Source organism: Agrobacterium sp. AGB01, assembly GCF_014851585.1.
Lineage (GTDB): Bacteria > Pseudomonadota > Alphaproteobacteria > Rhizobiales > Rhizobiaceae > Agrobacterium.
The window spans coordinates 287,722-345,392 of sequence record NZ_JACVAB010000002.1 but is presented as its reverse complement, the minus strand read 5'-3'; the positions used below and the strand labels follow the sequence as shown (position 1 = coordinate 345,392).

The following is a 57,671-nucleotide window of genomic DNA, read 5'->3' as shown; positions in this document are numbered from 1 at the left end:
TGATAAGAGCTTAACCGGCTGCGGGCAGCAGCACGGTGACCTTCAAACCCTTGTCGTTCTGACCGGCATCCAACAGCAATTGCCCGCCAAACAGGTGGGCAATTTCCTCGACAATGGCCAGCCCCAGACCGGCACCGGGGGCTGGATTGCCATCCCCACGGGCAAAACGCTGGCGCACCATGTCACGTTTTTCAGGCGCGATGCCCTGCCCGTTATCCTCAACCTCAAGGCAGACTTGCCCCGCAGCACTGCGGTAAGCGCGCACTGTGACCTCAACATTATCACCGGCATAGGCAATGGCATTGCTGATGAGGTTGCCCAGCAGCTCACCGATCAACAATGGTTCGGCTAGAACGGCAACGGTTCCCTCACCCTCAAAACCCAGATCGACACCCGCTTCCGCTGCCTGAGGGATGTAATCTGCAGTTATTGTCTGGGCGACTTCCACCAGGTCGATGCGTGACAGCGCCTGCGGTTCACCTGATCCTGCCGCATCGATTTTTGCCATGCGCAGAAGCTGCGCCAGAATATGCTCGGCATGAGCAACGGATTCATCGCCTTTCCGCGCTGCGTCCTTGGCCTGCGCCAATGTTTCCGCCCGCTCGGAAAGCGCCAACTGTGTGCGGATGATCGCCAGCGGTGTGCGCAACTGATGGCTGGCATTGCCGGTGAAATGTCGAAGCGCTTCCAGCGCCGCATTCAGGCGCACCATGAAGGAATTGACAGTATCAACGAGGTTTTGCACCTCCACGGGGACCTTCTGGTCAATAGGATGGAGATCGCTCGGATTGCGCTCGGCAATCGCTTCACTCAGCCGAAACAGCGGCCGCAAGGAAATCGTCACCGCCACCCACACGATAACCGAAGCTCCGACAATCATCGCCAATAGGCGCAGGGCAGAACGAAACAGAATAGATTGCGCAAGCTGGCGGCGGGCAATGGTGGTTTCAGCAACGGTCACGGTAAACGGCACCGAATTGATGCCGGTGGACGCGGATCGCTGCATGACAGCGACACGAATGGGTTCACCTCGAAAAAACGCATCCTCGAAGATCGCCACATTCGGCTCTTCTGGCGAAACTGACGGCAGACCCTGATAACCAGTCAGGAATTCTCCGTGCGAACCGTCAACACGGTAAAACACCCGGTCCTGCGCCGCCGATGTCAGCATTTCCAATGCGACGTAGGGAATATCGACCTCAAGCTTGCCGTCCTCAGACACGGCAACCCGCTCGGCAATGGCTAGGGCAGAGCCCGCCAGCACACGATCCGACACCACATTTGCTGTTTTGACCGCCTCTGAATAGGTGTCCGTCAGGGCAACAGTGCCGATAATTGCCGTCGAAAACAGAAGCCAGCCCAACAGGCGCTTGCGGAGCGAGTAGGCTCCGCCTGTCATTCGGCAATCTCCGGCAGACGCTCCAGATAATACCCTATGCCGCGTGCCGTCTTGACGGTCAGCCCGTGGTGCGCAAGGCGTTTACGAAGACGACTGACATATTGCTCAATGGCATTGCCGCTCAACTCGTCATCAAATCCGGCCAGCGATTGCATGATCGCCTCCTTGGCAACCACTTTGCCAGCGCGCATGAACAACAGTTCCAGAATACCAAGTTCGCGCGCCGGAATATCCAGTGGCACACCCTCAGCGCTAAAGGTGCGCGAGGTCAGATCAAACGATACCTTGCCGTAACTGACGGTCGAAGAGCGCAGACCCGCCTGACGGCGCAGCAGAACACGCACCCGTGCCTCAAGCTCGCTGACATCAAAAGGTTTGATCATGTAATCATCGGCACCAAGGTCCAGCCCCTTGACGCGTTCTTCCGGGGAGCCCCGCGCTGTCAGTATAAGAACCGCCGCCTTTTCCTGCCGTGCCCGCATGGAGCGCAGCACGGAAATACCGTCCATTTCCGGCAGGTTGAGATCAAGAATGACCAGATCAAAACTTTCTGTCGCGGTCGCAGCCAAGGCCGAGCTACCATCCGATACCCAATCCACGGCATAGCCACTGCCGCGCAGCAAAGCGACCAGACCGTCCGCCAGAACCTGATTGTCTTCGACCAGCAATATACGCAAATCAATCTCCTGCCCTCACCGCGCACCCTAACGCATCGATTTGAAAATCGGAATCGAATTTCGCTTGGGCATCCTGCGCAGTTTCAAGGAGTTAGAGCGCCTCAGCGTAGCATTGATCCATCAGCCGTGCGGCAATCACAGGAGCAGACGCTTGTGCACGCAAAGCTGGTGCGGCATGATATTTTCATGCGTATTCTTCTCTGTCTCTGTCTGGGTCTCTTTTTCGCGGCACCTGCACTGGCCAAACCGACCGTGTTTCCGGCACCATCCGGCAATCCGGATGCACCGGTATTGATCGTTTATTCCTCATTGGATGAGCCATTGGCTGCACCGATGATCGAAGGTTTCCAAAGACAAAACCCGGATGTGACGGTGTCCTATGAAGATTTGCTGACCGGTGAGATCTATGACCGCATCGTTAAGGAAACCGATGCCGGACAGAAAACCGCCGACTTCGCCTTTTCCTCAGCCATGGATTTGCAGGTCAAACTGAGCAATGACGGTTATGCGCAACGCAGCGACCTGCCGCTCAGCGCAAAATGGCCAAGTTGGGCCAACTGGCGCAATACCGCCTACGCCTTGACCTTCGAACCGGCAGTTTTTGTCTATCACAAGCCGAGTTTCACCACCGAAAAACCGCCGGCCACCCGCGCCGAATTTGTCGATTACCTTGAGCACCATGCCAAAGACGTGCATGGTCGCATCGCCACCTATGACATTGAACGTTCCGGCGTCGGTTTTCTGTTCATGTCGCGGGACCAGGAACAATTTGCCGATATCTGGTCCGTCATCCAACACATGGGGGCGGCCGGCGTAAAACTCTACTCCAACAGCTCCGCCATTCTGGAGCGCATTGCCGACGGACGATTCGTTCTGGGTTACAATATTCTCGGCTCTTACGCCGCCGACTGGGCATCCCGTCACCCGGATGTCGGCATCGTCCTGCCCAAGGATTATACGGTGGTGATGTCACGGATCGGCCTTGTGCCACAGGCCGCAAACTCCCCGGAACTGGGCCGTAAATATCTGGAATATTTCATGTCACGGGAAGGCCAGACAATCCTGTCAACGCGATTGCAAATTCCGGCCGTCAATCCTGATGTCGCCGGAGACAACACGGCCAACACCATGCAGGCCATTCACGGCGCCCAGCTTTTGCCCGTTCCTGTCAGCCTTGGACTGATGGTTTATCTCGATCAGGTAAAGCGCAATCGGCTGATTGCCCGCTGGAACGAGGCCTTGCGCCTGCAATAAACACCCGCCAAAGCCGGTTACCAGCTAAAAACTGGACGTCATCCAAAAATTAATGAATGTTAAATTGGCAAAGCCGGGGATTGCGTCAGTTAAATGTCAGCTTTCTATGGTGCTCTGCTTCTACTCTTCGGCCGTGGAGGCGGCTTAACGAAGATGCGGGAGGAAATATCTATCGCGAATGAACAAACTGCCCTGTGTGGCAGCGAGTCTACATTTGCCCGCGTTCTCCTTCCGCCAAAACAACGAAGCCCGATGGGCTATCAAGGAGGGTTCGCTTTTGAAACATTTCGTACTTGCTTCCATCATCGCCGGTGCTTTGGCTCTTCCAGCCGCAGCAGCCGATTACACGATCATTGCACCAGCAAACCCAGGCGGCGGTTGGGACCAGACCGCGCGTTCGTTGCAGACCTCGCTGCAGGATGAAGGCATCTCCAAGAGCGTGCAGGTACAGAACGTACCAGGTGCCGGTGGCACAATCGGTCTTGCCCAGTTTGCAAGCCAGCAGAAGGGTAACCCGAACGCTCTGATCGTTGGCGGTTACGTGATGGTTGGTGCTATCCTGACCAACAATTCGCCAGTGACATTGAAGGACGTGACACCGATTGCCCGTCTGACCGGCGAATATGAAGCCGTTGTCGTTCCAGCCTCTTCTCCGCTGCAGACCATGGGTGACCTCATCGAGCAGCTAAAGAAAGACCCGGGCAGCGTTTCTTGGGGTGGCGGTTCGGCTGGTGGTACCGACCACATCGCAGTTGGCCTGATTGCCAAGGCTGCTGGCGTTGATCCAACCAAGATCAACTACATCGCCTACTCTGGCGGCGGTGAAGCACTCGCTTCCATCCTCGGTTCGCAGGTAACCGCCGGCATTTCCGGCTATGGTGAATTTGAAAGCCAGGTCAAGGCTGGCACACTTCGCCTTCTGGCCGTGTCGAGCGCAGAGCGCATCGAAGGCGTTGACGGACCAACCCTGAAAGAAAGCGGCCTTGATGTCGTGGTTGAAAATTGGCGCATGGTCGCAGCGGCTCCTGGCCTGTCTGCAGATCAGGAAGCAGCAATCAATGCCGACGTTGAAAAGCTGGTGAAGTCCAAGAGCTGGCAGGACACCCTGAAGGCCAAGGGCTGGCAGGACACATACCTCGCTGGCGATGCTTTCAAGGCGCAGCTCGACAAGGATGTTGAATCCACTCAGGCTATTCTCAAAGACATCGGACTTGTAAAATGAGCATGGGTTCTGACTCATCCAACTCTCAAAAGCGCCGCCCTGACCGGGCGGCGCTGGTTATAGCCGCTGCACTCATTGCCATCGCTGCTGTAATCTTCATGGACTCCACACGCCTTGCAGGCGTGTCCGGTTATTCGCCTGTTGGTCCAGCGACCGTACCTTACGCCATCGCATTCTGTCTTGTCGGGCTTGCCATCTGGACAGTCGTGGAAGCTCTGCGTGGTGAGTTCCCCAAGCGGGACAAGCAGGAAACAAGCGCCGTCATCTGGGTTATCGCTGGTTTGGCCGGGCAGATGCTGCTGCTGAAAACCGCCGGTTTTTCCATCGCAACAGGCATTCTGTTTGCCTTCACCGCCCGTGCCTTCGGCAAACGGGAGCTCTGGTATTCCATTCCCGTCGGTATCGCCATCAGCTTCGTAGTCTGGGTGATTTTTGCGCAGTTCCTGCAGCTTTCGTTGCCAGCTGGGCCTTTGGAACGCCTGTTCTTCTAAACGGAACCGGCCTTCTTTTCTTGATTGAAAAACAGGGAGTGACAATCGCTTTTGTGCAAGCGGTTGGTAACACTCCACCCGACAGGGGGACATTCGTCCATGAATACATTTGAATTTCTGCTTCACGGCCTAGAGGTCGCAATGCAGCCGATGAACCTGCTTTATGCATTGATAGGCGTAACGCTTGGCACGGCTGTCGGCGTTCTTCCCGGCATTGGCCCGGCGCTGACTGTCGCATTGCTGCTGCCGGTCACCTACAAGCTCGATCCTGCGGGATCGCTTATCATGTTTGCCGGTATTTACTACGGCGGGATGTATGGTGGTTCGACCACCTCGATCCTTCTCAATACGCCGGGTGAAAGTGCGTCCATTGTGACGGCGCTGGAAGGCAACAAGATGGCCCGAGCGGGGCGTGGCGGACCGGCTCTTGCCACCGCTGCCATCGGTTCCTTCGTGGCTGGCCTCATTGCCACCATCGCCCTTGCCTTCATTGCACCCTATATCGTCAAGCTGGCACTGGTGTTCGGACCACGCGAATATTTCGCGCTCATGGTCTTGGCATTTGTCACCGTGTCTTCAGCCTTTGGTGATTCTGCACTGCGCGGCCTTACCTCACTGTTCATCGGCTTTGCCCTTGCCATTGTCGGTATCGACCAGTTGACCGGCCAGGCCCGTATGAGCTTCGGCGTGCCAGATCTGCTCGATGGTGTCGAAGTCACCACGCTCGCCGTTGCCATGTTCGCAATTGGCGAGACACTGTTCATCGTCGCACAGGGGCAAAGCGGTCCCGACAAGATCGAAGCTGTGAAAGGCTCTGTCTGGATGAGTGCGCAGGATTGGGCTCGCTCGTGGAAAGCATGGCTGCGCGGCACGTTGATTGGCTTTCCGATTGGTGCCATGCCTGCCGGTGGTGCAGAAATCGGCACGTTCCTGTCCTACGCCACGGAAAAGAAGCTTTCAAAACATCCGGAAGAATTTGGCCATGGCGCGATTGAAGGCGTGGCCGGGCCGGAAGCTGCCAACAACGCATCTGCCGCCGGTACACTGGTACCACTGCTGACGCTTGGCCTGCCGACCACAGCGACCGCCGCCATCATGCTGGCCGGCTTCCAGCAATACGGCCTACAACCCGGCCCGCTGCTGTTTGCCACCAACCCGCAGCTCGTCTGGGGTCTGATTGCCAGCTTGTTCATTGCCAACTTTATGTTGCTGGTTCTCAACCTGCCGCTGATTGGCCTTTGGGTTAAGCTGCTGACCATTCCAAAGCCATGGCTCTATGCGGGCATCCTGCTGTTTGCGACGCTTGGCACAATCGGTGCGAACCCTTCGGTGTTCGAACTGGGCATGCTTCTCGGCTTCGGTATTCTTGGCTACATCATGCGCATCTTCGGTTACCCGATAGCACCTGCTGTCGTTGGCCTGATCCTTGGGCCATTGGCCGAGCAGCAATTGCGTCGCGCACTGGCAATCGGCCAGGGTGATCCTGTCGTGCTGTTCACGTCGCCGATTGCCGTTGGTCTGTTCATTGTTGCCGCAGCCGCCTTCATCATCCCGCTGATCATGCGTATCCGCGGCCGTGGACAGGTCCTGTCGCAGCTTGCTGCCAACGAAGACTAAAAATATCAAACGTCAAAACAGGACGCGGGGAGAACATAGTCTTCCCGCGTCTTTTTTATTTCAGCCACAGCTACGGACCGCATCTGTCTCAAGCCTCTACCGTGGGTAAAAGCGATCGCCACAGGCGCAAATATATTCGCAGAAACGGACGAGTTTCATAAAGACTTTGCTTGGAAAACATGCAGCCTTCGGTTTATTAAACGGCAATTGCATAATTTTAAGCCGGAAAAATTTCCATGCGACGCCACTTGCGGCATTACATCCACCGCCATGAGCCTAAAGGACAGGCACATCATCACCTTAAATCGGGGATTGGTGCCATTGCCGCCATGCTGGCCGTGGGTGGTCTGACGGTGGAGACAGGCATTCCGTTACTGATAGCACCTTTTGGAGCGACAGCCGTTTTGCTGTTCGGCCAGCCCAAAAGCCCGCTTGCGCAACCGGCAAATGTCATCGGTGGTTATTTGCTGGCAGCCCTGGTCGGCAGCCTTGCCTTGCAGTTCCTGCCCGGCATCTGGTGGGCTTCGGCAATTGCGGTTGGACTTTCTATCGCCGGAATGCTGCTGCTACGCGTTACCCATCCACCGGCCGGCGCCGTACCACTTGTCGCTTACGGCTCGCATCTTGAAGGACAGGATCTGTTTCTGGTCGTTCTGGCTGGCAGCGCGCTGCTTGTGGTCATCGCCGTGGTTCACCACCTGATACCACCACGCCATCAATATCCACTGCGTGCACCGGAAACCCCTTAACCTGAAAACCGGGGTCCAGCCCCGCCACGCATTGGCCTCTGGACTACGGGACAAGAAATCGCCTTCCACGCTGTTTTTTGACAGCGGCAAGGCTTGTCCCTGCCCATGCCCTGTGGTTGAAAACAGACAGTCGAAAAGTACGACTTATTTCAAGACCGGGAGAAAACCATGAGCATCCAGATATTTGACCTGACCGGCCGTCGCGCCCTTGTTACCGGCTCCTCGCAGGGCATTGGCTATGCACTGGCAAAGGGTCTGAAGGATGCCGGTGCTGACGTCGTCATCAATGGCCGTGACCCCGAGAAGCTGAAAGCTGCGGCACAAGAGCTCGGTAATGTCGACTACCTCGCCTTCGACGTGACCGACCATGCCGCTGCCCGTGAAGCCATCGACGCCTATGAAAAAGACAAAGGTGCCATCGACATCCTCGTCAACAATGCTGGCATGCAGCACCGCACACCGCTGGAAGATTTCCCTGCCGACGCCTTTGAGCGTCTGCTGCGCACCAATATCTCGTCGGTGTTTAATGTTGGCCAGGCCGTTGCCCGCCACATGATTGGTCGTGGCGCTGGCAAGATCATCAATATCGCCAGTGTACAGACAGCATTGGCGCGTCCGGGCATTGCACCTTACACAGCGACCAAGGGTGCGGTCGGCAATCTGACCAAGGGCATGGCAACCGACTGGGCAAAACATGGCCTGCAATGCAACGCCATCGCGCCCGGTTATTTCGAAACCCCGCTCAATGACGCATTGGTCAAGGATCCGGCCTTTACCGAATGGTTGCAGAAGCGCACGCCAGCTGGTCGCTGGGGCAAGGTCGAAGAACTGGTTGGCGCCTGCATCTTCCTCGCGTCAGGCGCATCGTCTTTCGTCAACGGCCACATTCTCTACGTTGATGGCGGCATCACCGTAAGCCTGTAAGCACAGAGCATAGCGCTTTAACGAAAGGTCCGCGAGTACCAGCGCGCGGACCTTTTTATGCGACCTTATTTATTGTGATGACCGCGCAACCTGCCTTCCAGCCACAGGCTGTAACGTGAGGCACCAAAGCAGATCACGAAATAGATGAAGGCAACGGCAATATAGGCTTCGTTATAAAACCCAAGCCAGCTGGGGTCCGTTGCAGATGCCCGAGCAGCGTTGAGAATATCGAAGATACCGATCACTGCCAGCAAGGACGTAGCAAGCAGGAAACCGATTGCCAGATTGACCATGCCGGGAATAACGATCCGCAATGCTTGCGGCAGAACGATCAGCTGCATGGTACCCCAATAACCGATACCCAGTGCAGTGGCGGCTTCCTCCTGCCCCTTGGGAATGGTCTGTAGTCCGGCACGCACGACCTCGGCGATATAGGCAGCCCAAAACAAAGTGACCATGATCATCGCTCTGATCATCTTGTCGAAAAACTGGCCGTCGGGTAACGCCATCGGCAGGATCAGCATCGCCACGTAGAGAATGGCGACCATCGGTGTGCCACGCATCACCTCGATATAGAGGATCGAAAATGTGCGCAGGCCACCCAGCTTGGAGCGACGCGCCAGCGCCAGCAGAATGGCAAGCGGTGTCGCAGCAGCAAAACAGCCAGCCCAGACAAACAGCGTAACGGGCAGTCCGCCCCATTGGTTGGAAGGTACAGGCCCACCCGAAAAACCGCCCGCCATCAGAAACCAGCTGGCCAGAATAATCAGCGGCCAGGCGAGCAGGGTTTCCTTTCTCCAGAAGCGCGGCATTGCCGTTGCAAACAGCAACAACACCAATAACAGCACAACCAGAGCCGGCCGCCACAAAAACTCAGCTGGGTAAAAGGCAAACATAATGAATTGCAGTTTGGCGCCGATAAAAGCCCAGCAGGCACCACCACGCGCCGCGCAATCGGCCGACACGCCACTCCACGTGGCGTCGAGAATGCCCCAGCGAATAAGCGGCGGCAGGGTCCAGACGAGTGCAGCTGAGGTCAACAGGGTGATCAAACTATTGGTCACCGTGCCGAACAGCCCTGCTCTCAGCCCTAACAACAGGATGCGCAATTTGCCGCGATGGCTGGGCACAACATTCACCGTCATCGGCCATTCCCCCGCAAGGCAACACGCCTGTTATACTCGTTCATCAACACCGAAACCGAGAGGTTGATGACCAGATAGGTGCCAATCAGGATCATCAGCGCTTCAAGCGACTGGCCTGTTGTATTGGCCGTGGTGTTGATGACGCTGACCAGCTCCGGATAACCAATGGCAACGGCAAGGCTCGAATCCTTGGTCAGGTCGAGATAACTTGACGTGGTTAGCGGCGTGATCACCCGCAAGGCCTGTGGCAACACGACAAGCCGCATGATCTGTCCCGGATGCAAACCGAGCGACCGTGCAGCCTCCCACTGACCATTGTTGACGGACTGAATGCCCGCCCGAACAATCTCGGCAATGGCAGCGGAAAATTTCACGACGAGCCCCGTCAACAGCGCCGCAAACTCCGGAGACAGGCTGGAACCGCCACGAATGTTGAACCCCGTCAATTCTGGAATATCAAAATTGAGCTGTGCCCCGCTGAACGACAGTCCCGCGGCGACAACGACGACCACGGCGGCGAAGCTCAAGGCCGTGCTGGTAATGTTTAAAGCCCTGCTATGTTTGAGGATAAACAGGATGGCGGCGAAGGTCGCGATTGCACCGGCAAACACCGTGCTGCCGCTGATACTCAAACCCTCAATCGAAACACCGGGGATAAACACACCGCGATTGGTGAAATAGATCGCCCCCAGAAACGCGCTGGCCTGTCGCGGCGCCGCAAAGGCGCTTGTCAGCGAGATCCAGAAGAACAGTTGCAGAAGCAGCGGCGTGTTGCGAATAATCTCAACATACCAGCGCACTGCAGTCGCCAGCAGCAGATTGCGCGAAAGCCCGGCCACGCCGACCGCGACCCCAAGTACAGTCGCAAGAACGCAGCCCAGCACTGAGACTTTCAGCGTGTTCAGCAGACCGACGATAATCGCGCGGATGTAGGTATCACCCGCCTGAAACGGAATTGAGCTTTCGCCAATCTCGAAATTGGCTGCCCGGTTCAAGAAGTCAAAGCCTGGCGTCACGCCAATACGGCGCATGCTCTCGATCACGTTGACCGCGAGAAAATACAGCGAAACGACAAGAAAACCGATGATGAAAACCTGAAGCAGCGGACGAGTGCCCCACCACATCAAGGCCTTGCGAAAGATGCCGGGCCTTTGAGGGCCCGGCGCTGGATTTACCGGCATTATTGATATGCCCCGACTGCTTAGCGGAATGGCGGAGAATAGAGAAGACCACCATCCGTCCACAGACGGTTGTAACCACGATCCCAACCGAGCGGCTTCAGGTTACGGTCGAAGATTTCACCGTAATTGCCCACAGTCTTGATGATGTTGTAGGCCCACTTCGGATCAAGACCGATCGCTTCGCCAAGGGCTGGATCAACACCTAGGAAACGCTGGATGGCAGGGTCTTCCGACTTCAGGAACTCATCGACGTTTTGCGAAGTAATGCCCCACTCTTCCGCCTGAATGGTTGCGTTAACGGTCCAGTTGACGATTTCCAGCCAACGGTCGTCACCACCGGCAACCGCAGGTGCTAGCGGCTCCTTGGACAGGCGCTCTGGCAGGATGATGTATTCATCCGGCTTTTTCAGCTGTGTACGCTTGCCGACCAAGTCGGACGAATCTTGCGTGATCGCATCCACGCGGCCGGATTCAAGCGCCGCGATGAACTGTCCGGTATCTTCAATCGTTACTGGCGTGAACTTCTTGCCTGTCTTGCGGAAGAAGTCAGCAACGTTCAACTCACCTGTCGTGCCGCTCTGAGCGCCAATCGTTGCGCCGTCGAGTTCGGCAGCTGTGGTCACACCGAGGTCCTTGCGGACCAGAATGCCCTGACCGTCATAAAACACCGTCGGGCCAAAGTGGAAACCAAGCTTCAGCGCACGGGTGATAGTAACCGTCACACCCGACAAAAGAATGTCGAATTCGCCGCTCTGGAGAGCTGGCAGACGCTGCTGCGGAGAAGAGTTGGTGAACTCTGCCTTATCAGGTGTGCCGAAAACAGCGATGGAAAGAGCACGGCCGTAATCTGCAAACAGCCCCTGCCATTTGCCGCTGCTGTCAGGCGCAAAGAAACCTGGTGTCGTGCCAACACCAACCTTGATGGAGCCGCGTTGCGTTATCTTGTCCAGCGTTGGGCCGGCTTGTGCAACATTTGAAAGAGCCAGACTGGTCAACAAAGTCCCGGCGATCGCCGACTTGAGAAAGCCGCCGAGATATCCTTTAAATCTCATGGTTCAAATACTCCTGATGCTTCAATCAGGCGATCAGATCTTGGTGTCCCCCGAGGAACTGATGCCGAAATATACACTAATTCAATAGTTTTTATATTCGAGGCACCACATGCCCATTTTCCGATCACATCAGGAATGTAATTGCCATTTTTTCGATCAGAGAAGATCACATTATTCCGCGTCGCAGCCACTCGACAAAACGAAATCAAACGGCAAATCAACGCGAACCAGAAATCAAGTTTTCCAATCGGGAATTTGGGCATCGCGTTTTGGCACGCTATTGACCCCACCTCAAAATGCTGCCCCCGACACCGGTCTGGTATCGGGGGCAATCCAAGGAAGTCACGATGTCAATTGTACAGAACGGTGTTCGCAGACGTTACTGCGACAGTGGCATAACTATCTCAGACTGCCGTTATGGGAATGCCGCGAACGGTTCCAGTCAGCGGCATAGGCGGTGTCAAATGCAGGCGCAAAGGCCGGGTTCAATCTGCGCTTTCTGATCAGCAAGCTCATGATGCGAGCCGCTGTCGAAAAGCTCATTTCACCCAGCGGTCCATGACCCACCCACGGTTTGTTCAGACGTGCGACAACCGAGCCAACCAGCGCAGCCGGCACGATATCCGTGCAGGTACGCATGGCGTTGAAGACATCGGAAATCGGAATGTGAGAGTTTTCGAAGGTTACGAGGGGTTGGCCATCATAGGGCTCCCACTCTTCAAATTTCAAAACGGCTTCCCAGAACAGATAGTGCAGGTCGATTGGGGCGTGGCCGTTAAAAAGCTGCGGTAGTTTGGATGTCATAACATTCTCCTCCGTTGAGTGCATATTGGTTGAAAATATGCGCAATCTTCCTTGGATCTTGGTGACAGGCAAAAACACTATAGACGGATAGCTCCTTTATGAAACCGGGTGGGTCGTAAAAAACTGGTCGCCTTGTGGCAGGTGCACTGCGGGCCAGAACTGACCGGCATAATCGCGGGCGGCCTTTTCTGCGGCATCCCGGCTGGAGAGGTTTTTCAAGACATGGCTACGATGCCCCAGTTGCAGCAATACCGTCTTACTGGGGTAATCATAGATAACCTGTAAATTGTCATGGCTCATTGAGATCCTCCATCTCATTGTTGCTAAACGACTTTCAGAGATACATGTTCCACCGGCATCAACAGCGTTGCACCTGGGGTTCATCAAAATCCAGATCGGCATATCTGCGTTTCTGTGCTTTGACCTTGCTGGCAAGGCCATCCAGCAGGCTGTAACCACTGGACCACCGGCCAAATCCGCTTGCGATATTGATGTGACCGGCCATCCCTAGATTGAGAATATTGGCCTGCCATTTTTCACCAACCGATGTCAGCCGATCTATCGGCATGTAATGGTCATTAAGGCTGCCAACCACGATGTTCGGAAACGGCAGACGCCCGTCATCCAGCCGTCCAAAAGAAATCGCGCCGGGATGCAATTCATCGGTCAACTCGGGGTCGCAGGGCGCAACAAGCAGCGCCGCCTTGACACGATTGGCAGAGGCGCGGGCCGCCAGTTTGGCAGCCACCAGACACCCGAGACTATGCGCCACAATATAGGCCTCGCCCTCGCGCTCCAGCGCTTCTTCGACATTCGCCACCCAGCAATCAAGGCTGGGTTTGGACCAATCATCCTGCACCACGATGCTCGCGTCAGAATGGTCCTTTTGCCAGTACCACTGCCAATGCCCTTCATCAGATCCATTCAGTCCGGGAAGAATAAGCGTGCGCATGGCGTCCTCTTAATCAACAAGGTGACAACAGATCTTCATATCAGTGCTCGCCCAACAGCCGCAGTTCTTTGCCCACTTCGCGCATTCTGCTGCGCAACTCGAAACCGGTCCCGTCGTCGACTTCGTAATCACCGAAGCAATGACGGGCATCATGCAAAAGCAAGCGGTCCTCAAGTTCATTTTGCGTTCTGATCAATTTTGCAACACGGCGAAAAATGCCCATTTCCGAACTCCTTCGTCGAAAAACCATGCAGTCAAAATTATACATAAATTTAGTAGACTAAAGGCACTACATGCCAAGATGCCAAATAGAAGGAGAAAAAACATCCGATAGTTATGGAAAAAATCCATATTCTAGATGAGGATTTCCGAAAAAGCTCTAAAGCATGGAATTTCATTTCGAGAATTTGAAATCCACAATCTCAACACAGCGTCGAAGCGGGTCGACTGACAATATTTTCTATAATATTGGTCAACAATGAAATTCTGTCGCTCATCAGTCCTGATGCGCGATGGTATATTTGCAAAATTGCGAGGGCATCTTCACCAGCCTTGGAGACCTATATGACTGCAACCGTGACTTATCTTCATAATCCGCTGGAAACACAGCTTACCCATCCCGACCAGCTAAAGTCTGCCATGCGCAATTTTGCCGGGGGCGTTTCCGTTATCACTGCGGGATCTGGAGATCAGCGCAATGGCGCAACCGTGACCTCGGCCACAGCACTTTCCATGGATCCGGCATCGATGCTGATCAGCATCAATCGCTCATCATCCATCTGGCCGGTTATCAGCCGGTTCAACCATTTCTGTGTGAACATTCTCTCGGCACAGCAGCAGGATATTGCCAGCCGCTTTGCCGGTGTTGGCGGCCTCAAGGGCGTGCAGCGATACAGCAACGCCAACTGGTCGACGCTCGAAAGTGGCGCGGCCGTGCTGGAAGGCGCACTTGCCTCCATCGACTGTGCCGTCGAAGATGTAATTGAACGGCATACCCACGCCATCGTTATCGGACGTGTGGTCGCCTTGGTGACTGGCCAAGGAGAACCATTGGTTTATCACAATGGCCAGTATGGAAACATCGTCCCGATTTAACCGTGGAGGTTAAATCTCAAGCGTATGCGGCATCGTCGACACCCTTGCCGGTGTCGGCAGCAAACTGCTCCAATGTCGTGTTATCGAGAACTTCTGCCATAGCATCGCGCACTCGGCCCATGGACCGCCGCACCTGACAGTGCTCTGGATCTTCACAGTCCTCGCATGGCTCAAACGCCGTCTTGCTTGCGCAACGGATCGGGGCCAGCGGCCCATCAAGAGTACGCACCACTTGGCCAATCAAAATCTCGGAAGCCGGTTTGGACAGGGAATATCCACCGCCTGGACCTTTCTTTGAACGCAGCATGCCTGCATTTCTCAGTTCCAGAAGAATCGTATCGAGGAATTTTTTAGGTATGTTGTTACGGCTGGCAATCTCATTGACAAATGCTGTCTGCCCTTCAGCAAGCCCGGCCAGATCAACCATGGCCTTCAAGCCGTATTTCCCTTTTTTCGTCAGCATCAACCGCTCTTTCACAATCACATCGCGGCGATAGATATGGGCAAAAACCGCGCTTAAGGCAACAGAGCGCGCACAATCTATTCGAGAGATTTAATCAAAATTACCTCTGTCCGGTAGCCTGATGTGAACAGGCAACCGGGCAAGGCATTTTAAACGGTGCTTCGTCTCACGAACCGGAGACGATTTTTACGTTGCCGCCGTGGCCACCGCCGCCAAAAACGCGGTGTTCGCCAAACGACGAGCGGATCTGGTTGCGCGGTCCGCCAAGACCAATTTCCGGAAACAGCAATTCGGAGACCCGGTAAGCTTCCTCAAGATGCGGGTAACCAGAGGCGATGACCGTATCGATGCCGAGATCCTGGTATTCCCGAAGTCGAGCAGCGATGGTTTTGGGTGAACCAACAAGTGCTGTCCCGGCACCGGAGCGCACAAGACCGATACCGGCCCAAAGATTTGGCGACACCTCAAGCTTGTCACGGCGACCATTATGCAGTGCCACCATGCGTGCCTGCCCGACAGAATCGGAATTTTTGGCAAACACCTCTTGGGCTGCGGCAATGGTGTCGTCGGACAGTTTCGAAATCAGACGATCCGCAGCCTCCCATGCCTCTTCATCGGTTTCCCGAACGATGAAGTGCAGTCGGATGCCGAAGCTGACGTCGCGATTTTGCGCCGCCGCAGCCTTGCGCACCTTGGCAATTTTTTCCTCAACCAGATACGGCGGTTCACCCCATGTCAGGTACTTATCGATAATGCCGGCGGAAAAATCGATGGCAGCATCCGAGGATCCGCCAAAATAGATTGGTGGACGTGGCTGCTGCACCGGTGGCAAGCCCAGTTGAGCGTGATGGGCCTTGATGTAGCGACCATCGAGATGGGCCTTGCCGGTTTCAATCAAGTCATTAAACACCTGGAAAAACTCACCTGCATGATCGTAGCGTTCATCATGGGCTAAAAAAATGCCATCTCCGGCCAGTTCCTGCGCGCTGCCACCAACGACAATATTCAACAACAGCCTGCCGTTGGAAACCCGGTCAAGCGTTGACGCCAACCGCGCATAGTAGGCAGGCGACGCCGTTCCCGGACGAATGGCAACCAGAAACTTTAGCTGTTCAGTATGCGCCGCCAGATCGGCTGCCAGAATGAAGGATTCTTCACAGGCAACACCGGTCGGAATAAGCACGCCGGAATAGCCCAGACGATCAACAGCCCGGGCAATCTCGCGGAAGTAACCGGGATCTGACTGCCGCGCGAGATCATCCGATCCCAGATAGGCACCGTCACCGGAAGATGGAATGAACCAGAGAAAATCGAGTGGTTGATGGGGCTTTGCCATTGCTCAAGTCCTGTTTGATGACAGGACCACAAAGGCCCCATCGGACACATCATTCACGGCTTGCCAGACAGTCAGCACCTCCGCGGAGAAGGGCCGAACTGAACTTTACCAGTCCATTTCGATACTGGCCCCTCATTCGCGTCAACAATAATAATATCCATAGAATTTATAAGAAATACTATTCCAAAGAACCCGCCATTGATGAAGTTTATCTCACGGCAGGTTCAAAGCGATGAAATTCCATCTTCAAAATCACGGGCTGAATAAACCTGCCCTGCCCGCCCTCATTACCCACCAATAGGCTGTAAATCGCGGTCAGCCGGTATTGCTCAAAGACTGCTCTTGTTTGTCAAGATTGAGATAGGACGACAGCTGGCCGGCAACAAAAATTGCATGGTCCGTCACCTGCGGCAGCCCCATCAACTCTCCAAATGTACCGCGCGCCAATGGTCCGGCAATATATAATCCCGGCGCCGCCCTGCCTGTTTCATCAATCGCGATGGAGGTGTTGTCACAGGCAATACCAAGGCCGGTGGCACAAGATGATATCAGACCGTCTCGTTGCAGGGCGGCGAGGAAAGGAATTGAATGCAGGACCTCGCCGTGAGCCGGGCCTGTGGTCACCGCGATCGCATCGAAAACATAATCGGCCACTTCGCCTGTCACCTTCTCTTTCAGAGACACACGGAAGCCGGAATCCTCGGACGTCACGCCTTGAAGGAAAGCTGCTTTTATCGACAGCTGGCCGGCAGCAACTGCTTCGTCCAGCACTTTCTCAACCTGCGGCGCAACGCGAAAACGGTGAACATCCCAATATGGACGGGCCAGCCGCACAATGCGACGCCTCTCCTTGGTTGGCAAAGCCTGCCAGATTTTTTGTCCCTGTGCGCGGATGGCATCGATGACCGCATGCCAACTGAAACCAGCCTTCTCCGCCTGCCTGATCGTGTCGCGGATCCGATGCACCAACTCAGACGCGCGGACACTGGGTCTGGAGACAAAATCGCCGAACGCTTCCTGGGCGGTTTCCGCATGGCCACGCGAACGCAGTCCGCGCCGCGAGATTGAAACAATCGTTCCGTGGTGCCCTTTATCGTTCAGGGTCGCGACGACATCGGCCGAGGTCAAACCATTGCCGATAACAAGCACGCGGTCGTCCGGCTCGATCGGTCGAAGCGCATCAGGCTGCGTCACATCTGCAATCAGTTTTGGATGATCCTTGAGGCCGGCCAATGCAGCAGGCAGCGTCGGTGCCGGATGGCTAACCGCAATTGCAACGGCGTCAGCCAGCAGCACACTGCCATCTTCGGCTTTCAACAGCCACTTCGTCCCGGATTTCCCGACGCCGGTGACACTCGTTTGACGATGTTCGACAATACCCTGATCAAGATAAGGCTGGATTTCAGACGACACGTAATCGCCGAACGACGCGCGCTGCAAATAGGGCAGTCCATCCGAGCCAAACGCATCCGCATCCTCTGTCAGAATGTTCTTGTCTGTTGCAAACCGCAGAAAACTCTCGGGATCGTCAGGGTAAAGCGTCATCTTGCCGGCAGGCACATTGATGCGGTGTGCTGGTTCATGCGTGCTATAAGCCAGCCCCGCCCCAAGCTTTTCACGCGGCTCAAAGACCACCATTCGGACAGTGCCAACGACCGGGCAACGCCGGGCAAGATGGATTGCCAGTGCAGCTCCCGTAACACCGCCACCCACAATCGCAATGACCGGACAAAGAGACTTTTGAGGCATCACAAGCTCCGACAGTTATGGAAGATATATGTGGAGCGCAGTATAGCGCCATGCAATCGAGGTTTAAAAATACGCGCATCCGACGATTGGCGAAAGCGCGCCAGCCCATCAAACATCGTGTTAGCAAAGCCAGATAACAGGGTTCGCCCTCCTTCATTTTGAACATTCCGTCACAACCGCTTCGGATAGTCACCGCAAACATATTCTATAAAATTAGTGATATATATGCATTCCTCATTTGAAAGAGCAACCAAAATGGAAAACGGAAGCACCCGCCGCGATGCTTCCGTTCGATTGTCTGCGCAGAGCATGCTTGGGAGGTAAGTTGCTCAGAAAGCGGCAGACGGAATCCACGAGGCGGTCGCCGCCGTGCTGGTAGAGAATGCCGGAATTTTAGCCGCCAGATCGTCAATCGTCGTCACACCTGCCTCACGCAATTGCTGCTGGGTCACAAGAACAGGATCGACGATAATCTGGTGCGGAACCTCTTCCCCGGCAATCTGGAGGGCTGCCGCGCGAATGGATACAGCACCCACAACCGCCGGATTGGTGGCGGCGGTTGCTACCCAAGGACTGCCCTCTTCGACAATTTCCTGAATATCGGCCGTGGAAATATCCGCCGAATAGATCTTGAGCTTGTCGCTGATGCCAAGATCAGCCGCAGCCAGTTTCACCCCGCGTGCAAATTCGTCATAGGGTGCGAATACCACTGAAATATCGGGATTGGCCTGAAACACCGCCTTGGCCTGATCGGCCGTTGAGGTCGCCGTTGTATCGCTGACATTACCGAAACGGGCCTTTTCCACGATACCGACATTTGCCGCCTTCACCTTGTCCCAAACCTCGTTGCGACGATCAAGCGGCGCAAACCCGGCGACATAGGCATAACCGGCATTAAAGCTGGTGCCATTATCCTTGATGGCCTGATCCAGCGCCAACTCTGCCAGCTTGTGGTCGGACTGCTCGACCTGCGGAATTTTCGGGTTGTTGAGGTTCACGTCAAAGGCAACAACCTTGATGCCCTTATCGAGTGCCTGCTGTACGACATCCCCCAAAGATTCCGGCAGACCATGGTCAACCACAATGCCCTGAACACCAAGATTGATGGCCTGTAGAATTTGTTCGCGTTGTTCTGCGGCATTCTGGCGGCCCGGAAAGATACGCAGATCAACCCCAAGCGCCTTGGCCTGCGCTTCGGCCCCGGCCTGATAGGCCTGGAAAAAATCACCGGCTGAGATGTAGCTGATCAGGGCCAGTTTTACACCACCTTTGTCGAAGGGAGCCGGTGCGCCCGTAAGGCCTTCCGCCGATGCCGAATGCACCAGAGCCAAAGAGGACAAAGCGGTAAATGCCAGAAAACGCAGAGTTGACGTCATGGTGTTCCCTTGAAACGAGAAGGCCTTCAGCGGCCTCAGATGACGTCCATTATTCAAATAAATACACTTATTTTATAGATTTAATATTTATCAATTTCCGACCGGAAATAGATTTCTTTGCCATTTAACGTCGGATGTCGGCAAGTTTCTGCCCGGCTTTCAGGCACCGGCCAGACGACATGTCCATCGCGAAAAACATCTGTCCCACTCAATAGAATACCCGGCGGATAACACGCCGGGTATTCTTGTAGTCCTCACGATATGTGCCGGTCAGACGGCTTCATCATGCGATGGTTTTTCCCAAAGATTGATACCACCTTCGACCGCATAACGATCAATCTCCGCCAGCTCCTCTGGTGTGAAAGAAAGGTTATTCAAGGCTGCCACGTTCTCCTCGATCTGCCTGGCCGAACTTGCGCCAATCAGGGCAGAGGTTACACGCGTGTCACGCAGCACCCAGGCAATGGCCAGCTGCGCCAGTGACTGGCCCCGCCGTGCGGCAATCTCGTTCAGCGCGCGGGCACGAATGATGTTTTCTTCCTTCAGATGTTCCGGCCGAAGGAAATCACCACCCGGCCGGTTCACGCGTGCATCCTGTGGAATGCCGTTCAGATATTTGCTGGTCAGCAGCCCTTGCGCAAGCGGCGTAAAGGCAATGATACCAGCCCCGACATCCTCGACCGCATTCAGCAGGTCCTTTTCAACCCAACGGTTAAACAGGTTATAAGCCGGCTGGTTAATCAGCAGCGGTACCTGCCTGTCGCGCAAATGCGCGGCAATCTCACGGGTCTTGGCACCGGAGTAAGAGGAGATACCAACATAAAGCGCCTTGCCCTGCCGTACGGCCTGGGCCAGCGCATCCGCGGTTTCTTCCAGCGGCGTGTCCGCGTCATAGCGGTGCGAATAGAAAATATCGACGTAATCGACACCAAGTCGCGACAGGCTCTGATCGAGGCTCGACAGCAGCGCCTTTTTCGAACCACCGCCGCGGCCATAGGGTCCCGGCCACATATCCCAACCGGCTTTGGTCGAGATAATCAGTTCATCGCGGTAACTGCGAAAATCTTGCTTCAGAATACGCCCGAAATTGATCTCGGCACTTCCCGCTGGCGGGCCATAATTATTGGCAAGGTCGAAATGGGTAATGCCCAGATCAAACGCCTTGAACAGGATGGAACGTTGCGTCTCAATGGTCGTCGTGTCACCGAAATTGTGCCACAGGCCAAAGGAAAGCGCTGGCAATTTCAAGCCGCTTCGCCCGACACGGCGAAACTGTGCATTATCATAACGTTTGGGATCAGGCAGATAACTCATGTCTTGGTTTCCTGTGGTCAAGCAAAAGCCGGGCGCAGAGAAACCCTACACCCGGCGGAACAAATGGCTCTGAAATCACAAAGCCCCATGTCTCGGCGGCAACTGGTCATTCAGATAAAAATTGCCGATATGGTGGTACTTCCAGCGAACCGGATCATGCAGGGAATGGGTTCTGGCATTGCGCCAGAAGCGATCCAGCCCGTAACTTTCCAGTGTCGAGCGTGCACCACCAAGCTCAATCAGCTTTGTTGCAGCAAGCTGCGCTACATCGGTGCCCAGCGCCTTGATCTCTGCAACGGCAATCGACGCCTCGGCAACCGTGCGTTCATTGGGATCGGCTGTGGCAACATCGAGAAAACGTCCCGCCCGTGCCAACAATGCGTCAGCCGCATGCACGCGGATTGTGACATCGCCCACCGCATGGATGGTATGCGGGTCCTCATAACCATGCTCTATCGTCAGTTCAAAGAACGGCCGTGAATGTGCCCGAACATAGGAAATGGTTTCGGCGAGCGCACCGCGCGCAATGCCAACTTGCACGGCCGCGTGGATGATCTGCGCAAACGGTCCCATCGCCGTTGGTCGGTCAAACGGGTCATCATGATCAACGACCTGGGACGGGGTAATCTCGACATCGTCGAATGTCACAGTGCCACTGCCAGTGGAGCGCTGCCCGAAGGACGTCCAGTCGTCCACCAGATCAAGCCCCGGTGTAGCACGGTCAATGAAAACAATATGGATGCGACCATTCGCCCCCTTGGCGACCGCCACGATAATGTGGGCAAACAGAGAGCCAGTGGAATAGAATTTCTGTCCATTCAGCACCAGCTTGCCGTTCTTCTCAGCAAAATGCGTCTTGTAATCAACCGGCGTTTTGGTGCCGATTTCCGTGAAGGCATTGCCGAAGCGCTCACCATTCAACACACGCTGAAAATAGTGCCGTTTTTGCTCTTCAGAACCAGACAATCGCAACGCCTCGACCATGAAGAAATGGTTTTGCGGAATCTGACCAATCGACGAATCCGCCGCGGAAATGATAGCCGTCACCTCGGCCAGCGTAACGGCAGAAACACCCGCACCACCATAGTCCTTGGGCACCGAAATTGCCCAGAGACCACTCTGCGAATACCGTTCAATTTCTGCAATTGGCAAACGCCGTTCCCGATCCCGTTCAGCGGCACCGACAGCGAATTCCGCGGCCAGTTCGCGGGCCACGACAATGGCCTCGGCATCATCACGGATGATGTGCGCATGGGTTCGCAGAGGTGGGATATGCGGTGCCGGGCGCCCCTTGGTCAGCGCGGCCTGGCGATGAAGCTGACGATCTGTCGTGGTCATCGGCGACACCTCAGTTCCAGGCATGGCGTGGCGGATGTTCGCCATTCAGATAATAATTGCCGACATGGTAGAACTTCCAGCGCACAGGATCATGCAGCGTGTGAACACGCGCATTGCGCCAATGACGATCCAACCCGTGTTCGGCCAGTGTTGAGCGCGTACCGGCCAGTTCAAACAACTTGTTGGTGGCGAGAATGGCAATCTCTGTTGTTAGAACCTTGGCCTCCCCGGTCTTGATCGTCGCTTCTGAAACAGTCTCAAGCGTGGTGTTGGCACGTCCAACATCTATGCTGCGGCCGGCAATTTCCAGCAATGCTTCGGCTGCATGCAGCTTGATCTTCAGATCCCCAATCGCCGCGATGGTGAACAGGTCTTCGCTGGCACTTTGTTTGCCGCTGTCGATCCAAGGGCGGCTGAATTTCTTGACGAAAGTGATGGTGTCTTCAATTGCGCCCCGCGCAATACCCACATCAATTGCCGCCTGAATAATCTGCGACACCGGGCCACCAACCGTTGGATGATCAAAAGAGGTCACCTTGACGGCACGCACCTTCGGCACCCGCACATTCTCGATCTTGACTGAACCGGACGCCGTCGTACGCTGGCCAAAACTTGACCAGTTATTGGTTACGGTCAGGCCCGGCGCATCGCGCTCAGCAAACACCAGGAACCCCTGTCCCTGCTCGTCGACGCCAACAATCGGCACGACATGCGACAGCAGCGCACCGGTCGCATAAAACTTCTCGCCATGAACGATGACATCATCACCGTCATGCACCACCTTGGTCTCGAAATCAGCAACCGTCTTGCTCTTCAATTCCGAAAAAGCATTACCGTAACGAAGCCCTTGCAGGGCCCAGCCAAAGAACAGCTCTTTCTGTTCTTCTGTGCCATCAAGATCAACCGTTGCCACAATGGCCAGATGGTTCTGGGTGATCTGCGCAATGGCCGGATCGGCAGTGGCAATGATTGAAATCACCTGGGCAAGCGTCGCATAGGACACCTCAGGCCCACCATAGGCGCGCGGCACATTGATGCTCCACAGACCACTTTGGGAATATTCATCCAGCTCGTTGATCGGCAGCAGGCCCTCACGATCGCGCAGGGCAGCATCGACCTTGAAACGTGCAGCAAGGCGTTCTGCGATCTCAATGGCCTCGGCATCACTTTTGATAATATGCGCTGGCTCCGCAGGCCGTGGCCGTGGGGCAACCGGATCATTGGAATTGACGCGCGGGTGGACGGAATAATCAATTTTGGTTTCTGAAACGGTACCCATGGTCATGCCTCATCGGGTTCGAATAATAGGGGTTAGATCGCAAGCCGGGTTTGCTGGCCGCGTTTAATGGCTTCAATATCGCGGTAATGTTCCGCCGGATGGTCGGATGGCAGGTAAGGCCCTTTGCCGAAAAGCTTTTCCCGCAATGTGCCGGGATGATAGGATGTGGGGTAAACGCCGCGCTTTTGCAGTTCGGGAACGATGTATTGCACCACGTCTTCGAAACTGTCGGGTGTTACGGCGTAGGCAAGATTGAAGCCGTCAACATCGGTGTCGTCGACCCATTCCTGCAATATGTCGGCAATCTGGCTCGGCGAACCGACAAACACCGGACCGAGCCCGCCAATGCCACCGAATTTTGCCAGCTCATCAATGGTCCAGGACTTGTCCCCGCCAGCAATGTGCTCAACGAACGAATGGATCGCATTGGTTTCAACCTTCTGGATCACATCGGTTGGCGCATATTGCCCAAAGTCGATGCCGCTCCAGCCGGACATGAACACCAGCGAACCGTCATAGGACACGTACTGCCGGTAGTCCTCGAATTTGGCCTTGGCCTTTTCTTCCGTCTCATCGGTGATGATGGTCAAAAGCGTGTAGATGCGCAACGCCTTAGGATCGCGTCCCGCGGCCGTTGCCTTTTGGCGAATTTCAGAGACATAAGCTTTGAGAACCGATTTGGTCGGCGCTGCCACAAACACACATTCGGCATGTTCTGCGGCAAACTTTTTGCCCGGCCCCGATGCACCGGCCTGATAAAGCACCGGTGTCCGCTGCGGTGATGGCTCCGTCAGCCCGTAACCGGGCACATCGAAATATTTGCCCTTGTGGCCAATCTCGTGAACCTTGGACGGATCAGTAAATATCCGGCCATCACGGTCACGCCGCACAGAGCCTTCTTCCCAGCTGCCTTCCAGAAGTTTGTAGACAACCTCCAGATATTCGTGGGCGATATCATAGCGGTTGTCATGCCGCTGCAGCCCGGCCTGCCCGATATTTTTGGCACCGCTTTCCAGATAGGAGGTAACGATGTTCCAGCCTATGCGCCCTTTGCTATGGTGATCGGCGGTCGCAAGGCGACGTGCGAAAATATAAGGGTGTTCGAAGGATGTCGACGCGGTGATGCCAATGCCCAGATGCTCCGTTGCCAGTGCAATGGGTGCGGCAAGCTGCAACGGATCATTGACAGGGATCTGCGCCGCCTGCTGAATGGCGTGGAAATTCGAGCACTTGTAGACATCGTAATAGCCAATGACATCGGCGATGAAGATGCCGTCAAAAATGCCGCGTTCCAGCGTTCGAGCGAGATCCTGCCAATAGTCCAGATCCTTGTATTTCCAGGATTTATCCTTCGGGTGAGCCCAAAGGCCGGGAGACTGGTGACCGACACAGTTCATATCGAAGGCATTGAAATGGATCGTTTTTCTCATTCTGGCCTCGTGCTCCGCCTGTAAAAGGCGTGTTCGCCTCGGGTGGTAAACTGGCCTCAAGCATCGCAGAGTGAAAAACCAAAGATAGTAATTCTATCTTTTTTATCGATTACAAAGCGAAAGAATTTTCCGTCTTTTCCGCCTTCAACAAAAAAGCGTCGACACGGCTTTTAACCGCGCACATCGGCCCCTTTTACCGCTCTCCGCAAATCAATTCACGACAGGCTAATTTCCGGAGCAAATCTTTCTCCAAACTCAAATCCAAACGCTTTAAAATACTTTGTTTATCTATTTTATGGATTTTAAGCTGGCCGGGATAAATCAAAAATACGGGGAATATCTCGGTGGTGAACTCGGTCTTCGGTGCAGCAGGCACGTCGATATTTGAATCCATGTCGCGGCTGGCTGCAGAAACAGGCGCAATCAATCTGGGCCAGGGATTTCCGGAAGGTTTTGTGCCTGCAGCACTTGTGGAAGCCGCGATCTCAGCATTGCGTGACGGACCCCACCAATATCCGCCGATGATGGGATTGCCTGTTCTACGGCAGGCGGTTGCTGACAACGCCAAACGTTTCTTCAATCTGGACATTGACTGGCAACGTGAAGTGCTTGTCACCTCAGGTGCGACCGAAGCGCTGGCCGACACATTCCTCGCTTTGCTTGAAACCGGTGACGAGGTCATTCTTTTCGAACCAGTATATGATGCCTATGCCACACTGATCCGTCGGGCGGGTGGCGTTGTCGTGCCTGTCAGGCTTTTGCCGCCCCATTGGGATCTACCGCAGGACGCCCTGCAGAACGCCATCACCAGCAAAACGAAACTGATCGTCGTCAACACACCGATGAACCCGATCGGCAAGATTTTCTCACCCGAAGAGCTGCGTTTTCTCGGCGAGCTTGCCGTCAAACATGACCTCACCATTGTTTCCGATGAAGTCTACGAGCATCTGGTTTTTGACGGCCGCCCCTTCCATTCCCTGTTTGCGGTGGACGGTATTCGCGACCGTGTAGTCAGGATCGGTTCGGCTGGCAAAAGCTTTTCCGTGACCGGTTGGAAAGTCGGTTATGTGACAGCGTCGCCCAAACTGCTGGAGCCGATCGCCAGAGCCCACCAATACGTTACCTTCACGACCCCGCCTGCCTTGCAAGCCGCAGTGGCGACAGGGCTGAACCTGCCCGACAATTATTTCCTCGATCTGCGTCGCCAGTTGGCTGAGCGACGGGACTTGCTGGTCGATGGCTTGCGTGACGCAGGTTTCGAGGTCGCCGATGCTCCAGCCACCTATTTTGTCGTCGCGGATATTTCCACACTCGACACGGCTGGCGACGACCTTGCCTTTTGCCGCCGTCTGACGCTTGAAGCTGGCGTAACACCAGTGCCGATCTCATCCTTTTACGGTAGCCGCGATGTGCGCAGCCACGTGCGGTTCTGCTTTGCCAAAAAAGCAGAGACCCTCGTGAATGCAGTCGAGCGCCTTGCGCTGTGGCGGCAGGGACATGCGGTAAAGGTCGCATCATGAATCTGCATCTTACGCATCGCAATTACGATGCGGCGATTGCTGAGTTGCAGAACCGTTTTGGTGCTGCGGCATCAACCGGCGCGTCTGTTCTGGACCTGCATGCTGGCGATGAAAGCCACCATGCTCGCCAGCGCCCAGACATTGTTGTGCGGCCGCAGAGCACACAAGACGTTGCCGAGATCGTCAAGATCGCGGGCAGACATTGCATTCCGATCACAGCTTTTGGTGCCGGTTCGGGGCTTGAAGGTGGCGTTATTCCCGTTCACGGCGGAATTTCACTGGATACAAGTGAGCTCAACCAGATCGTTGAAATCCGTGCCGATGACATGATTGCACGGGTGGGCGCAGGCGTCCGCCGGCTCGACCTCAATCATGCGCTGCGTGATACCGGTCTGTTCTTTCCCGTAGATCCCGGTGCCAATGCGTCGATTGGTGGCATGGTATCGACCGGTGCCAGCGGCACCAATGCCGTGCGATATGGTGTGATGCGCGAAAACGTGCTCGGCCTGACTGTGGTGACGGCCAATGGCGATATCGTCAAAACGGGATCACTGGCGCGCAAATCATCCTCCGGTTATGACCTGACACGGTTGTTTGTCGGTTCCGAAGGCACACTTGGCATCGTCACCGAAGTTTTGTTGCGCCTGCATCCGATACCGGAAGCGAAATCTGCTCATGCCGGTTTTGCTACGCTGGCCGGTGCGGTAGACGCGGTCACCGATATCAAGCGCGCAGGCCTTTCCATCGGCCGTGTCGAACTGGTCGATCAACCCTTGGTCGACGTTATCAACCGTCGTGGACAGTTGCGCCTTGCGCCATTGCCAGCATTGTTTTTCGAGTTTCACGGCTCGGTCACGGAAATCGACACGCTGTCGGAAACCATTGAGCAGATCATCTCCGACAATGGCGGCACACCGCTGAGATGGACGGACACGGCGCAGGACACCAAACTATTATGGGAAACCCGCCGCGATTGCCTGGCCTGGGCCAAGGCTGAACGGCCCGGCTCTCACTCCTGGCCAAGCGATGTCTGCGTGCCAATCTCACGATTGGCGGAGGTAATCCTAGAAACACGACAGGATGTCGCTAGCTCCACCGCACCCGCCTTTATCGTCGGCCATGTGGGAGACGGCAATTTCCACTGCGTTTTCATGTTGCACGAGCACGAAGAAACAGAGGTGGCGGATTACGCTTCCCGCATCGTGCAACGGGCCATTGCAGCGGGCGGTACCGCCAGCGGTGAACACGGCATCGGGCTTGGCAAACGGCAGTACCTGCAAAGCGAACACGGCGCAGAAGCCATCGCGCTGATGCAGACGCTCAAAACCGCACTTGATCCCCTCGGCATTTTCAATCCCGGCAAGGTTCTCCCAGACGCCGGTCCATTTTCAAGCACATCATCAGAACACCCATAAGGACCATTCCATGCGTTATAAATCATTTGTCGCCGGCACCGTTTCCGCACTGGCATTGCTTCTGGCAACCCATGCCACGGCACTCGCCGAAACAATCAAGTTCGGTGTTACCGCTGGCCCGCATGCCCAGATTGCCGAAGCAATCGTCCCTGTTGCCAAGGCCAAGGGTCTGGACATCCAGATCATCGAATTTTCTGATGGTGCACTGATCGACCCGGCCACCAATGATGGCGATCTCGATGCCAACGGTTTTCAGCACACGCCTTATCTTGATCGTCAGAATGCCGATCGCGGACTGAAGCTTGTGGCGGTTGGCGGCAAGACAGTGCTTTTGCCGATGGCCGGTTACTCCCACAAATACAAATCCGTGGCCGATCTGCCAGAGGGTGCACAGGTCACCATTCCCAATGATCCGAGTAATGCCGGACGCGCCCTTAAACTGCTGGAAGCTGGCGGCCTCCTGAAGCTCACCCCCGGCGTCACCTTCAACGCCACCGAACTGGACATCATCGAAAACCCGAAGAAAATCAAAATCGTACCGCTTGAGACGGCACAACTCCCGCGATCGCTTGAAGATGTTGATTTCTCCGTCATCACTTCGCATTTCGCACTCTCGGCCGGTCTCAACCCGAGCAAGGACAGCCTGCTGATTGAAGATCAGCTTTCTGAATATTTCTGCCTGATCGCGGTTGCCGAAAAGAACAAGGATGCGCCTTGGGTCAACACCCTTATCGAAGCCTACAAGTCCCCGGACGTGAAAGCCTTCATCGACAAGAAGTTCGAAGGCAACGTGATCGCGGGCTGGTAACATGACCCTTCTGGCACGCACAGACGGAGCGACCGAAACGGAGCCACGCTCACAGGAGCATGGCACTGGCCTTCGCCCTGCAAACACAAGGCCGATCATCGAAATCCATTCGCTGAGCAAGATCTATGACGCCAAAAGCGGCCCCGTGCTGGATGACATCAGCTTGAATGTCAGCGAAGGTTCGATACACGGCATTATTGGTCGCTCCGGTGCTGGTAAAAGCACATTGGTGCGCTGCCTGAACGGGCTCGTCAGCCCCTCCTCTGGCAGGGTATTCGTGTCCGGCCAGGAAATAAGCGCCCTGAAGGGACAGGACCTGCGTAAGGCGCGGCGGCAGATTGCCATGGTGTTCCAGCATTTCAGCCTGTTGTCGTCCCGCACGGCAGCGGCCAATGTTGCTCTGCCGCTGGAAATTGCCGGCATAGCCAAAGAAACCATTCGCAAACGTGTCCCCGACCTTCTGGAACTGGTTGGCCTTTCGGGCAAGGCAGATGCCTATCCGTCAGAGCTTTCCGGCGGGCAGAAACAGCGCATCGGTATTGCCCGTGCACTTGCCCTTGAACCAGCCGTGCTGTTGTCCGATGAGGCAACATCAGCGCTGGATCCGGAAACCACAGAACAGATCCTCGATCTACTCAAGGATATCAATCGCCGCATCGGGCTTAGCATCGTGCTGATCACGCATGAGATGGATGTGGTCCGGCAAATCGCTGATCACGTGACGGTTCTGGAGCAGGGACGGATCATCGAAAGCGGCCCGACATTTGATGTCTTTGCCTTTCCGCGTTCCAAGACAGCGCGCTCATTCCTCTCCAGCATCGTCGCACATGACCTGCCGGAAGAGGTGACCGCACGGTTGGTGCAGGAAGCCACAGGCGACACCGACCCGGTCATTCGCATCACCTTTACCGGTTCATCGGCACATAGTGCCGTTGTTGCCGACCTTGTCGAGCGTTTCAAAGTGCGGCCCAACATTCTGCATGGGCGCATTGATTACATAGGGGGTGCAGCACTCGGCATCCTCACCATTGTCTCGGAAAACACCGGACCACGCCTGTCTGACATTCTGTCTTACCTGTCATCCCTCGGTCTACATGGAGAGGTTATCGGTCATGCTGTCCGACCTGCTGTCACCGGCGCTCATCGCGCTGCTCATTGAATCAATCAAGCAGACCGTTACAATGGTGGCGGTGGCTGCCCTGCTCTCGACGCTCATCGGCCTGCCACTCGGCGTGCTGCTTGTCGTCACTTCGCCAGGACAGTTTCTGGAGCGGCCAATTTTCAACCGGGTCACCGGCACCCTGATCAATCTCATCCGCTCGACACCCTTCATCATCCTGATGGTGGCAATCATTCCCTTTACCCGGTTGGTAGCCGGCACGACCGTTGGTACATTTGCGGCCATCGTGCCGCTGACGGTGGCAATCACCCCGCTTTATGCCCGGCTTGCCGAAACCGCGATGCGCGAGGTTGATCAAAGCCTGATCGAAGCGGCTGAAAGCATGGGCGCAACACCGCTGCAAATCATCTTCAAGGTGCTGTTGCCGGAAGCCCTGCCCGGCATCATCGCTGGCCAAACCGTCACGCTGGTCAGCCTGATCGGGTACTCCGCCATGGCTGGCACTGTGGGTGGTGGTGGATTGGGTGATCTTGGCATCCGTTTTGGTTACCAGCGGTTCATGCCTGAGGTCATGGTCGCGGTGGTCGTCATCCTCGTCGCAATTGTCCAATCCGTGCAGATGACCGGCGATTTTGCCGCCCGGCTCGTCAATCACCGCATTGCGCGCAGCCGCCGCTCCGCCTGACAGCGGGCCAGCGCCGACGCAGGAACCTTTTTAATTTCAGGGCTCAGGCTCGCCAACGTAATTCAAAGGAGAACATCATGACCGTTCATACGCTTGCTACCCAACTGCCCTTTGTCGACATTTCCCGTTTCAACGCCGGTCCTGAAGAGCGCGCGCGCTTCATCGATGAGCTGCGCAACATCCTACATGACCATGGCTTTTTCTATCTGACCGGCCATGGCGTGGATCCAAAGTTTCTTGCAGACGTCGTCGCGGCCTCCAAGCGGTTTTTCGCCCTGCCTGAAAAGGACAAGCTGGAGATCGAAATGGTCAAGTCTCCGCATTTCCGCGGGTACAACCGTGCAGGCCTTGAACATACGCGCGGTCAGCAGGATTGGCGCGAACAGGTGGATATCAACAATGAGTCCACGCCGGTTGAAATTGGTCCAGATACCCCCGCCTGGGCACGCCTGATCGGACCCAACCAGTGGCCATCAGCCTTGCCGGAACTCAAAGACCTGCTACTGGCTTATCAGGCAGAAGTGACGCGCATCGGCATCGATGTGCTGAAAGCCATTTCCGTCGCTCTCGGTCAGGACGAAAACGTCTTCTCCAGCATCTATGACCCAGAGCCGACAAAACTTCTGAAAATCATTCGTTACCCCGGCCGTGATGTGGCGCAGAGCGATCAGGGCGTTGGCGCCCATAAGGATGGCGGCTTCGTCACCGTGTTGCTGCAGGACGTCGTTCCGGGCCTGCGTGTGCAGACGGAAGATGGCGTCTGGATTGATGCGCCACCGGTTCCCGGCACCTTTATCATCAACACCGGCGAATTGCTGGAGCTGGCCACCAACGGTTTCGTGCGCGCCGACGTTCACGACGTCATCGTGCCACCAGCCGGCACCGAACGTTTCTCCGTCGCCTTCTTCATGGGTGCTCGTTACGATGCCAGCATCCCAGTCATTGACCTGCCGGAAGAGTTGAAGCGCAGCGAACGCGGCATCACCGTTGACCCGCTGAACCCGATCTTCCGCGAGGTAGGCAATAATGTTCTGAAAAGCCGTCTGCGTTCACATCCCGATGTGGCACGAGCCCACTACGCCGACCTGCTGACACCGGAACAGCTGACCGGCAACAAGGTGGCTTCGGCCTACTAGCTCCTCGAAACAACAGACCCACCGGCCTTTCTATAGGCAGTGGGTCTTTCCAATGCATGTTGAACAAGCTGTGATCTGGACGCGCGTTTTGTTCGAAAAATTATCCGCTTTGTGTTTTATAAATAGTCTATAAAATCTATGTAATTTAATTGTTGCTGCTAAGTTTTTCCCTATCAAACGATGAGGGGCAAACCATGTCAGAGCTTTCCAGCAAATCTTCACCCGCCAAACGCAGTATCAGCCGCCGCACTATCCTCAAATCTGCCGCAGCTGTGGGAGCCACCGCAGCAGTTGGCGCGTTGGCGGGTCGCACAACAAGCTATGCCATCGCAGGCAACCTCATTCCCATCAAGCTGGAATGGACCGAAGTGGCAGCCTGCCACTCTCCCGTTGGTTTTGGCCTTTCCAAGGGCATCTACGCCAAACACGGGCTGGATGTGGAACTGTTCTACCAGGGTGCCAGCGGCCAGACCCTCATCCAGGCACTGGCAACCCGCAAGGCAGAAGCAGGCCCTGGCCTTCTCTATGATTGGCTGAAACCCATCGAACAGGGTTTTGACGTCAAGTTGTTTGCCGGCTCGCATGGTGGCTGCCAGCGCGTTCTGGTCAAGCCGGATTCCGGCATCAAGACTCTGCTCGACCTCAAGGGCAAAACCATCGGCACATTTGATGTGATGTCGCCGTCGCGCGTTGCCTTCTCGGTGGCATTGGCAAAGGCTGGCCTCAACCCGGAAACCGACGTCACCTGGAAGGTCTTCCCCTTCGATCTGGTCGCCGAAGGTGTGTTGAAGGGAGAAGCCGATGCGGTCGCGCATATGGACCCCTGGGCTTATTCCTATGAAAAACAGCATGGCTTCGTGAAAATTGCCGACACCCAGACCGAAACATTCCAGGACCGCGTGTGCTGCGTACTGGGCGTTAACGGCGATTATTATGAGGCAAACAAGGATGTCATCAAACGTGTGGCCTCTGCCAACCTCGAAGTGCATCAATATACCGCCAAGCACCCGGATGAAGTGGCCAAGTGGTATTTCGATACACTCAAACCTGGCCTTCCCCTGGAAGACCTGACGGAAGTCCTTGCGTCCTTCACCTACCATGACCACTGGTTCGGCAAGGAACTGCTGAATGAAGTCCGTATCGGTTACGAGGATCTGAAACTGACCGGCGTTGCCGATGCATCGACCGATCCGGAAGAAATCGCCAATCGCATCACCATCGACATTTTCGCGTGAGCTGAACAATGACCGATGTGTTGAGAAACGATTTTGGCACAGTTCCACAGGCAGCCTTTCGGCCATGGAAACCATGGCGGAATGGCGTGCTGGCTGCTGCGAGCTGGGGGACGGCAGCGGCAGTCACTTATCTGCTACCTGACGTCATCAACTGGAATGCTACTGGTCTGTTTGCCACCGTCGTCGCTGGCATAGCTCTCCTGTTGCTCGCCTTGGCGTTTGTTGTTCCGCTGTCCGACAAAAGAACAAAGACATTGCAGCATTATGGCCCGTGGCTGGTTGCCATTGGTGTCTGGTTTGCGGTCTGGGAATTGCTGACCGCAAAACTAGGCTGGCTGCCAAAGCCGTTTTTTTCGCCACCACAGGGCCTACTCAACGTCTACATCACAGACTGGGAGCGGCTACTGGTCTGCGTTGGATATACCGCCCGTCTGTGGTCGCTCGGTTTCTTCTCCGGCATTGCGGTTGGCTTTGTGGCCGGTGTCGCTCTCGGTTGGTCAAAATCCTTTGCTTACTGGGGCATGCCAGTTTTGAAACTGATCGGCCCCGTGCCGGCAAGTGCGTGGATACCCTGCACCTTCTTCATTTTCCCAAGCACATTCCAAGCGTCGATTTTTCTGGTGGCTCTGGCATCGGGCATTCCTGTCGCCATTCTCACCGCCGCGGGTGTGGGACAGGTCAATCGTGCCTATTATGATGTTGCGCTAACACTGGGTGCATCCACCTCCTACCTGATTTTCAAAGTGGCGGTGCCAGCGTCATTGCCCAATGTGTTCGTCGGGCTGTTTATGGCGCTCTATTATTCTTTCGCAGTTCTGGTCGTTGCGGAAATGCTCGGCGCAAAATTTGGCCTCGGCTGGTACCTGCAATTCAACACAGCCTATTCCGCGTATGCCAATGTCTACGCGGCGCTGATCATCATGGCGCTTATCTGCGCTGGCCTGGTTCGATTGCTGTTCGTTCTCCGAGACAGGCTTCTCAACTGGCAGAAGGGAATTCTCTGATGGCCCTTGCCTTTTCCTCGACCGAAGACAGAAACCGCAACCTGCGTCTTGAGATTGACAGCGTTTCCCATCACTACGATTTGGGAGACCGCACCCTGCCCGTGCTCGACAATGTTTCGATCAGCGTCAAACCTGGAGAGTTCGTGGCGCTGCTTGGCCCGTCTGGTTGCGGTAAATCCACATTACTGCGGCTGGCTGCCGGGCTGGAGCAACCCAGCCAGGGATTGCTCAGCGAGGACGGCACGCCGATCACCAATCCCGACCCGGACCGTATTCTGGTGTTTCAGGATGCAACCCTGTTTCCCTGGCTCACCGTGCGCAAAAACATTGCCTCAGGTCTGGATGCACGCGGCGTGCTGAAAGAACAACAACACCGGGTCGGTGAGCTTCTGAAACTGGTAAAGCTGGAAGCCTTCGCCGACGCCTATCCGCATCAGCTTTCAGGCGGCATGGCGCAGCGCGTCGCCATTGCCCGGGCTCTCGTCAATGATCCAAAATTGCTGCTGCTGGATGAACCCTTCGGCAAGCTTGATTCCCTGACCCGGTTGACCATGCAGAAAGAGCTGTTGCAGCTGTGGAAGCAAACGGGATTTACGGCGCTGCTTGTCACCCATGATGTCGAAGAAGCCTTGCTTCTCGCAGACCGTGTCATCGTGTTTTCGGATCGCCCGGCGCGCATCGTCGCTGAGGTCAATGTCACCAAATCACATCCACGCAAGCGCGATGACAGTGACCTCGTGGATTTGCGCCGCAGTCTGCTGGAACAGTTGGGGGTGTCCCACGATGTTTGAGAAGCGGTTTGTCGTACTCACCCTGTCTTTGTCCATCACACTGCTATTGCTCAGCCTTGGCTGGTGGTGGCTGGTTTTCGGCAATGTCGTCGAAAACGGCTACATCACAACGGCACAGGCCGCGACATGCCTTGCTGCTGAGACCGATCTTTGTCGTCTCGCGCAGGCCCTCTGCAGCAACGAACATTTTTTTGAAATCCGCTGGTACGCACCGGAAACCCTTTGGGCATCAGCAGCCCTGCTGCTCGTTGCACTGGCCCAGACGTCCTTTCGACCAAACACACCATAACCAGACCTGTTTCCCAACCCGTTTCAAGGAGGAAGACGATGACCATTCAACAATCCACCGACGAAATTCTACAATCTGTCCCGCAGCAGCCGACAGGTACAGCAACCTTCAAAAGCGTTCATCCGGAAACACAGGCCATTCACGGGGGCAGCTTCCGTTTTGACCCGACAACAGGAGCCGTTGCGGTTCCGATTTACCAGACCACATCCTTCCAGCTTCCCGGCACCGACGGCGCCGACAAGTTGTTTGCGCTGGAAGCACCGGGACATCTCTACACCCGCGTGTCCAACCCCACACAGGACGCCTTTGAACAACGTCTGGCAGAGCTGGAAGGCGGCGCGGCCGCACTTGCAGTTTCCTCCGGCCAGGCAGCCTCTGCCTTCGCCATTCTCAACCTTGCTCGATCAGGAGACAACATCGTCAGCGCAGCCGGTCTTTACGGTGGCACATGGGCGCTATTTGCCGCCACACTGAAGAACTTCGGTATCGAAACCCGCTTTGTTGATGGCAATGATCCTGAAGCCTTTGCCCGCGCAACCGACGACCGCACCCGCGCCTATTACGCGGAATCTCTGCCCAATCCCAAGCTGGAAGTGTTTCCCATTGGCGAGGTCGCAGCGATCGGCCGCAAGCTCGGCATTCCGCTGATCATCGACAATACGGCTGCACCGCTGACCATCAAACCGCTGGAGCACGGCGCTGCCATCGTGGTTTATTCCGCAACCAAATATATCGGTGGCCATGGCACATCAATTGGCGGCGCGATTGTTGACGGTGGCAATTTCCCTTGGGCGGATCTGGCGGATCGCCAGCCACAACTGAATGAACCTGACCCTAGCTATCAGGGCAAGACATGGATCGAAAAGGCCGATGCGATCGGCTTCTTCCCATATATCCTAAGGGCACGCGCCGTACTGCTGCGTGACATCGGTGCGGCGATCAGCCCGCAAAATGTCTTCCAGCTTATTCAGGGGCTGGAGACGCTGCCATTGCGCCTGCGTCAGCACAATGAAAACGCTATCAAGGTGGCTGAATTCCTGCAAAAGCACCCGAAGGTATCCAATGTCATCTTCCCGAAATTCCAGACGGGCAAAGCGGCCGACCGCGCCAAGACCTATCTGAAAAATGGTGCCTATGGCGCACTTGTTGGCTTCGAACTGAAATCGGGCCGCGACGCCGGGCGGCGTTTCATCGACTCGCTGCAACTCTTTTACCACCTCGCCAATATTGGCGATGCACGCTCACTGGCCATCCACCCGTCAACGACAACCCACTCGCAACTGTCGGTGGAGGACCAACTTAAAAGCGGCGTCACACCGGGCTATGTGCGCCTGTCAGTTGGCCTTGAACATCCCGATGACCTGATCGCCGATCTGACACAGGCACTGGAAAACGCATAATCACGCGTTCATGTCATCTGGACAATTCAAACGACTTCAGGGCTCCGTACGAAAGCTACGGGGCCTTTTTGCTATTTTGAAAAGATGAGATGGATTCTTCTCTCGGCTTAAAATCAGTGGATTTACCCGTGGTCTGACGAACGGTTGTAATGTATGCAACTTACGAGTGCCGATTTGGGGAACTGCATGACTTTCACGAATATTCAATCACTACGCGCGATCGCCGCTATCCTCGTTCTGTGTGCACATTTGGGCGGAATCGGAAGATTTGTTCCTGAGGCAACAGTCGTAGAAGGCCTATCGTGGGCCGTTTTCGGGGTAGATATTTTCTTCGTGATCAGCGGTTTTATCATTGCCCACGTTACTTCAAAGCAATGGGGAAACGGATTGGAATTTCTGGCACTACGAGCGATCCGTATCTACCCGCTCTATTGGTTGGCCATCCTTGTGTATATTGGGGTGCCGCGTGCAAATTCGTATTCTATCCAGTCTTTATTGCTACTTCCTGTTCTGAACGCTGACGGAAGTTTTTACCCCATTCTAGATGTGGGTTGGACACTGATTTTCGAAATGTTCTTCTACGCTTGTGTCGCGGCGTCGATGGCTCTTCCTAAGAGGTTTATGGTCGCCACTGTGATTGGTCTGTTGGCGACCTCGCACATCGCTAGCTACATGATGCCTGATGGAGCCTGGAAAGTGTTTTTTGGTCACACCATCCAGTTTGAATTTTGCATAGGTATTGGGGTCTGGAAGCTCTCAAAGATGGCGATGGATGGCCGACTGATTTCGGTCCTAGCGGTTGCCGCAATATGCTGTTTTCTCTTCGTTCCGTCCGGCGAGCCTACGCGGGTGATCGCGTACGGTTTCCCTGCAGGCGTCGTACTACTTACAGCCCTGTGGTTAGAGGAAAAAGGCTTAACCTCGCCAAGGTTTCTTACCTATCTCGGCGACGCGTCATTCGCGATTTATCTGACGCATCCCATTACGTTGATGAAGATCGCGCCGTCAGTAGGACGGTCACTTTCCTTCCTCGACCCAATCTCGGTGTGGTTCGCTATTGGAGCTGTATCGGTTGCCGTGGGAGTGGCCACTTATGCTCTGATCGACGGACCAGGGCATCGACTGTTGAAGCGGCTGTGCATATGGTTCTTCAACCTCCGCCTCGGCAAGAGTGCAAGGCAGGCGGCGGAGTAATCTGCCGCCTGGTTTCAAAGCCGTTGCAGGTGGCTTTTAAACGTCTTTGACAGGGCTTTCAAGTTGACGTGACGACGCCACAGTAAATGCAAATGGCCCAGATTTGCAATTTCTGCTGTCAAATTTGCAGAAATCGCGGCGAGCTACAACTCTGAAAAGAGTTTTTCGATTTTGCCGATTTGTCATGAGAGAATTTGGTAGCGGGAGAGGGACTTGAACCCCCGACACGCGGATTATGATTCCGCTGCTCTAACCACCTGAGCTACCCCGCCACAAGGAACGACGACTTTGTTTCAAGTCTTTGTTCCCTTAGGATGAGCGGCTTATAAAGTGCCGCTCCCTTTTATGTCAAGCGCAAGATTTGCAATTTTCATAGCTTTCGACAAGCCTGTGAATATTGCAGGATTTTACGCGGCCACCGAGCCTTCCAGCAGCGTCTTTAGAGACATCTCTGCTTCAGCCGAACGCTCTGAACGGCCAATGAAACCGCCGCCATACACGCGTGCGTCTGCACCTGGCGCAGAATAGAGCACGCAAGCCTGCCCCGGTGCCACGCCAGCTTCGCCCACCATCAGGTCCACATAAACGCCGTTGCCGTCATAATGGACAAAAGCCTCTGCTGGTGGACGCGTAGAGCGGACCTTGGCAAAACAGCGAAAGCCATTTGCGGCATCTTCTTCCAGCGACCTGTCACCCAGCCAGTTGATGTCACGCAGATAAACACGGTGTGTTTCAAGCGCTTCCTTCGGGCCAACAATCACCCGCTTGCCGCGCGCATCGAGATGCACGACATAAAGTGGTTCACCAGTTGCGACGCCGATACCGCGACGCTGACCGATGGTGTAATTGACGATGCCTTCGTGGCGGCCAAGCACACGGCCGTCGAGATGAACAATGTCACCCGACAGAGCCGCATTCGGCTTCAGTTTGTTTATGACATCGGTATATTTGCCCTGTGGCACAAAACAGATGTCCTGACTGTCCGCCTTCTTGGCGACGACAAGGCCCATTTCTTCCGCCAGTTCGCGGGTCTGCGCTTTGGAGAGGCCGCCAAGCGGGAAACGTAGGTAATCGATCTGTTCCTGCGTTGTCGCAAACAGGAACCAGCTCTGGTCACGATCACTGTCAATCGGACGGTAAAGCGCCCGTCGGTTTGGATTACCGGGAACCGGGTTGTTGCGAGAGCGGATATAATGCCCAGTCGCCAGCGCATCGGCACCCAACTCCTGCGCAGTCTTCAGAAGATCTGCAAATTTGACAGTCTGGTTGCAGGCAACGCAAGGAATGGGTGTTTCACCCATGGCATAACTTTCCGCGAACGGGTTGATCACCGTTTCGCGAAAGCGTGCTTCGTAATCCAGCACGTAATGCGGAATGCCAAGCGTTTCACAAACGCGGCGCGCATCATCAATGTCCTGACCTGCACAGCAGGAACCGGCGCGGTGTACGGCTGCGCCATGGTCATAGAGCTGCAGGGTGATACCGAGGACATCATAGCCCTCACGCTTGAGGATACCCGCCACCACGGAGGAATCCACACCGCCGGACATGGCGACAACAACGCGCGTGTCTTCCGGCTTCTTGTCAAAGTCGAGTGTATTCAAGTTTTTGTCCAATCGTCAGCCATACCGGGGGTCAAGGCCCCGGCGCCTGTCGTTCAATTCCACAAACATGCCGCAGAGCAGCCTGGCGCTCAAGAGGTTAGCAACGTGGATTTTGAGGGTGCATATAAAGAATATCGCGCCCGCAAACAAGTACAGGGCGGGAAACCCGCCCTGCCCTGTAAGCATATCTCGCTTCTGTCGTTAAAATCAGGCGGTCGCCTTGGTTCCACCAATCCACTTGTCGCGTTCACGCCACAGCGCAGGCAAAGCAAGCAGGGCGATACCGACAACAGCGATCAGAGTCTTTTCCAGCTGCGACAGCTCCGCTGTACGACCGTCCATGTAATAGACGGCATAGACGATAGCGACGTGCCAGACATAGACCTGCAGGGAATGGCGACCCAGCAACTGCAGGAACTTCAGCGACAGCACCCAGATAACGCCATTGGCAATACGACGCACAATCTGGCTGTGGTGTTTAGGGCCGGCAATCAACAGCCATGTCAGGCCAACGCCAACCGCGATGAAGTTAATCAGATAGACCGGGCCGAAATCTGCACGAATTTCCATCGCTGCGAACTTCCCAATGACGTATTCGGGCATGAAGCCCCAAGCCGTCGCAATACGCAGTGGCATGAAGAACAGGCAGACCAGCAGAGCAACCTTCGGAATCCAGCTGTTTTCTGGCGAGAAGATCTTCTTCCACTCGATCTTGTTCTGGGCTGTCATTGCACCCATCACCAGAGCCGAGAAGAACACGATCTGCCAGCCCAGCATGTTGAAGCTGACACGGATGCCCTGGTCGTCAGGACCTTTGACAAGCTCATGCAGCGGCGTGGTGATGACCTTCTGCAAACCAAGCTGGCCAGCCATCCACACAAGCAACGAACCAACCATCACATAGGCCCATTTGCCATCAAGGCACAGCTTGATGAGCACAGGCGCGAACAGCATGTAAACGATATACTGTGGAAGAATGTCCATGAAAGTCGGCTGGAACACAAAGGTCGCAATGGCGGCCAGACGCAGTGGATCATCAAACGATGTCGCACCGATCCAGTTGAACCAGACATAGGACGCATGTGGCAGAACCAGGGTGACGGCCAGAACCGCAATCACCAGACCCATGGCATATTTGTACAGCTCCATGGAACGGTTCCAGATGGCCTGACGCCCGGTCTCATAACCGTACTTCATCATCTTGCGGGCATAGACCAGGCCAATCAGCAGACCGGACAGGAACACAAAGCCCTGTGCATCTTCCACGAAGGCAAACTGGCGGTGGTTGACCTCAACCAGCCAATAACCGCCCACAAACACAAGGTGGTTTATCAGCATGAAAACAAGAAAATAACCGCGCATCCCATCGATCAGGTCAAAGCGTTTCATCTCGATAGCTCTCCATTCTCTTAAGGACCGCGCATCGCCCGGTCTTGTTTACGAACCTCTGGCATCGGTTTGACAACGCACATTTCGCCAAGCGGTTCCGCAGAAAACGATCATGGACGCCATAGGCTTGATCACGTTTTTGCAAGTGCACAATGGTTAAGGAGGTGCCGCTGAATGCTGGATGAACGAAAAAGGGCAATAATGTGAAGGTGATCGGCCAAACAGCTAAAGCTGCCATCACAGATTGCAAGCGACCAGTAAATGAGCGGTGAAGCGTCAATTATTTGCACGCAGCAATACGCAAAACGCCGCAGTGCATCTCGGTGCACTACGGCGTCATAACCTTCAGATCAGTCTTTTATGGATCAGGATGCCGACTGGATAGCCGAAACCTGCCACTCGGATCCTTCGCGGCGCACAAAAGTCCACAGCTCGGTCGATTCGGTTGCCTGGGTCTCGTCACCCTCGATAACCTTACCCGTTGTACGGTCACGCATCACGTCGATACGCGAGTACAGCATGGCGACAGTCGCATAGTCACGACCTTCTTCATGCCAGGCTTCTGCGAGGTCGCCCTGCAGCAACTGAACATCACTGACATCGTTCTTGACGCCGCTGGTCGCGTTGTCGCTCAACTCTTCCGCCAGGTAGGACATGGCTTCCGGAGTGGTGAGCTTGCGAAGGGCTGCATAGTCTTCTGCAGCATAGGCAGCCTGTACGTCCTTGAGCATCTGCTCGAACTGACCAAGGTCTTCGCCCGTAACGCCGATCTCATCGCCTTCAGACATGGCATTGGCATGCGGAACTGGCTTTGGCGCCACAGCGGCTTCAGCAGCGGGTGCAGCGTTACCCGCAGCACCGGCCAAAGAGCCGATCTTTGGGATCTTGAAGCCACCCTGACCTGTCGGCGGGTTGGACGAACCGGAATAGTTGCTACGCTGTGACTGGCCGCCGGCGTAAGCAGGCTGCTGCTGACGGCGCGACGCGAAGAAACGCATGGCCAACATAACCAGTACACCGATCAAAGCGACCTGCAGCAACATGCCGAAGAAGCCGGCCATGCCGCCAAAACCGCCGCCCATCAGCATACCGAACAGACCACCCATCAGAAGGCCGCCCATAAGGCCACCGGCCATACCGCCGAAAAGACCACGGTTCTGCTGTGGCTGCTGTGCGTTGGCCGGACGTGTCTGCGCAGCACCAGGTGCCGCCTGGCTTGGCGACGTGTTCGGTGTCATGCTGCGATTGATCGGTGCAGCCTGACCCGGCGCAGTGTTGGTTGCAGGTGGGGCAGAGAATGTACGCGTTCCACGGCTGCCGAAACCACCGCCAGCGCGACGAGCCTCAGCCATATCCACAGCCACGAACGAAACAGCAATTCCCAAAGCGGCAACCGCAAACAAACCTTTAAAGCGCCGAACGGCAGCAAACATCGTCTTCTCCTGTTGTGCCGCCCTCCCATGAGCGGCCTATCGTCGGACCATATAGCAACTCTGGATGATCATTTTTAGTGCCTAATTATAAAATTTTTCGTGATAAACAACCATTGATTGCGATCACCAATAATGCACAAAAAACCCGGCACTGGATTGCTCCAGTACCGGGCCTCTATTGTCCCCTTGGGAGGAACGATATTACTCGACGTTGAACGCCAGAGACTTGACCTGGCGGATAGCTGGGTTGGCGCGAAGCTTGTCCAGAACAGTTTCCGATACAGGGCCGTCCACGTAGAGAAGCGCGATAGCATCGCCAGCTTCTTTTTCACGCCCGAGCTGGAAGTTGGCAATGTTGACGCCAGCTTCGCCCAGCGTCGTACCCATGAAGCCGATCATGCCCGGTACGTCGGTGTTGGTGATGTAGATCATGTGCGAACCGACATCAGCATCCATGTTGATGTTCTTGATCTGGATGAAGCGTGGCTTGCCATCCGAGAACACGGTACCAGCGACGGAACGAACTTGATTTTCGGTTTTGACCGTCAACTTGATGTAACCGTCGTAAACGCCGGTCTTGTCGCGCTTGACTTCGGAAAGGATGATGCCCTTTTCCTTGATCATGATCGGTGCGGAAACCATGTTCACGTCAGAGACCTGCGGGCGGATAAGACCGGCCAGCAGCGCTGATGTCAGCGCCTTGGTGTTCATGTTGGCGGTTGCACCATCGTAAAGAATTTCGATTTCCTTGGTGGCGCTTTCCTGCACCTGACCAACGAATGAGCCGAGAACGTCTGCAAGGCGAATGAACGGCTTAAGGCGTGGAGCTTCATCCGCAGTGATCGACGGCATGTTGATGGCGTTGGAAACAGCACCCTTGACCAGATAGTCCGACATCTGCTCTGCAACCTGCAGGGCAACATTTTCCTGCGCTTCTGTTGTCGACGCGCCAAGATGCGGCGTGCAAACAACGTTTGGCAGGCCAAACAGCGGGCTTTCTGTTGCAGGCTCTACTTCGAACACGTCGAAGGCTGCACCGGCAACGTGGCCGGACTTGATGGCGTCGGCGAGAGCCTTCTCGTCAACCAGACCACCACGGGCGCAGTTGATGATGCGAACGCCTGGCTTGGTCTTGGCAAGGTTTTCAGCGCCGAGAATGCCGCGTGTCTTGTCGGTCATTGGAACGTGCAGGGTGATGAAGTCAGCCTGTGCAAGAAGTTCGTCCAGTTCAACCTTGGTAACACCCATTTCCTGGGCGCGCTCTGGCGATAGGAAGGGGTCATAGGCGAGAACGTTCATCTTGAGGCCGAGTGCACGCGAGCAGACGATGCCACCGATGTTGCCGGCACCGATAACGCCAAGCGTCTTGCCGGTGATTTCAACACCCATGAACTTCGACTTTTCCCACTTGCCGGCCTGCGTGGAGGCATCAGCTGCAGGAAGCTGGCGAGCAACAGCAAACATCAGCGCAATGGCGTGTTCAGCTGTGGTGATGGAGTTACCAAATGGCGTATTCATGACGATGATACCGCGACGCGATGCAGCCGGGATATCTACGTTGTCGACACCGATACCAGCGCGACCGATAACCTTGAGGTTGGTCGCAGCTTCGATCAGCTTTTCAGTTGCCTTGGTGGCGGAACGGATAGCCAGACCATCATAGTTGCCGATGATTTCGGCCAGCTTGTCCTTGTCCTTGCCAAGCTTTGGCTGGAAATCAACTTCAACGCCGCGATCACGGAATATCTGGACAGCGGTTTCCGACAGTTCGTCAGATACGAGTACGCGAGGTGCCATGTTTGGGCTCCCTAAAAACGGTTTATTCATAAGATGAGGTATGTGCGGCCCTGCACTTTGCAGGGCCGGTAATCCAAATCAGGCCGCAGCCTTGGAAAGCTCAGCCTTCTGCGTTTCGAACGCCCAGGCAAGCCATGGCATGACAGCTTCGATGTCAGCCGTTTCAATCGTGGCACCAGCCCAGATCCGAAGACCCGACGGAGCATCGCGGTAAGCGCCGATATCGAGCGCTACATTTTCTTTTTCGAGAAGGGCAACAACGCCCTTGGCGAAAGCAGCCTGTGCGTCAGCATCGAGAGCTGCAACATCCTTGTCGACGATCTTGAGGCAGACAGAGGTGTTGGAGCGTGTCTCATCGACAACGGCCAGATTTGCAATCCAATCATTGGCGGCAACGAAATCGTAGATCACCTTGGCATTGGCATCAGCGCGCGCGATCAGCGCGTTCAGACCACCGAGGTTCTTCGCCCACAGCAGCGCATCGATGTAGTCTTCTACGCAAAGCATCGAAGGTGTGTTGATGGTTTCGCCGGTGAAGATGCCTTCAATCAGCTTTCCGCCGGATACCATGCGGAAAATCTTTGGCAGCGGCCATGCTGGCGAGTAGCTCAGCAGGCGCTCAACAGCACGTGGCGACAGAATGATAACGCCGTGGCCGCCCTCGCCGCCCAGAACCTTCTGCCAGGAGAAGGTAACAACATCGAGCTTGGAGAAGTCCATGTCCTGCGCAAAAGCAGCAGAAGTGGCGTCACAAATCGTCAGACCCTTGCGGTCCGCCGGAATGAAATCAGCGTTAGGAACGCGAACGCCCGAGGTTGTGCCGTTCCAGGTGAAAACGACGTCACGGTCGAAATCGACTTCCTTGAGGTTCGGCAGCAGGCCGTAGTCAGCCTCGAACTTGCGAACGTCATTCAGCTTGAGCTGCTTGACGACGTCGGTAACCCAACCGGCGCCAAAGCTTTCCCATGCAACCATATCAACGCCACGCTCACCGAGCAGCGACCACAGTGCCATTTCAACAGCGCCAGTGTCAGATGCGGGAACGATACCGATGCGATAATCGGCAGGAACGTTGAGAACTTCGCGGGTGAGGTCAATGGCCTGCTTGAGCTTGGCTTTGCCAACCTTGGCGCGGTGCGAGCGACCGAGCGGGGCATCAGCGAGCGCTTCGAGCGACCAACCGGGACGCTTCGAGCAAGGACCAGAAGAAAAATGGGTGTTGTTCGGACGTACGTCCGGCTTTGCAATCGCAGTCATTATGCTATCCTTCCAGATAGAAAGCCTTTCGTTAGGGAAAGGTGGCCTGCCCCGGTGGATATGCCTGTCGCTTGTTACAGTCAAGCAGAATATGTCGCTGGAACAAAAAATATTGGCGCAGCTGCGCCATATCGATGATCAGGAAATAGCCCTGAAAATGCAAAAAACCGCCCGCACCTGACAGGCACGAGCGGTCTTGTTTTCGAAACTGAAATTACTTGTAAACTGATGGTTGAATTGGGATTTCTGCTGGCGGCATGTACTGTGCCGTGTCGCAACCGCCGAAGACGTAACGACCGCCAAGGCGCACTTCATGCGAATAGAAGCCCTTGTCGCGGCCTGGGCCACCACCGACGCTGTCATAACCAAACATGTCGCCTTTACCGATCTGGCGGAAACGATATCCGACATCAGCCTTGAGATTGCAGGTTACGTCGATCGATGCACCGGCCATCAGCGCATAGGCGAATCGCCAGCCGCCCTTGCCACCATGGGTAAAGGTCGGGTCGCAGCTTGAAGGATCGCTCGCATCGCACGAGGTGTTTCTAAGGTTAGCCCACTTCACGTAGGAACCGCCGATACCAGCACCAACGTAAGGTGTGAAACGGCCAAATGTCGCCAGATCCACATAGGCATTGGCCATCAGCGTATAAGCGCGCAGTGAAGACAGGTCTGTCGATACGCAGTTACCAGCTACGCCACAGCTGCCAAAGGTCGAGCCACGGAAGTTGCTCTTGGCCATGTAGTCAAACGTCAAATCCGTACGGAAATGGTTGTTGATCTGATAACCAACACCAACGCCGCCCATAAAGCCACCCTTGAGCTTCGTGGAGCGGAAATCTGTCAAACCGGCTGTGAATGGACCCTGATAAAATTCAGCGCCACGCGACTTGTTGTAGGCGTAACCGATATCTCCACGCAGATACCAACCGTTTGATTCGGTGATCTGGATTTCTGGTGCCTCAATATAGGCCGGAGGGTCTGGCTGATAAAGGTCGGCTGCAAATGCGCTGGATCCCGCCGTCAACGCGGCGAGAATGCCAATCAGGCTTTTTTTCATAACATCAACTCCAGAAGCGGCACCTGCGCCCATGGCCGCATGCCAGTAAACTGTTCCGTTATGAATAATGAATGAGAAAGGTTAAGTGCCGATTAACTACGATCATTCACCAAGATTTATTAATACAGGCGAAGAACCGGCAACAAAAAAGCCGGTACAAGACCGGCTTTTCAGTAACTTAGAGAGTATTTTTCTTACGCAGCAGCACTGCGCGCATTGGCAATAACGTCAACCAGGCCGTTTACGATGCTCTCGACTTTCGCGCTGTCATCACCTTCCGCCATAACGCGGATCAACGGCTCAGTGCCGGACGGACGAATGACAAGACGGCCATTGCCAGCCAGCTCGCTCTCCGCATCGGCAATCGCCTGAATAACCACAGGGTTTTCAAGTGGCTTCCCGCCGGAAATACGAACATTCTTCAGCAGCTGAGGTACAGGCTCAAACTTGCGGCAGATTTCGCTAACCGTCTTGCCGGACCGCTTCACGCAGGCCAGAACCTGCAAGGCGGCGACTAAGCCGTCACCCGTCGTGCCGTAATCAGACAGCACGATATGGCCGGACTGCTCACCACCAACATTGAAGTTATGGTTGCGCATATGCTCAACCACGTAACGGTCACCTACCTTCGTACGGGCAAGAGACAGTCCTTTACCGCCGAGGAAACGCTCAAGGCCAAGGTTGGACATGACAGTCGCTACGATACCGCCGCCCCGCAGAATGTTGTCATTGGCCCAGCTGTCGGCAATGACAGCCATCAACTGGTCGCCATCGACCACTTCGCCACGCTCATCGACAATGATCACGCGGTCAGCATCACCATCAAGCGCAATACCGATATCGGCACGTACTTCATGCACCTTCTTGCGCAGGGCTTCCGGATGGGTGGAACCGCATTCGAAATTAATGTTGGTGCCGTTCGGCTCATTGCCGATCGTCACGATATCAGCACCCAGTTCCCACAGTGCTGCCGGAGCAGCCTTATAGGCCGCTCCGTTGGCGCAATCGATCGCGATACGCAAACCATCCAGCGTCACTTCGCGTGGTAGGGTGCGCTTCACGAATTCGATGTAGCGATAGATATCGCCATCGACGCGCTTGGCACGGCCAATCTCGTGCGGTTTTGCCAGCTGGGAATAGATATCCTTGTCGAGCAGGTCTTCAATTTCCAGCTCCAGCTCGTCGGACAGCTTGTAACCGTCGGGGCCAAACAGCTTGATGCCGTTATCCGCAAACGGATTATGCGAAGCGGAAATCATCACGCCGATGTCGGCACGCAGAGACCGCGTCAGCATCGCAACGGCAGGTGTCGGAATTGGCCCAAGAAGGAAAACGTCCAGACCAGCTGCAGTAAAACCGGCGACCAATGCGTTTTCGAGCATGTATCCCGAAAGACGGGTATCCTTGCCAATAACCACGCGGTGGCGGTGATGTCCGCGGCGGAAGATCGTGCCGACGGCAATACCAACCCGCATTGCCAGATCAGGCGTCATCGGAAAAACGTTGGATTGTCCGCGGATACCATCGGTCCCGAAATAACGGCGTGTCATGTGAACTCCAGAAATAGTCGCGCGATCAGCGCACATGATCTGCTCATGCCATAATCGGCACAATACAGCACGTAAATTACCGCAAACACGGATTACATCTTGTTACTGTAAAAAAAGACCACCCGGCAAAACCGGATGGTCCGTTTTCCACTGACATTTACTGCCAGACACAACTTAATGTGGTTGTGGCTCCATGCCACCTTCAGCCTCACCGTCGCCCTTGGCTTCGGTTGGGCCGTCTTTCTTGGTGCCAGCCTTCGGAACAGCGGAACCGCGGCTGTTGGAGGAACCATCATCGCCGAGATCGCGGGCTGGTTTTTCACCCCTGATCAACGCCTTGATTTCCTCGCCCGTCAGGGTCTCGTATTCCAGCAGGCCTTCTGCCAGAGCCACGAATTCGCCGTGCTTCTCCGTCAGGATGCGGCGTGCTTCAGTGTAAGCCTCATCGATCAGACGACGAACTTCGTTGTCGATCTTCTGGGCTGTGGCTTCGGACACATTCTTGGACTGCGAAACCGAGTGACCAAGGAAGACTTCCTGCTGGTTTTCACCATAGGCAACCTGACCGAGTTCATCGGAGAAGCCCCACTGGGTCACCATCGCACGGGCCAGCTTGGTAGCCTGCTCGATATCGGAAGACGCACCAGAAGTGATGTTTTCCTTACCGAACGTCAGCTCTTCAGCAACGCGACCACCCATCATGATCACGAGACGCGAAACCATCCACTTGTAGCTCATGGAGTAGCGATCGCCCTCAGGCAACTGCATGACCATACCAAGGGCGCGACCGCGCGGAATGATAGTTGCCTTGTGCAGCGGATCGGCCACCGGCACATTGAGCGCGGTGATGGCATGACCAGCTTCGTGGTAGGCCGTCAGTTTCTTTTCGGCTTCAGTCATGGCGGTCGAGCGGCGCTCGGCACCCATCATGATCTTATCCTTGGCGTCTTCGAATTCCTGCATCGTGACAACACGCTTGTTGCGGCGTGCAGCCATCAAGGCGGCTTCGTTGACAAGGTTCATCAGGTCAGCACCGGAGAAGCCCGGTGTGCCACGAGCAAGAACCTTGAGGTCGACATTTGGTGCAAGCGGAACGTTGCGAACGTGAACCTTGAGAATACGCTCACGGCCAACGATATCCGGGTTCGGCACAACAACCTGACGGTCGAAACGGCCCGGACGCAGCAGAGCCGGGTCAAGAACGTCAGGACGGTTGGTCGCCGCAATCAGGATAATACCTTCATTGGCTTCGAAACCATCCATCTCGACCAGCAACTGGTTGAGTGTCTGTTCACGCTCGTCGTTACCGCCGCCAAGACCGGCACCACGATGGCGGCCAACGGCGTCAATTTCGTCGATGAAGATAATGCATGGCGCATTCTTCTTTGCCTGCTCGAACATATCGCGCACACGGCTTGCACCCACACCCACGAACATTTCAACGAAGTCAGAACCGGAAATCGTGAAGAACGGAACATTGGCTTCACCTGCAACGGAGCGGGCAAGAAGCGTTTTACCGGTACCAGGAGGACCAACGAGAAGAACACCACGCGGAATTTTACCGCCTAGGCGCTGGAACTTCTGAGGGTCACGAAGGAATTCCACGATTTCTTCTAGATCCTGCTTGGCCTCATCAACACCGGCAACGTCATCAAACGTGATACGGCCATGTGCTTCGGTCAGCAACTTCGCTTTGGATTTGCCAAAGCCCATTGCGCCACGCGATCCACCCTGCATCTGCCGCATGAAGAACAGCCAGACGCCGAGAATGAGGAACATCGGCAAAAGCGTGCCAAGGTAGCTCAAAAAACCGGAGGAGCCATCGCTCTCCGGCCGCGCTACGATCGTTACGTTTTTGCTTTGCAGACGCTCCATCAATGAATCATCGATAACCGGAGAGTAGGTCTGGAAAGCGGTGCCGCTTTCCGTGTACGTGCCAAGCACTCGATTGCCCGTTACAGTCACGTCACGCACTCGACCGGAGTCCACATCACGCAGAAACTGCGAATAAGGAATCTCACGCGAACCCGATTGCGAGGGCGACGTCTGGAACATGCTGAACAACGCGATCAGCAAGAGGGCGATAATGGCCCACAAGGCGAAATTTCTAAAATTTGGGTTCATCGAACTCCCCGAACTCACACGGACATCTTATGTGCCCGCTCATCTGTGCCACTAACATAAGGTCGACATATGCCGTTGCCAAGGCAGACACGGCATTCAGATGCGTTTTCAAGCAAAAAGTCTGAAAATTAAATCGATAAAAACAGCTCTAATTTAAACCGGTGGCTGTAACACAGGTGCGCAATCCAGCAGAATTGCTAGTTCGCCTGCCAACTCAAGGTCGAAATCAGGTAAAAACAATTCGTAAGGCATAAGTACAGAACGCTTGAGAATCGCCTTACCACCCGCGTCAAAAATATCCGGCATGGAGGAGAAGGCACGTTTTGCCACACCAACCGGCACATTGGGGAAAATCACAGACGCCAGTTCTGTATTTTTTCCACCATTTGCGGACACATCAACCAGCTCTGCAGAAGAATTGTGCAGCATGAACCGATCATCCCATAACACAGTCTCACCGGGTACAATTGTCAGCGATGGCAGGCTTCGGTTTTCCCGGTACATATACAAACCGTCACGACGGCGATCGAACACCGTCCGCGATACGGTCATCCGGCCAAGCCTGTTTTGCAGAATGAACGCGGAGAGCCGGTCCATGCTGTCCGCCGCTGGCAGATGTTGGCGGCCACCAATCACTGCAGCCACTGCTGCAAGTGCGTGGCGCAACATGTCCAGTTTCTGATCGAAGGCCTCATTACGCAGCCAGATCACGCCGCTGCCCTCACCCTGTGCATGGTCTTTCAAAAGACAGGCAGCCGCATTAGAGATTGCCTTGCGCTTTTCTCCGGCACTGAGATCAACGGATGCTTCGGAAAGCTGCTCCAGACCTTGCCGTGTCCGCACCCGCTCATATTTGCGGTCTTCGTTGCTGGGGTCATCCACCCAGCCCAACTGCTCTCTGCAGAGAAATTCACGAATATCGGCACGTCGGACAGACAGGAACGGCCGGAAGATCCAATGCCGACCAGCATAGAGCGTGCGCTCTGCCATGCCAGAAAGCCCGGTATTTTCTGTGCGCGTGCTGCGGGCGGCCCGCATTAGCACGGTTTCAAGCTGATCATCGAGTGTGTGCCCGGTTACGATGACGGTCGTGCCGAGCTCTTCGGCAACCGCTGCTACCAATCGATAACGGGCGAGCCGCGACGCCTGCGAAATGCCAGAATTGGGTTTAACTTCGTCCCATCGGCGAACGACGTGTTTGACACCGAAACTTCGGCAAATCTCGCCAACCTGCCTGGCCTCTTCGGCAGCCTCAGGCCGCAACTGATGATCGATGGTAACAGCAGACAGTGCAACATCAGCATTGGCGCTGTCGGGTACAGCTTTTATCAGCGCCAGCAGCAGACCGAGGGAATCGCTACCGCCAGAAACCATAACGAGGATTTTGGCGGGTTTGCGTAATTGCCTGATAAAGGTCTGCGCGGCGGCGGCAGGGCTTGTCACGGGAAAATTCATAATCAGATCGGACACTACCGATCGGTCAGCAGCTTAGTCGCTTCTGCTCAGACGCAACCTTGCCCAGAACGGCCTTGGGTGCGGAAGGATAACGTTTGGTCACTTCGCGCAAGGTTGCGCAGGCGGTGTCCTTGTTATCAAGTGCCGCCAGCGACATGCCGAGCTTCAGCAGCATTTCAGGTGCGCGTGGCGACTTGGCAAAGTTCTTATGTGCATCAAGGAACGTCTTGGCGGCATCGTTGAAACGGCCCTGCGAATATTGTGCTTCGCCCAGCCAGAAAGTTGCGTCGGCAGCCTTGCCGCCCTTCGGATAGCCCTTGAGGTAGCTCTGGAAACCGTCTTCAGCCAGCTTGTAGTCACCCGAGAGGATATGACCGTAAGCCGCTTGGTAAATGTCGTTCTCGCTGGTCAGCGCTCCATTGCCCGCACCACCAACCGAAGCCGTGTTGTTCTGCTCGGCACCTGGCAGAGAACCGGAAGAGTTTTTTGCGCTGTCGTTCAGCGTCCCACCGACCGGCATACCGCTGCTGTCAAGCTGGATCGAACCAAGTGTGGTTTCACCGGGCGCCGCACCAATGTCACGCGACGTTGTTGTTGAAGCGCCGTTGTTGGACGGCGTTTCAATGATTGTTGCCACCTCATCCGTGTTGGATGGTGCGGTCGATGATGGAGAAGAAGAGGAAGCTGTGGCAGCGCCACGGCCTCCCTTTGTGTTCTCACTCTTTTCAAGTTCCTGGAAACGGAACTCGTTGTCTTCCTGCGCCTTGCGCAATTGCTCCTGCATTTGAAGAAGCTGGAAACTCATTTCCTCTATACGGCCGTTCAACTGCCGAATCTCTTCTTCAAGCTGCTGCACGCGAACGGCTTCACTGCCCTGCTGTACACGCACAACAGGAGCCTGCGACGCCGATTGGGAACTGACTTCGCCAGCGCCCCAGCCTGAGCCGAAAAGCGGTGCCGAAACGGCAGTTCCACTCAAGCCCGTAAAAGCTGCAAGCCCCAGCATTCCCGCCACGACAAGTTTCTTCATGTCAACGTCCTGCCTGTTCTGATTTGCGCCAGAGTGACGCAAAGCCGGATTGTTCTCAACTTACGCCAAAAAGCAACTTAACTTCGGCCAAACTATGAAAAAAACAAAAGGCGGCACGAGGCCGCCTTTTGCTTTTTGATAACGAGCGCGTGAACGCCCGCATAATTACATGCCTGCGCCACCGAGAACGGTAACCGCACGACGGTTCTGCGACCAGCAGGAAATGTCGTCGCAAACTGCAACCGGCTTTTCCTTGCCGTAAGAGATGGTGCGCATACGGTTGGCAGGAACACCGCGCGACGCAAGGTAATCACGCGTTGCAGCAGCGCGGCGAGCGCCCAGTGCAAGGTTGTATTCGCGTGTGCCGCGCTCGTCAGCGTGACCTTCAACGGTGATGGCGTAGTTCGGGTAACGCTGCAACCACTGTGCCTGACGGTCGAGTGTCTGCTGCGCATCTGCGCGAACCGAAGTCGAGTCGGTGTCGAAGAAGATGCGGTCGCCAACGTTGACTGTGAAGTCCTGCTGCGAACCAGGAGGGCCACCGGCACCACCGTTAAGGCCAAGATCGCCTGCACTGTTAGGCATGTTCTTGTTACCCTTCGCACAACCGGCAAGAGCCAGGGCAAGCGTAAGAGCGATGACGGCCGGATTACGGGCCAGTTTCTGCATTGGGCTGATCGACGAAGTGTGTGTACGGCTCATCGCCGGTCTCTCCTTAGAATTTCAGTAACGTTGCCAGACAATAACTGTTTTCGGTTAACCACGATCAAATATTCATGGTTAACAAATCGTCACATTAGCACCGGTCCTCACAATAGAATGAGGCGACAAAGAGGCGTCTTTCCGTGCCCGTGACGAAAATGCGGCGGCCAAAGGTGCTTTTGTACCCGCGGCCGCTGCAAATCTTGAGATCTTAGTCCAGGAGCGGCGACCAGGCCGGATCCGAACCGAATGCAGGGGTTTTGACCAACTGCTCGTTATAACCGGTCAAATCGATCGAATAGAGCTGCGGTCCACCAGCACCGGCGTTCTGACGGAAGAACATCAGCACGCGGCCATTCGGTGCCCAGGTTGGGCCCTCATTGTGGAAGCCGGTGGTCAGAATACGCTCACCAGAGCCATCCGGACGCATCACACCGATCGAGAATTTGCCACCAGACTGTTTGGTGAAGGCAATCAGATCGCCTCGTGGAGACCAGACCGGTGTCGAGTAGGAACCGTCACCGAAGGACACGCGCGTCTGGCCCGAACCATCTGCATTCATGGCATAAATCTGCTGGCGGCCACCACGGTCGCTTTCAAACACCACACGCGCGCCATCGGGAGAATAGGACGGTGCGGTGTCGATAGCAGCTGAGTTGGTCAGGCGTGTTGTCGTCCGCGACCGCAGGTCCATCGTATAGATGTTGGAGTTTCCGTCCTGCTGCAAGCTCATGATCACCTTCTGGCCATCAGGCGAGAAACGCGGCGAGAATGTCATGCCTGGGAAGTTACCCACGACCTCGCGCTGTCCGGTTTCAAGCTGCAACAGGTAAACGCGCGGCTGCTGACCTTCGAACGACATATAGGTGATTTCTTGACGGTTCGGCGAAAAACGCGGCGTCAGAACGATGTCGTTGGAGTTCGTCAGCGTGCGTACGTTGAAGCCGTCCTGGTCCATAATGGCAAGCTGACGCTTGCGTGCCGTTTTAGGACCGCTTTCGGAAACGAAAACCACACGTGTATCAAAATAGCCCTTTTCGCCGGTAATGCGCTCATAGATAGCGTCGGCAATGATATGGGCCACACGACGCCAGTTGTCCGGCTGTGTGAAGAATTGCTGGCCTGTCATCTGCTCGCCGGCAAAGGTATCCCACAGACGGAACTCGGCGCGCAGACGACCATCTGCTTCTCGGGTCACGCGTCCAGTTACCAGTGCCTGTGCGTTGATGACCTTCCAGTCTTCAAAGCGTGGCGCCTGATCGGGGTTGGTGATCTTTTCAATAAAGGCGCTTCTGTTGACCGGCGCAAAAAGGCCAGACCTTTGCAGGTCAGCGGCAACGACAGCCGAGATTTGCGCACCGAGTTCGTTGCCGGAAATGAAATCCGTCACGGCAATCGGCAGCGGCTCGACGTTACCTTTGTTGATGTTGATCTCGACCTTGGCGTAAGCCGGTGCGGAGAACATGGCCATGACAGCCACAAGGGCAGCCACCAGCCGTGTTGAAAATAATGTCTTCATGTTGCCAGGCCTTTCAGCATTCACAGCAAATCACTGGGATCGAAATTGATAACCACCTCACTCCAGGCGTCATATTTGTCCGGAGGCAGGTTGGTGAATGGTTCTGAACGTTTAACGGCACGCAATGCACCACCGGCCATCGCCCGTCGGGTACCATCTGTGCCGCCGGTCGCGGTAACTTCAGGCTGGCCGATAATCGAGCCGTCACGATCAAGACGAATGCTGACCTGCACCCGCACTTCTGACGCATCGACCATGCCGGGAATAATTTGCCAATTCTTCTGGATCGCGCCACGCAGCGCGTCCATTTCCGTTTGGCTGAGCGTGGATCCGCCTGTTGTCTTCTTGCCACCAAGCGAGGCCTGCTGGGTGGAGCGTTTTGCTCCGCCGCCGGAAGGCTCCTGCTTATTCAGGAGTGCAGCAATGTCGTCCGCATTGAAATCGCTCTCCTTCGAAGAGGTCGCTTTTGCGGTTTCCTGCTTTTTCTCACCCGGCTTCTTGTCAGAAGGCTTTTCCGTCGACTTGGCCTGATCCGGCTTCGTCTCGGCTGGCTTTTCAGCGGGCTTGCTTTCAGCGGGCTTCGTTTCAGCCTGTTTGGGTGGTTCCGGCTTTGGTTGCGGCGGCTGCGGACGAGCATTCGGGCGCGGCACATTTGGCGGCACCGGAATTTCGGCAGGCTCCTGATTCTGCGGAGGCGGTTCCTGCGCCTGCGTTTCCGCTGGCGGCTGCTGTTGTGGCGGCGGTGTTACCTCGGGCTTCGGCGTCGGCAGAGAAGCCATCTCCTGCGGTGGCGGAGCGGATGTCTCTTCCTTGACGATTTCCTTGACCTCATTGGCCTTGGTATCAACGACAGGCTGCGGCTTTTCCTGCTTGGCAGGTGCTGCGGCGCTCACATTGTTGCTTGGCTTTGTCGAAGGGGTCGGCGGCGCTTCAATGTCAGCAGTGTTGTTGCCGATATTCTGGGCTTCCGGAACGACATCAGGGCGCGTGGTCGGAACAGGGGCCGACTTCTCAGCAAGCGGCGCGGTTTTGTCACCCTGCTGGATTTGCGTCAGTTCTTCAATGGGTACCAGATCAACAGGCAACGCTTCTACGTCAGTCACGTCGAAGGGCTCCGGCGCGCCTATGGAAACAAGCGCAAACGCCAGAGCAGTGACATGCAGAATAGCAGATGTGGTCAGACTGCCCTTCATAGCGCGCTTCAATTGTCCTGTTTCTGCTGCGTAACGAGGCCGATGTTCTTGAAACCGGCGGCCTGAATGCGCGCCATCACATCTGCGACGATACCGTATGCGGCGACGGAATCTGCGCGCACGAAAATGCGCTCATTGTAGCCGGTGGTGGAAATAGCCTGCAACTTATCGGCCACCTCAGCAGCTTCGATCGGAGTTTCCTGCAAATGGATCTGGCCATTGGCATTGACCGAAATGGTGATCGGCTGCGTTTCGGAATTGAGAGCATTCGCCGAGGTCTGCGGCAAATCGACTGGCACGCCGACCGTCATCATCGGTGCAGCCACCATGAAGATGATAAGCAGCACCAGCATGACGTCGACCAGCGGTGTCACGTTGATTTCACTGATGGCGCCCTTGCGGCGACCGCCGCGACCGCGCCGACCACCGGAACCGGCGCTATTGCCACCTGCTGACATACCCATAGCGTCTACTCCACAAATTACCGGATGCGATTACTGTGCGGCCTGGCGGGGCTGCAGTTTCTCATCAATCTGACGGGACAGGATGGCGGAAAACTCATCCGCGAAACCTTCCATACGTGCAGAAAGCTTGCCTGCATCCGCCGTGAACTTGTTGTAGGCGATAACCGCAGGAATAGCGGCAACAAGGCCGATCGCGGTTGCCAGAAGCGCCTCGGCGATACCGGGAGCAACAACGGCCAGGTTGGTGGACTTCGAACCGGCAATCGCCTGGAACGAGGTCATGATACCAACAACCGTACCAAACAGACCGATGAACGGACCGGCAGAACCGATGGTCGCCAATGATCCGAGCTTCGATTCCAGCTGTTCGCTTTCACGGGCCATGGTCACGTCCATTGCGCGGTCAATACGCATCTGAAGGCCGATGGGTGAACGGGCGCCACGCTCGAAGGATTTCTTCCATTCGCGCATCGCCGCGACGAAAATGGCGGCAAGGCCTCCATTCTGGCGCTCTGCGAGCGTTCTGTAGAGTTCTTCAAGTGACTGGCCGGACCAGAAGACCTGTTCGAACTGGTCGAACTGCTTCTTCGCCTTGCCGAAACTCACATATTTGTCGATGACGATTGCCCACGTCCAGACGGACGCAGCCAAAAGACCAATCATGACCACCTTGACGATGAAGCCCGCCTGCATGAACAGTGCCCAGAGACTTACGTCATGTGTCGCTGCTGCCAAACCTGCTTGTTCCATAAATACTCAATCCCCGAATCCAAACGCCCGGCACGAGACCGGGCGGTTTCAAGTGTGCGCTCATGGCCGAAGAACGGCACCTGACCGTTAACCTCGTTGCGCAAGCCCCGTTATTTGCCATTGCGCCTTCCTTGCCTGTAATTTTGGTTAAAGGAAGGCGTGCAGCGCACAAATAGCGATCGTGAAAGTAAGACTACATTATGGTTAAGAGAGTGTTACACTTTCGCTACCATCAGAAAAGAACGCTGGCTTTTATCACGTTTATTTGAGAAATTTCTCGCTGATGGTCTCTGGCAGGCGCCTCGGCCGCCCTTTCGCGTTGATCACTGCAATAATAACCTTGGCTGCGACAAGCAGAGTTTCGCCCCGCGAAATCTCCTGATTGAGCACCATTTTCGCCCCTCCCGCCTTTTCGGTACGCGTTATGATGGTCAATACGTCATCCATTCGCGCCGGCGTTTTGAAGTCTATTTCCATACGGTGAACAACGAAAACCAAGCCCTCTTCATCCGCCGTCAGCAGCGCGCTTTGTTCGCAACCCAGGCACCGCAGATAGTCGGTGCGGCCGCGCTCAAGAAAATGCAGGTATCTGGCATGATAGACCAGGCCGGAAAAATCCGTGTCTTCGTAATAGACCCGTTGCGCCAAGCGGTGGCCATGTTCAATGAGTTCGCCGGAGAGTGAAAAAAGCTGGTCGCTCATGATGTGACGTCCGTCCCGATTAGGAAACTGATTGCTTCATATGAAAACCGGCAGATACCACAACAGCTCGAACGAAAGAAAGCGCGATGCCAACCCCATTCAAAAGTCTGTGAACACGACTTTCAGAGATGACCGGCCACATCCAGATCGCCATCCCGCCACACAAGATGTTTGACCGTAGTGGGAAGATTATCGATT

At 55.4% G+C, this 57,671-nt stretch carries 54 protein-coding genes and 1 tRNA gene (2 of these 55 only partly in view); 20 read left to right on the top strand and 35 right to left on the bottom strand.

Annotated elements, in window-relative coordinates; translation table 11 throughout:
• A protein-coding gene (gene purU / locus IB237_RS08380) for a formyltetrahydrofolate deformylase (protein ID WP_192488195.1) crosses the window boundary here: on the top strand, positions 1-3 show its 3' end. The gene continues 882 nt to the left of window position 1, outside the view; 3 of the gene's 885 nt are visible here — the last part of the coding sequence; the start codon falls outside the window, past its left edge; its stop codon occupies positions 1-3.
• Between the two features lie 7 nt (positions 4-10).
• Here the strand turns inward: purU and IB237_RS08375 are convergent, their stop codons facing one another.
• Positions 11-1,399 carry a sensor histidine kinase gene (locus IB237_RS08375; RefSeq protein ID WP_192488194.1) on the bottom strand — a complete coding sequence of 463 codons (1,389 nt, stop codon included), beginning with the start codon at positions 1,397-1,399 and terminating at the stop codon, positions 11-13.
• Positions 1,396-2,076, bottom strand: coding sequence for a response regulator transcription factor (locus tag IB237_RS08370; protein ID WP_192488193.1), 681 nt, complete (start codon positions 2,074-2,076; stop codon positions 1,396-1,398). The genes IB237_RS08375 and IB237_RS08370 overlap by 4 nt, the downstream gene beginning before the upstream one ends.
• Positions 2,077-2,262: 186 nt before the next feature.
• Between IB237_RS08370 and IB237_RS08365 the strand changes: the two genes are divergently transcribed.
• The 6 genes from IB237_RS08365 to IB237_RS08340 all read left to right on the top strand — a co-directional run bounded on the left by IB237_RS08365 (position 2,263) and on the right by IB237_RS08340 (position 8,333).
• On the top strand, positions 2,263-3,330 hold the full coding sequence (locus tag IB237_RS08365; RefSeq protein WP_192488192.1) for an ABC transporter substrate-binding protein: 1,068 nt from the start codon (positions 2,263-2,265) through the stop codon (positions 3,328-3,330).
• A 277-nt stretch (positions 3,331-3,607) separates the two neighbouring features.
• A complete protein-coding gene (locus tag IB237_RS08360; RefSeq protein WP_192488191.1) occupies positions 3,608-4,552 on the top strand; it encodes a tripartite tricarboxylate transporter substrate binding protein in 945 nt (314 codons plus the stop codon).
• A complete protein-coding gene (locus tag IB237_RS08355) occupies positions 4,549-5,043 on the top strand; it encodes a tripartite tricarboxylate transporter TctB family protein (protein WP_192488190.1) in 495 nt (164 codons plus the stop codon). Before IB237_RS08360 ends, IB237_RS08355 begins: the two co-directional genes overlap by 4 nt.
• A 99-nt stretch (positions 5,044-5,142) precedes the next feature.
• On the top strand, positions 5,143-6,660 hold the full coding sequence (locus tag IB237_RS08350; protein ID WP_192488189.1) for a tripartite tricarboxylate transporter permease: 1,518 nt from the start codon (positions 5,143-5,145) through the stop codon (positions 6,658-6,660).
• Positions 6,661-6,896: 236 nt separating this feature from the next.
• Positions 6,897-7,409, top strand: coding sequence for an HPP family protein (locus IB237_RS08345; protein ID WP_192488188.1), 513 nt, complete (start codon positions 6,897-6,899; stop codon positions 7,407-7,409).
• A 168-nt stretch (positions 7,410-7,577) separates the two neighbouring features.
• Positions 7,578-8,333 carry an SDR family oxidoreductase gene (locus IB237_RS08340; protein ID WP_192488187.1) on the top strand — a complete coding sequence of 252 codons (756 nt, stop codon included), beginning with the start codon at positions 7,578-7,580 and terminating at the stop codon, positions 8,331-8,333.
• 65 nt (positions 8,334-8,398) lie between these two features.
• Here IB237_RS08340 and IB237_RS08335 read toward each other — a convergent pair whose 3' ends face one another.
• From IB237_RS08335 to IB237_RS08305, 7 genes are all read right to left on the bottom strand, one after another.
• Positions 8,399-9,478 (bottom strand): amino acid ABC transporter permease, encoded by a 1,080-nt coding sequence (locus IB237_RS08335; protein ID WP_192488186.1) that lies wholly within the window; start codon positions 9,476-9,478, stop codon positions 8,399-8,401.
• Complete coding sequence (locus IB237_RS08330; protein ID WP_192488185.1) at positions 9,475-10,659, bottom strand: amino acid ABC transporter permease; 1,185 nt, start codon at positions 10,657-10,659, stop codon at positions 9,475-9,477. The genes IB237_RS08335 and IB237_RS08330 overlap by 4 nt, the downstream gene beginning before the upstream one ends.
• 20 nt (positions 10,660-10,679) lie before the next feature.
• The gene (locus IB237_RS08325) at positions 10,680-11,711 is read right to left on the bottom strand and encodes an amino acid ABC transporter substrate-binding protein (RefSeq protein WP_192488184.1); all 1,032 of its coding nucleotides are present in this window, start codon (positions 11,709-11,711) and stop codon (positions 10,680-10,682) included.
• 399 nt (positions 11,712-12,110) lie between these two features.
• On the bottom strand, positions 12,111-12,515 hold the full coding sequence (locus IB237_RS08320; protein WP_192488183.1) for a hypothetical protein: 405 nt from the start codon (positions 12,513-12,515) through the stop codon (positions 12,111-12,113).
• A gap of 96 nt (positions 12,516-12,611) precedes the next feature.
• A complete protein-coding gene (locus tag IB237_RS08315; RefSeq protein WP_192488182.1) occupies positions 12,612-12,815 on the bottom strand; it encodes a hypothetical protein in 204 nt (67 codons plus the stop codon).
• Between the two features lie 58 nt (positions 12,816-12,873).
• Positions 12,874-13,467 (bottom strand): alpha/beta hydrolase, encoded by a 594-nt coding sequence (locus IB237_RS08310; protein WP_192488181.1) that lies wholly within the window; start codon positions 13,465-13,467, stop codon positions 12,874-12,876.
• A gap of 40 nt (positions 13,468-13,507) precedes the next feature.
• Complete coding sequence (locus IB237_RS08305) at positions 13,508-13,690, bottom strand: hypothetical protein (protein ID WP_192488180.1); 183 nt, start codon at positions 13,688-13,690, stop codon at positions 13,508-13,510.
• A 341-nt stretch (positions 13,691-14,031) separates the two neighbouring features.
• On the opposite strand from IB237_RS08305, the gene IB237_RS08300 reads away from it, so the two are divergent.
• Complete coding sequence (locus IB237_RS08300) at positions 14,032-14,562, top strand: flavin reductase family protein (RefSeq protein ID WP_192488179.1); 531 nt, start codon at positions 14,032-14,034, stop codon at positions 14,560-14,562.
• Positions 14,563-14,578: 16 nt separating this feature from the next.
• Here the strand turns inward: IB237_RS08300 and IB237_RS08295 are convergent, their stop codons facing one another.
• The 8 genes from IB237_RS08295 to IB237_RS08260 form a co-directional block, all read right to left on the bottom strand.
• Entirely contained in the window at positions 14,579-15,025 is a 447-nt protein-coding gene (locus IB237_RS08295; RefSeq protein WP_192488178.1) for an Rrf2 family transcriptional regulator, read from the bottom strand.
• 166 nt (positions 15,026-15,191) lie between these two features.
• Positions 15,192-16,361: an FMNH2-dependent alkanesulfonate monooxygenase gene (gene ssuD, locus IB237_RS08290; RefSeq protein WP_192488177.1), complete on the bottom strand. Its 1,170-nt coding sequence runs from the start codon at positions 16,359-16,361 to the stop codon at positions 15,192-15,194.
• Between the two features lie 315 nt (positions 16,362-16,676).
• Complete coding sequence (locus tag IB237_RS08285) at positions 16,677-18,110, bottom strand: FAD/NAD(P)-binding protein (RefSeq protein ID WP_192488176.1); 1,434 nt, start codon at positions 18,108-18,110, stop codon at positions 16,677-16,679.
• 329 nt (positions 18,111-18,439) lie between these two features.
• On the bottom strand, positions 18,440-19,486 hold the full coding sequence (locus IB237_RS08280) for a substrate-binding domain-containing protein (protein WP_192488175.1): 1,047 nt from the start codon (positions 19,484-19,486) through the stop codon (positions 18,440-18,442).
• Positions 19,487-19,756: 270 nt separating this feature from the next.
• A complete protein-coding gene (gene mgrA, locus IB237_RS08275) occupies positions 19,757-20,800 on the bottom strand; it encodes an L-glyceraldehyde 3-phosphate reductase (protein WP_192488174.1) in 1,044 nt (347 codons plus the stop codon).
• Positions 20,801-20,875: 75 nt separating this feature from the next.
• The gene (locus IB237_RS08270) at positions 20,876-22,138 is read right to left on the bottom strand and encodes an SfnB family sulfur acquisition oxidoreductase (RefSeq protein WP_192488173.1); all 1,263 of its coding nucleotides are present in this window, start codon (positions 22,136-22,138) and stop codon (positions 20,876-20,878) included.
• Positions 22,139-22,148: 10 nt separating this feature from the next.
• Positions 22,149-23,417, bottom strand: coding sequence for an SfnB family sulfur acquisition oxidoreductase (locus IB237_RS08265; RefSeq protein ID WP_192488172.1), 1,269 nt, complete (start codon positions 23,415-23,417; stop codon positions 22,149-22,151).
• 32 nt (positions 23,418-23,449) lie between these two features.
• Positions 23,450-24,847: an LLM class flavin-dependent oxidoreductase gene (locus IB237_RS08260; protein ID WP_192488171.1), complete on the bottom strand. Its 1,398-nt coding sequence runs from the start codon at positions 24,845-24,847 to the stop codon at positions 23,450-23,452.
• A 344-nt stretch (positions 24,848-25,191) separates the two neighbouring features.
• Between IB237_RS08260 and IB237_RS08255 the strand changes: the two genes are divergently transcribed.
• From IB237_RS08255 to IB237_RS08200, 12 genes are all read left to right on the top strand, one after another.
• Positions 25,192-26,367, top strand: a complete 1,176-nt coding sequence (locus IB237_RS08255; protein WP_192488170.1) for an aminotransferase — start codon at positions 25,192-25,194, stop codon at positions 26,365-26,367.
• The gene (locus IB237_RS08250; protein ID WP_192488169.1) at positions 26,364-27,782 is read left to right on the top strand and encodes an FAD-binding oxidoreductase; all 1,419 of its coding nucleotides are present in this window, start codon (positions 26,364-26,366) and stop codon (positions 27,780-27,782) included. The genes IB237_RS08255 and IB237_RS08250 overlap by 4 nt, the downstream gene beginning before the upstream one ends.
• A gap of 10 nt (positions 27,783-27,792) precedes the next feature.
• Complete coding sequence (locus IB237_RS08245; RefSeq protein ID WP_192488168.1) at positions 27,793-28,590, top strand: MetQ/NlpA family ABC transporter substrate-binding protein; 798 nt, start codon at positions 27,793-27,795, stop codon at positions 28,588-28,590.
• 1 nt (position 28,591) lies between these two features.
• Entirely contained in the window at positions 28,592-29,749 is a 1,158-nt protein-coding gene (locus IB237_RS08240) for a methionine ABC transporter ATP-binding protein (RefSeq protein ID WP_192488167.1), read from the top strand.
• The gene (locus tag IB237_RS08235) at positions 29,703-30,395 is read left to right on the top strand and encodes a methionine ABC transporter permease (protein WP_192488166.1); all 693 of its coding nucleotides are present in this window, start codon (positions 29,703-29,705) and stop codon (positions 30,393-30,395) included. Before IB237_RS08240 ends, IB237_RS08235 begins: the two co-directional genes overlap by 47 nt.
• A 77-nt stretch (positions 30,396-30,472) precedes the next feature.
• Positions 30,473-31,531 carry an isopenicillin N synthase family oxygenase gene (locus IB237_RS08230; protein ID WP_192488165.1) on the top strand — a complete coding sequence of 353 codons (1,059 nt, stop codon included), beginning with the start codon at positions 30,473-30,475 and terminating at the stop codon, positions 31,529-31,531.
• 194 nt (positions 31,532-31,725) lie between these two features.
• Positions 31,726-32,766, top strand: coding sequence for an ABC transporter substrate-binding protein (locus tag IB237_RS08225; protein WP_192488164.1), 1,041 nt, complete (start codon positions 31,726-31,728; stop codon positions 32,764-32,766).
• 8 nt (positions 32,767-32,774) lie between these two features.
• On the top strand, positions 32,775-33,770 hold the full coding sequence (locus tag IB237_RS08220; RefSeq protein ID WP_192488163.1) for an ABC transporter permease: 996 nt from the start codon (positions 32,775-32,777) through the stop codon (positions 33,768-33,770).
• Complete coding sequence (locus IB237_RS08215) at positions 33,770-34,561, top strand: ABC transporter ATP-binding protein (RefSeq protein WP_192488162.1); 792 nt, start codon at positions 33,770-33,772, stop codon at positions 34,559-34,561. Before IB237_RS08220 ends, IB237_RS08215 begins: the two co-directional genes overlap by 1 nt.
• Positions 34,554-34,850, top strand: coding sequence for a hypothetical protein (locus IB237_RS08210; RefSeq protein ID WP_192488161.1), 297 nt, complete (start codon positions 34,554-34,556; stop codon positions 34,848-34,850). Before IB237_RS08215 ends, IB237_RS08210 begins: the two co-directional genes overlap by 8 nt.
• 38 nt (positions 34,851-34,888) lie before the next feature.
• Complete coding sequence (locus IB237_RS08205; RefSeq protein WP_192488160.1) at positions 34,889-36,250, top strand: O-acetylhomoserine aminocarboxypropyltransferase/cysteine synthase family protein; 1,362 nt, start codon at positions 34,889-34,891, stop codon at positions 36,248-36,250.
• A 186-nt stretch (positions 36,251-36,436) separates the two neighbouring features.
• Entirely contained in the window at positions 36,437-37,444 is a 1,008-nt protein-coding gene (locus IB237_RS08200) for an acyltransferase (protein ID WP_192488159.1), read from the top strand.
• Positions 37,445-37,639: 195 nt separating this feature from the next.
• Here IB237_RS08200 and IB237_RS08195 read toward each other — a convergent pair.
• From IB237_RS08195 to IB237_RS08110, 18 genes are all read right to left on the bottom strand, one after another.
• A tRNA-Met gene (locus tag IB237_RS08195) sits at positions 37,640-37,716 on the bottom strand.
• 135 nt (positions 37,717-37,851) lie between these two features.
• A complete protein-coding gene (gene mnmA, locus IB237_RS08190) occupies positions 37,852-39,048 on the bottom strand; it encodes a tRNA 2-thiouridine(34) synthase MnmA (protein ID WP_192488158.1) in 1,197 nt (398 codons plus the stop codon).
• Positions 39,049-39,255: 207 nt separating this feature from the next.
• Positions 39,256-40,437: an OpgC family protein gene (locus IB237_RS08185; RefSeq protein ID WP_192488157.1), complete on the bottom strand. Its 1,182-nt coding sequence runs from the start codon at positions 40,435-40,437 to the stop codon at positions 39,256-39,258.
• A gap of 365 nt (positions 40,438-40,802) precedes the next feature.
• On the bottom strand, positions 40,803-41,870 hold the full coding sequence (locus IB237_RS08180; protein WP_192488156.1) for a Tim44 domain-containing protein: 1,068 nt from the start codon (positions 41,868-41,870) through the stop codon (positions 40,803-40,805).
• Between the two features lie 201 nt (positions 41,871-42,071).
• A complete protein-coding gene (serA, locus tag IB237_RS08175; protein ID WP_192488155.1) occupies positions 42,072-43,667 on the bottom strand; it encodes a phosphoglycerate dehydrogenase in 1,596 nt (531 codons plus the stop codon).
• A gap of 78 nt (positions 43,668-43,745) precedes the next feature.
• Positions 43,746-44,924 (bottom strand): phosphoserine transaminase, encoded by a 1,179-nt coding sequence (locus IB237_RS08170; protein ID WP_192488154.1) that lies wholly within the window; start codon positions 44,922-44,924, stop codon positions 43,746-43,748.
• Between the two features lie 214 nt (positions 44,925-45,138).
• The gene (locus tag IB237_RS08165) at positions 45,139-45,984 is read right to left on the bottom strand and encodes an outer membrane protein (protein WP_192488153.1); all 846 of its coding nucleotides are present in this window, start codon (positions 45,982-45,984) and stop codon (positions 45,139-45,141) included.
• A 194-nt stretch (positions 45,985-46,178) separates the two neighbouring features.
• The gene (glmM, locus tag IB237_RS08160) at positions 46,179-47,534 is read right to left on the bottom strand and encodes a phosphoglucosamine mutase (protein WP_192488152.1); all 1,356 of its coding nucleotides are present in this window, start codon (positions 47,532-47,534) and stop codon (positions 46,179-46,181) included.
• A 174-nt stretch (positions 47,535-47,708) separates the two neighbouring features.
• Positions 47,709-49,658, bottom strand: coding sequence for an ATP-dependent zinc metalloprotease FtsH (gene ftsH / locus IB237_RS08155; RefSeq protein ID WP_192488151.1), 1,950 nt, complete (start codon positions 49,656-49,658; stop codon positions 47,709-47,711).
• Between the two features lie 153 nt (positions 49,659-49,811).
• A complete protein-coding gene (tilS, locus tag IB237_RS08150) occupies positions 49,812-51,101 on the bottom strand; it encodes a tRNA lysidine(34) synthetase TilS (RefSeq protein ID WP_371815268.1) in 1,290 nt (429 codons plus the stop codon).
• 37 nt (positions 51,102-51,138) lie between these two features.
• Positions 51,139-52,143: a tol-pal system protein YbgF gene (gene ybgF / locus IB237_RS08145; protein ID WP_192488150.1), complete on the bottom strand. Its 1,005-nt coding sequence runs from the start codon at positions 52,141-52,143 to the stop codon at positions 51,139-51,141.
• Between the two features lie 165 nt (positions 52,144-52,308).
• On the bottom strand, positions 52,309-52,845 hold the full coding sequence (pal, locus tag IB237_RS08140) for a peptidoglycan-associated lipoprotein Pal (protein ID WP_192488149.1): 537 nt from the start codon (positions 52,843-52,845) through the stop codon (positions 52,309-52,311).
• Between the two features lie 211 nt (positions 52,846-53,056).
• A complete protein-coding gene (gene tolB, locus IB237_RS08135) occupies positions 53,057-54,364 on the bottom strand; it encodes a Tol-Pal system beta propeller repeat protein TolB (protein ID WP_192488148.1) in 1,308 nt (435 codons plus the stop codon).
• A gap of 20 nt (positions 54,365-54,384) precedes the next feature.
• Positions 54,385-55,557 (bottom strand): cell envelope integrity protein TolA, encoded by a 1,173-nt coding sequence (locus IB237_RS08130; protein ID WP_192488147.1) that lies wholly within the window; start codon positions 55,555-55,557, stop codon positions 54,385-54,387.
• Positions 55,558-55,565: 8 nt separating this feature from the next.
• On the bottom strand, positions 55,566-56,021 hold the full coding sequence (gene tolR / locus IB237_RS08125; protein WP_192488146.1) for a protein TolR: 456 nt from the start codon (positions 56,019-56,021) through the stop codon (positions 55,566-55,568).
• Positions 56,022-56,051: 30 nt separating this feature from the next.
• Positions 56,052-56,771 (bottom strand): protein TolQ, encoded by a 720-nt coding sequence (tolQ, locus tag IB237_RS08120; protein WP_192488145.1) that lies wholly within the window; start codon positions 56,769-56,771, stop codon positions 56,052-56,054.
• Between the two features lie 261 nt (positions 56,772-57,032).
• Complete coding sequence (ybgC, locus tag IB237_RS08115; RefSeq protein ID WP_192488144.1) at positions 57,033-57,473, bottom strand: tol-pal system-associated acyl-CoA thioesterase; 441 nt, start codon at positions 57,471-57,473, stop codon at positions 57,033-57,035.
• Positions 57,474-57,595: 122 nt separating this feature from the next.
• Positions 57,596-57,671 carry the 3' end of an NUDIX hydrolase gene (locus tag IB237_RS08110; protein ID WP_192488143.1) on the bottom strand. The gene runs 446 nt beyond the window's last position, so only the last 76 of its 522 coding nucleotides appear in the window; its start codon lies off the right edge, out of view; the stop codon is at positions 57,596-57,598.

Bases quoted from the DNA above. Each gene is read 5' to 3' on its own strand.
- IB237_RS08375 (WP_192488194.1), bottom strand. From the start codon at position 1,399: ATGACAGGCGGAGCCTACTCGCTCCGCAAGCGCCTGTTGGGCTGGCTT.
- IB237_RS08365 (WP_192488192.1), top strand. From the start codon at position 2,263: ATGCGTATTCTTCTCTGTCTCTGTCTGGGTCTCTTTTTCGCGGCACCT.
- IB237_RS08355 (WP_192488190.1), top strand. From the start codon at position 4,549: ATGAGCATGGGTTCTGACTCATCCAACTCTCAAAAGCGCCGCCCTGAC.
- IB237_RS08350 (WP_192488189.1), top strand. From the start codon at position 5,143: ATGAATACATTTGAATTTCTGCTTCACGGCCTAGAGGTCGCAATGCAG.
- IB237_RS08345 (WP_192488188.1), top strand. From the start codon at position 6,897: ATGCGACGCCACTTGCGGCATTACATCCACCGCCATGAGCCTAAAGGA.
- IB237_RS08340 (WP_192488187.1), top strand. From the start codon at position 7,578: ATGAGCATCCAGATATTTGACCTGACCGGCCGTCGCGCCCTTGTTACC.
- IB237_RS08335 (WP_192488186.1), bottom strand. From the start codon at position 9,478: ATGACGGTGAATGTTGTGCCCAGCCATCGCGGCAAATTGCGCATCCTG.
- IB237_RS08330 (WP_192488185.1), bottom strand. From the start codon at position 10,659: ATGCCGGTAAATCCAGCGCCGGGCCCTCAAAGGCCCGGCATCTTTCGC.
- IB237_RS08325 (WP_192488184.1), bottom strand. From the start codon at position 11,711: ATGAGATTTAAAGGATATCTCGGCGGCTTTCTCAAGTCGGCGATCGCC.
- IB237_RS08320 (WP_192488183.1), bottom strand. From the start codon at position 12,515: ATGACATCCAAACTACCGCAGCTTTTTAACGGCCACGCCCCAATCGAC.
- IB237_RS08315 (WP_192488182.1), bottom strand. From the start codon at position 12,815: ATGAGCCATGACAATTTACAGGTTATCTATGATTACCCCAGTAAGACG.
- IB237_RS08310 (WP_192488181.1), bottom strand. From the start codon at position 13,467: ATGCGCACGCTTATTCTTCCCGGACTGAATGGATCTGATGAAGGGCAT.
- IB237_RS08305 (WP_192488180.1), bottom strand. From the start codon at position 13,690: ATGGGCATTTTTCGCCGTGTTGCAAAATTGATCAGAACGCAAAATGAA.
- IB237_RS08300 (WP_192488179.1), top strand. From the start codon at position 14,032: ATGACTGCAACCGTGACTTATCTTCATAATCCGCTGGAAACACAGCTT.
- IB237_RS08295 (WP_192488178.1), bottom strand. From the start codon at position 15,025: ATGCTGACGAAAAAAGGGAAATACGGCTTGAAGGCCATGGTTGATCTG.
- ssuD (WP_192488177.1), bottom strand. From the start codon at position 16,361: ATGGCAAAGCCCCATCAACCACTCGATTTTCTCTGGTTCATTCCATCT.
- IB237_RS08285 (WP_192488176.1), bottom strand. From the start codon at position 18,110: ATGCCTCAAAAGTCTCTTTGTCCGGTCATTGCGATTGTGGGTGGCGGT.
- IB237_RS08280 (WP_192488175.1), bottom strand. From the start codon at position 19,486: ATGACGTCAACTCTGCGTTTTCTGGCATTTACCGCTTTGTCCTCTTTG.
- mgrA (WP_192488174.1), bottom strand. From the start codon at position 20,800: ATGAGTTATCTGCCTGATCCCAAACGTTATGATAATGCACAGTTTCGC.
- IB237_RS08270 (WP_192488173.1), bottom strand. From the start codon at position 22,138: ATGACCACGACAGATCGTCAGCTTCATCGCCAGGCCGCGCTGACCAAG.
- IB237_RS08265 (WP_192488172.1), bottom strand. From the start codon at position 23,417: ATGGGTACCGTTTCAGAAACCAAAATTGATTATTCCGTCCACCCGCGC.
- IB237_RS08260 (WP_192488171.1), bottom strand. From the start codon at position 24,847: ATGAGAAAAACGATCCATTTCAATGCCTTCGATATGAACTGTGTCGGT.
- IB237_RS08250 (WP_192488169.1), top strand. From the start codon at position 26,364: ATGAATCTGCATCTTACGCATCGCAATTACGATGCGGCGATTGCTGAG.
- IB237_RS08245 (WP_192488168.1), top strand. From the start codon at position 27,793: ATGCGTTATAAATCATTTGTCGCCGGCACCGTTTCCGCACTGGCATTG.
- IB237_RS08240 (WP_192488167.1), top strand. From the start codon at position 28,592: ATGACCCTTCTGGCACGCACAGACGGAGCGACCGAAACGGAGCCACGC.
- IB237_RS08235 (WP_192488166.1), top strand. From the start codon at position 29,703: ATGCTGTCCGACCTGCTGTCACCGGCGCTCATCGCGCTGCTCATTGAA.
- IB237_RS08230 (WP_192488165.1), top strand. From the start codon at position 30,473: ATGACCGTTCATACGCTTGCTACCCAACTGCCCTTTGTCGACATTTCC.
- IB237_RS08225 (WP_192488164.1), top strand. From the start codon at position 31,726: ATGTCAGAGCTTTCCAGCAAATCTTCACCCGCCAAACGCAGTATCAGC.
- IB237_RS08220 (WP_192488163.1), top strand. From the start codon at position 32,775: ATGACCGATGTGTTGAGAAACGATTTTGGCACAGTTCCACAGGCAGCC.
- IB237_RS08215 (WP_192488162.1), top strand. From the start codon at position 33,770: ATGGCCCTTGCCTTTTCCTCGACCGAAGACAGAAACCGCAACCTGCGT.
- IB237_RS08210 (WP_192488161.1), top strand. From the start codon at position 34,554: ATGTTTGAGAAGCGGTTTGTCGTACTCACCCTGTCTTTGTCCATCACA.
- IB237_RS08205 (WP_192488160.1), top strand. From the start codon at position 34,889: ATGACCATTCAACAATCCACCGACGAAATTCTACAATCTGTCCCGCAG.
- IB237_RS08200 (WP_192488159.1), top strand. From the start codon at position 36,437: ATGACTTTCACGAATATTCAATCACTACGCGCGATCGCCGCTATCCTC.
- IB237_RS08185 (WP_192488157.1), bottom strand. From the start codon at position 40,437: ATGAAACGCTTTGACCTGATCGATGGGATGCGCGGTTATTTTCTTGTT.
- IB237_RS08180 (WP_192488156.1), bottom strand. From the start codon at position 41,870: ATGTTTGCTGCCGTTCGGCGCTTTAAAGGTTTGTTTGCGGTTGCCGCT.
- serA (WP_192488155.1), bottom strand. From the start codon at position 43,667: ATGGCACCTCGCGTACTCGTATCTGACGAACTGTCGGAAACCGCTGTC.
- IB237_RS08170 (WP_192488154.1), bottom strand. From the start codon at position 44,924: ATGACTGCGATTGCAAAGCCGGACGTACGTCCGAACAACACCCATTTT.
- IB237_RS08165 (WP_192488153.1), bottom strand. From the start codon at position 45,984: ATGAAAAAAAGCCTGATTGGCATTCTCGCCGCGTTGACGGCGGGATCC.
- glmM (WP_192488152.1), bottom strand. From the start codon at position 47,534: ATGACACGCCGTTATTTCGGGACCGATGGTATCCGCGGACAATCCAAC.
- ftsH (WP_192488151.1), bottom strand. From the start codon at position 49,658: ATGAACCCAAATTTTAGAAATTTCGCCTTGTGGGCCATTATCGCCCTC.
- ybgF (WP_192488150.1), bottom strand. From the start codon at position 52,143: ATGAAGAAACTTGTCGTGGCGGGAATGCTGGGGCTTGCAGCTTTTACG.
- pal (WP_192488149.1), bottom strand. From the start codon at position 52,845: ATGAGCCGTACACACACTTCGTCGATCAGCCCAATGCAGAAACTGGCC.
- tolB (WP_192488148.1), bottom strand. From the start codon at position 54,364: ATGAAGACATTATTTTCAACACGGCTGGTGGCTGCCCTTGTGGCTGTC.
- IB237_RS08130 (WP_192488147.1), bottom strand. From the start codon at position 55,557: ATGAAGGGCAGTCTGACCACATCTGCTATTCTGCATGTCACTGCTCTG.
- tolR (WP_192488146.1), bottom strand. From the start codon at position 56,021: ATGGGTATGTCAGCAGGTGGCAATAGCGCCGGTTCCGGTGGTCGGCGC.
- tolQ (WP_192488145.1), bottom strand. From the start codon at position 56,771: ATGGAACAAGCAGGTTTGGCAGCAGCGACACATGACGTAAGTCTCTGG.
- ybgC (WP_192488144.1), bottom strand. From the start codon at position 57,473: ATGAGCGACCAGCTTTTTTCACTCTCCGGCGAACTCATTGAACATGGC.